We start from the raw sequence: 57,671 nt of genomic DNA, 5'->3' as shown, positions 1-57,671 counted from the left end.
GAAAACAAAGTCTGACTGTACAGAGTTTTATGCAGATTTACGATGTACTATTGCCAATTCGTTCTAAAAGGAAATAAACGTAGTGATGAAAAAATATAAGAAAATTTCAGAGGCGACTATCGAGCCTGGAACAAAGGTATTAGTACGGTGTGACTTTAATGTACCAATCGCAAATGGGGAAGTTACAGATGATTTTAGAATCCAACAGAGCCTAGAAACAATTCGTTTTTTGGTTGAACGTGGTGCAGTTGTTCTTCTAATTTCTCACATTGAAAGTGGAGAAGGAACATTACGTCCTGTGCTTCCTGTGTTACAAAAACTACTCCCACATAATACTGTTGCTTTTTGTACAGACGTTCTTGAGACGTGTGCCGAAACAATTAAGCATGTTACTCCAGGCTCAATTATTCTTTCTGAAAACATTCGTCTGTATGACGGTGAAAAGAAAAATGACATCGAGTTTGCAAAATCTCTCCGGGCCCTTGCGGATGTGTATGTAAACGAAGCGTTCTCTGTCTCACACCGCACTCACGCGACAGTCTCAGCGCTGCCTAAATTGTTTGGTGCTAAATCGTACGCCGGCTTCCAGTTTGATACAGAAATCTCAATGTTATCAATTGCCTTCAATGCACCAAAACCTTTTATCTTTATACTTGGGGGAGCGAAATTTGATACAAAACTTCCTCTCATAAAACGGTTTATGCACGAAACAGACCTAATTTTTGTTGGTGGTGCACTGGCACATAATTTTTATATAGAGAGAGGTGACTCAATCGGAACATCGCTTGTTTCAGAAGGGCAATTCCAGACTGTCGAGATAGCACGGTCAGGAAAAGTAACTGTTCCAGAAGAGGTGGTAATTGAAACAGATAAGGAAGGACACCAGGTGCGAATTGGAACCCCACACGAGCTGAAGTCCACCGAGAGAATTGTTGATGCAGCGCCGTCTGCAATCGAAGCACTTATACCGCAGTTACAGTCAGCTGTATGCGTTGTATGGAATGGTCCTCTGGGTAGTTATGAAGAAGGATACGACGCAGGAACGCTACTCATGGCACGTCTCATTGCTGAACATACTCCCCAAAGTGCAAAGAAGATCGTAGGTGGAGGAGATACACTTGCTGCGATCCAGTCTGCTGGAGTATTTAAAGAATACACATTCGTTTCAACGGGTGGCGGAGCAATGTTAGATTTCCTAAGTGCGGGAACTATTCCTGGTCTTGAGGCATTGTCCTAATGTTCTCCGCTAGTTCTTCCATTTCTTTTTCTTTGTAGGAATACCCCTTACCAACCACTCCTTTGTATCTTGGAATGATGTGGATGTGCGTATGGAAGATAATTTGCCCAGCCTCTTGTCCAACATTTGTTGCAATGTTCATGTGAGATGTGCCTAACACCGATTCGAGTTTTTGGGCCACAATATGTACTGTTTGAATAAGAGAACTAGCTGTTTCTTTGTCTGTATGTAAAAAGTCTTGGGAATGCTTTTTGGGAATAACAAGACTGTGACCTTTACTGTTCGGACGGATGTCTAGGAAAGCAATCGTGTGATCATCCTCATAGATTTTTGCTGTAGGAATGGTGCCAGTTACTATCTTACAAAAGAGACAATTTGCTTGGTTGGTAGTCATATATTGATTATAGTCGATGTGTTAGACTTTTCAGGTGAAAAACGACCTTTTAAACCTCCTTCTTACTAAACGTAATATTATTTCAGAAGACGATAAGGAGCAATTTCTTTATCCTGATTTTGATAAACATACCCATGACCCTTTTTTAATGCCAGGCATGCAAAAGGCTGTTGATCGTATTGGACAGGCCATTAAGGGTGATGAACACATTGTTGTTTATAGTGATTATGATGCTGATGGTATTCCGGGAGGAGTAGTACTCCATGACTTCTTCAAAAAAATTGGATACACAAACTTTTCAAATTACATTCCTCATAGGCATGATGAGGGGTTTGGATTAAACAGTGATGCAATTAAGCAATTTGCAGAAAAAGGAGCAAGGTTAATCATAACCATCGACTGTGGAATTACTGATGTAGATGAAGTACGTGAGGCAAATGAAAACGGTATGGATGTCATTGTTACAGACCACCACTTACCTCACGATGTATTACCTGATGCGCACGCGATCGTAAATCCAAAATTAAAAGGTAGTCAGTATCCTTTTAAAGAGTTGTGTGGTGCGGGAGTGATCTATAAGGTAGTCGACGGCATCATCAAGTCTCGGAGTATTGAGAGTGTAAATAATTCACTAAAACCGGGTCATGAGAAGTGGTTACTTGATATGGTTGGTATTGCCACACTCTCTGACATGGTCCCATTAACCGGTGAGAATCGAGTATTTGCGACATATGGTTTAAAGGTGTTACGAAAAACTGGTCGCCCGGGATTATTAAAGTTGTTTTCGAAGTTGCGAATGCAACAGTCTACGCTTACAGAAGACGATATTGCGTTTATGATTACGCCAAAAATAAATGCCGCGTCAAGAATGGCGCACCCAATGGATGCATTCAATATGCTTGCGTCTGATGATCCAACTGTTGCCGGAGTGGCAGCTGAGTACTTATTGAAAATTAATGACCAGAGGAAAATAATTGGTGCGCAACTTACACGAGAAATTACAAAAAGAGAAGAGGAATTTATTAATGACCCAATTGTGGTTATTGGAAATCCGGATTGGAAACCAGGTGTATTAGGACTCATGGCAAACGCACTTTCAGAAAAAGTTGGAAAGTCTGTATTTTTGTGGGGGAAGGAAGATTCACCACATTATAAAGGCTCTGTTAGGGCTACGCGAAATGAAAATATTGTTGAGATCATGAACATTGCACATGAAGAAGACCCGTTTCTTTTTGATGCATTTGGTGGCCATGCCGCCTCAGGTGGATTTTCAGTGACTCATGAAAAAATTCACGGTTTGAAAGACGCATTAATTAAAGCGTATACAAAATACCAAAGCCAGAAAGTTAAAGATGCCACCATGTCAGGAGTGGTTGAGGTTTGTGACTGTGAGCTTGAATTACACGATGTCTCTAATGACCTTGTCAGGATGTTGTCTCAATTGAGTCCATACGGGATGGATAATCCTAAGCCAGTATTTAGAATTTCTTCAGCAAAGGTTGTGGGTGTTAAAAAATTTGGTAAAGCAAAAGAACACATTGAACTGCGCATACAGAATAATGAAGTAGTATTAAAGTGTATTGAGTTTTACCCAAAAGATGTCGTGTTTGATTCTCTGGGGGTGGGGGATACTGTTGAAATGCTTGGTTTTATTGAAGAATCCTTCTTTGGTGGACGTGAAATTCGAATGCGTATGCAGCGAGTACGAAAAATAGTATAATTAAGAAAAAATATATGAGAACAGGAATAATTGTATTGTCAGTTGGTGTTATCTTTCTACTTAAGAACCTTGGGTTACTCGACGCTGTATCGTTTTCACTTGTCTGGCCGACACTATTAATTGTTGCTGGATTTGCACTCATTGCACTTCCGACGTACCGATGTGGAGTGTGTAATAAGAAAAACTGGAAAGGAAATGCCGTGTGCAGAAATTGTGTAAAGGATGTTCGGTCATCTGGAGAAGAAGGAACTAAAATTGCATAAATACAAGTATGGATACAACAAACAATACATTAAAAAGCTTTTCGTACTTAGGTGGTCTAGTTGCTCTGGGCATGGTTCTGAGCGCCCTTATTTTTTCTGTCTCGTTTTATGTAAGTCGAGATAATAACTCGTCTCTTTCGGTAACTGGATCAGCAAAAAAAGAAGTTGAAGCTGACAGAGTTAGGTGGTCGCTTTCGTTGACTAGAACTGTTGATGAGTCACAAATTAATGCAGGATATCAATCGTTAGCAAAAGATCTCGTGGCAGTTAAGCAGCTATTTTCACAAAGCGGGGTAGCAGAAGATGAATACACAAGTTCACCGGTGTACATGGACCAAGTGTATAAGCAGAACGATTATGCAAATAGAGAATATATACTCCGCCAGATTATTGAAGTGAATTCTCCAAAGGTCGCAGAGATTTCTGCGCTCGCAAAAAATGTCCAAGTGTTGGCTTCTCAAGGGGTACTTTTTCAATCAATGCCGCTTGAATACACATATTCTAAGCTTGCCGAGGCTCGAATAGAATTACTTGCTGACGCAATGCGGGATGCTAAAGAGAGGGCAAACCAGATCGCACAAAGTGGAGGTTCACAAGTAGGTGACCTCCAATCTGCGGCTAGCGGAGTCGTACAAGTACTTTCTCCAGGATCAATTAGTGTGGACGATTATGGGGCATATGACACTCAAAGTTTGAAGAAGGAAATTATGGTGACAGTGCGCGCTTCCTTCATGCTTGAATAATTAACGTATTGGATACTATACCTATGAACATGCGCACGGCTACAGCCAAGCGGTTATGGATCATCGTGGCCTCGGCGTCACTGTTTGTTGTTGCGTGTTTGATTTTAAATCAAATTTCAGCGTATTTTACTGCACGGGAAACAGATTCTGAAAATCGATTTCATTCGTCATCGACGGATTCGTTGGGTTTAAATAAATCAGAATATGAAATTACTGATTCTTCAGAACGAGCATTACCTCGTGAAGTTCTGGTATCTTCACCGCTTGTAGTGTGGAATGAGGAGAGTGTTAATGAGTTGCAAGCAGAAATCGTAGTCGAAGAAACTAACCGCGTGCGAACTGATGAAGGTGTTGCGGCACTTTCCCAAAATGCCACACTTGCACGTTCAGCTGCTCGAAAGGTGGAAGATATGTTTCAGAAACAGTATTTTGAACACGTCTCACCAGAGGGTAGTGGTGCAGATTCTTTTGTAAAGGAAGTTGGATATGAATACGTTTCAATTGGTGAAAATTTAGCACTCGGACAGTTTAAGAACGAAGCGGATTTAGTCCGGGCGTGGATGGAGAGTCCAGGACACCGTGAGAATATTTTACGCGCTCAGTTTCAGGAAATTGGTGTCGCTGTTGGATATGGTCTGTATGAGGGAAAACAGGTACTAATTGCCGTGCAGCACTTTGGAAGACCGCTTACAAGTTGTCCTGAAATTCATGTTGCTGCAAAGGAAAAGATAGATACTCTTCAACCGCTTCTAGAAAAGAAATCTATGCACATTGATGAACTAGAAGAAAAGATCAAGCAGATTGAAGCTGAGGGGCGAACTGATAGTAATGAATATTCAGAAACGTTTAAAGCGTATGACGAGGCAGTTGCTTCGTACAACGCAACAGTGCAGACGCTTAGGTATAACACGTCTGCATATAATGATTCCGTGCGGCAATTTAATGAGTGTATAAAGTCATCAAGGTAGCTATACAGTCATGACAATTACTCAAGCAATACTTCTTGGAATCGTTGAGGGACTCACAGAGTTTTTGCCCGTATCCTCTACGGGTCACTTGATTGTTTTTTCAAGTTTAATGGACCTAGAGCCAACTGAGTTTTTAAAAACATTCCAAATTTTTATTCAGGTGGGAGCAATATTGGCAGTGCTACCTCTGTTCATTCGAAGAGTAAAGCGTAGTCCGAAGCGGGCTTTTAATATCCTCGCAGCATTTATTCCTACTGCACTTGCGGGGGTGTTGCTGTATCCGATGGTGAAAAGTTTTTTGGAGTACCCGTCACTTGTTGCATGGGCGCTGCTTGTTGGAGGAGTTATTATGCTTGCAATTGAGTTACGACTTAAAAAGCAGGTTGAAACAGAGGAGGACTTTAGGCTTCGAAGATCGATCTCACTTAAAGATTCAATTCTTCTGGGAACATATCAGGCGTTTGCGTTAATTCCAGGCGTATCACGATCTGGCTCAACAATTATTGGTGGACTGATGCATAGAATAGACAGGGCAGCGATTGTTGAGTTCTCATTTGTACTGTCAGTGCCAACTATCATAGCTGCAAGTGCATACGACCTCCTTAAAATGCAGATTTCATTAAATGGAATGGAAATGCTTCTTTTGGCAGTGGGTTTCTTGTCGTCATGGCTCTCTGCCTTCTTCTGTGTCCGTATGTTTATACGCTTTGTGTCCTCACACACATTCATCCCATTTGCTGTGTACAGGATAATTGCCGGTATCGTACTCCTTGTCTTCTTCTTTTAGGTGGGTGGCAATACGTGGTAGTATGTTTTTATGAAAATGAACAGTACAGCGTGGACAATTATTGTCGCAATTATCGTTATTGGTGGAGCAATTGGAGGGATATTCCTATTCGATGCAAAGAATACACAAGGGGAAGAGTTAATACCCTTTGCTGCATGTTTGAAAGATAAGGGTGCAACATTTTATGGTACGTTCTGGTGCCCACATTGCCGAGAGCAAAAGGCAATCTTTGGTAAGGCAGCACCTTCTCTTCCGTATGTAGAATGTTCTACACCAGACGGCACAGCTCAAAATGAAGCATGTAACCTCAAAGAAATTAAAAAATACCCTACGTGGGAATTTGCAGATGGTGAACGGGTAGAGGGAGTATTAACTGTTGAGCAGCTCGCAGAAAAAACAGCGTGTGAGATTCCTGCTCCGGCAACACCAGTAACAGAGTAATATTTATGACACCACTTGTATCATCAATTACTACAGGTATCTCAGTTGGAGTACTTATTGCAAACATACTAACTCTCGTAGCGCTTATTGGAGGGGGGGTGGCATTATTTAATGCTCGCTTTAGGGTCGCATTTTTCGGTAACTCAGTCGTTAGTTTTATTGCAAAGTATTCGGTGTTCACGATGTTTATTGTTTCAATCGTGACATTTTTTGGAAGTAATTTCTATTCGACCATAGCTGGATACGTACCATGTATTTTATGTGTGTGGCAGCGGTTCTTTATGTTCCCACAGTTCTTTATGCTCACACTAGCCTCTATCCGTCGTGACAGTGGGGTTATAAAGTACATTGTTCTCCTTTCGGTAATTGGTGGAGTGATTGCGGTGTGGCACTACTATGGTCAAGTACTTGTTCCGTCAGCGTTGCCGTGTGACGCAATTACAACAGCTGCTGCATGTGCATATATCCCATTCCTCGTGTTTGGTTTCATCACAATTCCATATATGTCACTTTCAGCGTTTATGGCACAGATTGCAATTGGTGTTCTCTATTACGCATATAGAAAGCATATAGTTACTGCAACAGCATAAGTCATTCGAGATATAATTCATGGATATAGAATCTCTTATTCAAGCCGCCGGACATGTCGGTATTATTGCTGCAATATTCGCTGAGTCAGGAATATTAATCGGATTATTGTTACCAGGTGACTCGCTTCTTATTACTGCAGGATTTCTTGCGGCGGGAGGATTATTGGATATTAGAGTGTTGATTATTGGTTGCACACTCGCGGCAATTCTCGGTGATGCGGTTGGGTATGCGACCGGAAAGTATTTTGGTCCAATGGTGTTTGTAAAAGAAGACTCATTTTTCTTCAGAAAAGCGTATATCGAAAAGACAGCGATGTTCTTCAAACGGTACGGACGCTTTACCATAATTGCTGCACGCTTCACTCCAATAGTTCGAACACTTGCACCAATTATGGCTGGTGTTGGAGGTATGCCGTATAGAAAGTTTGCCCTCTACAATATAATTGGTGGACTACTATGGGCGGCTGGGCTACTCTCTGCCTCATTTGCTGCAGGGCTTTACATTCCTGGCCTCCGTGACTATATTGAGTATATCGTCGTGGCTATTATAGTCCTCTCGATCCTCCCGATTGTTCGGGAGGTACTACATAAAAAACAACATGCACCTACCCAAGGAGAAATTAAATAACATACGTACTTCTGTAGTTGGTGATGTCCAACAGTATGGTGGAGTGGTAAAGGGATTCGTCCATGAATTCAAGGAATTCGCTATGCGGGGGAATGTTATGGACCTCGCTATTGGTATTATCATCGGCGGCGCTTTTAACAAGATCGTCTCGTCATTGGTTGCTGATATTGTTACGCCGCTTCTCGGAATTTTAATCGGTGGAATCAAGTTTGATGGATTGAAGTTTACATTGCGAGAAGCAACTGAAGCATCTGTTGCAATTACTGTTAACTATGGCGTGTTTTTGCAGACAACAATTGATTTCATTATTGTTGCGTTTGCAGTATTTCTCTTGGTCAAGGCAATTAACCGATTCAGGAGGAAACAAGAAAAGAAGCAGGCTCAAGAAGATAAGGTAACACCACCACCTCCATCAAAGGAAGAGGTGCTCTTAGGAGAGATCAGGGATATTTTGAAGTCTAATGTTCGAAACTAAATTTACATGTCAGTACACAAAAAAAGAGTAGATCTCACCGCAGGTAGTTATCAAGGTTATGAACTTCTAGACTCCGGAGAGGGGATGAAGCTTGAGCGATACGGTGAATATATGCTTGCTCGACCTGACCCACAAGCGGTTTGGTATAAACGTCTTCCAGAAGAGGTGTGGGTTCGTGCAGATGGATTTTTTGGTACTGGATGGAAGCTTAAAGAAGGTATGCGGGATTCATGGTCAGCACAAATCGGTGGGTTAAATATTACCGTTAGGCCTTCAGCGTTTAAGCACACCGGTGTATTTCCTGAACATGCCGAAACATGGAAATTTGTTCGTTCGGCACTTGCGGGTAAGACTGACGGAGAAAAGAAACCAGAGGTCTTAAACCTATTTGGATACACAGGTGCAGCAACGGTTGCTGCGGCCTCTGTTGGTGCCTCAGTGTGCCATGTAGATGCCTCAAAGCCTGCTATTGAACACGCGAAGGAAAATGCCGCACTTGCGGGTCTTTCAAAGGCACCGATTAGGTGGCTTGTTGACGATGCGATGGCTTTTGTTGGAAAGGAGATTCGACGCGAAAACAAGTACGAAGGAATCATCATGGATCCACCATCATTCGGACGTGGTCCAAAAGGGGAGGTGTGGAAGATTGAAGACCATTTATTGCCCCTTATCGAGTCGTGTATGAAGCTCCTTTCGGACACCCCACTCTTCTTCATTGTGAACGGGTACGCAGCAGGGTATGCACCCGAGGCATATGCCCAGGCAGTTGAGTCAGTCCTAGAAAAATCGTTTCCGAACTTACTTTCTAAAGTTAGTGCATTGGAATACGGTTCTATGAATATTATGGAAAGCCCTAAGGATGGCCGTATTTTACCAGCAGGGATATACACACGGCTTAGTTTTAAATAATAATTGTGTATACTTGTCTAATCGTAAGAGAAGGCACTATCTTGCGTCATAACACATGAGCGTACCGTCACAATACAGTCAGCTAGAACGGGCATATGAGGAACACGCAGATGCGCTCCTCAGATTCTGCCTTCTTAAGGTTAGAAACCGTGAAAAGGCTGTAGATATTGTTCAGGACGCTTTCGTTAAGACTCTCCAGTATATGCAAGCCGGCAATGAGGTCTTAAGTGTGAAATCGTTCCTGTACAAGACGGCGCATAATCTGGTCATTGATGATTATAGGCGTAAGCACTCTGATTCATTGGACGACATGTCAGACCAAGGGTTTGATATCGCGTCAGATGGTCACGAGGGATTACCACTCCTATCAGTAGACTCTGAAAAAGCACTACGGGCAGTGCATGATCTAGATGAGAAATATAAGGACATTGTACTTATGAGGTTCATAGATGACTTGAGTCCAAAAGAAATCTCTGAACTCACAGGTCTTTCAGAAAACGTGGTCTCGGTTAGAATTCATAGAGCGCTTGAAAAGCTTCGAATCGCGCTCAACATTCAAAATGAAAAATGACATTATCCACATCCTTCAGTCTTTAAAGGCTGACATAGACTCCCACATTGTGTTAGGGAAGTCTGAGCGCGTCAAAATTTTTGACGCTATTCGAGTTGCTGCAACTAACCAAAACAGCAACAAATTTGCATACCCTTCTCCAATTTTAACCAAGCGACCAATCAGGTCACATATCTTTTTCATGAACTATGCAAGCATCAGCCTTGCGGCCTTTTTGGTCATGGCAGGTAGTTTGTCATTCGCTGCAGAAAAATCTCTTCCGGGAGATGCACTCTATGTTGTGAAGACTAATTTTAATGAAAACGTACAAGGTCTTTTGACATTCTCATCCCAGTCTCGAGCAAAGCTTGAGGCTAAGTTTGCAGAAAACCGACTCGTTGAAGCGCAGAAGTTGGCCGTAAACAATAACCTCACAGAAGAACAAGAGGTTTCTATTAACGAAAGCTTTAAAAAGCACAGTGAAGAATTCAGTAAGAGTCTTGAAAAAATAAACAGCAAAGAAGATCCTGCAACCGCAGCATCACTTTCAGCTGAATTTCAGTCAACACTTCTTGCGCACAAGAATGTGATCAGTACAATTGGAGACTCTGAGAGCAAGCAGCTTCTACACACTGCACTCCAAGCAGAAATTGCATCAGTTGATGCGCTTCGAAAAGACGCAGAAGGAAAGCTTGCGTCACTTTCATCTAAAGAAATTAAAGCAGCCGCCTCAGCACGAGCTATTGAAGCAGAAGAAGCTATTTTAAGCCTTGAAAAGCTTATCGAGCCACAAGAATCAACAACTACTGTTTCTGTCTCAATGACGATGGTAAGTAGCACAAGCAGCACAGCAGCTAGTGCAACTATTCCTGCGGTGGACACTGGTATCGAAGAATCTGTACTTGATGCACACTTCATGCTCGAAGAAGGGTATCGTCTACTTGATGAAGGAAAATTCATCGAAGCGTACACCTCTTTCCAGGAATCTATTCTAATTATCCAAGAAGCTGAACAGACACTTACAAACGTTGAAGAGCTGCAGCTTTCTGATGAGGATAAGGAATCGGCATTACGCCAGCAGGGAACAAGTAACGCCTCAACATCACTCGGTGCAATTCTCGACCAGGCACGACTCAACATAAAGCTGAACGCAGCATCTAGTTCTGCTACAACAACTGACGTATCTCCTCGTAGGTAGTATATTTCTATATATGGGCCCAATTGAGTTTATGGATTTTGCAGTCTCTAATGCTGTGCATCAAATGCACAGTCCAATTGCTAGTGTGGTTTTTAAGAGCGCATCATATGCATTTGAACCTGCAGCTATAGGTGTTGTATTTGTTGGTATTTTCATAGTTGCACATTGGTACCACAAAGACAGACAACTTGCCCTCTTTGCGGCAATTGTTCTTGCGGCCTGTGGTTTGGCTGGTTTTTTGAAACAAGTATTTTTGAGAACCAGGCCTGAAACAGCAAATCTGGATGCTTTTCACAGTGCCTTTATACCAGCGTTTCCCAGTGCGCACGCTCTGGTTTCATTCGTGATGATCTCTGTTGCTGCGCTTTGGTTACTTCACCTAATCGACGCTACACATCAAACTTCGATTAAATTTAAACGTATTGTAATTATTGTAGTTGCAACGCTACTCATTGTTCTTGTTGGTGTCTCTCGTGTGTATCTTGGTGAGCATTGGCCAAGTGATGTACTTGGAGGTTGGATTTTCGGAATACTGCTTGTTTTATGCACCGCACCAGCAATGCGAAAGTATTCAATCTAATCTGTAAAGTGTTGTAAGAAAGTACTTTCTGTACGTCATATCTATATACAGCACCGGAATCGCCGCGTACGTATTAAAAGGATATAATCATATACATGGATACAACAAATAATAATAGTTTTTTCGCCTCAGGTGCCTTTAAAACAGGCTTTTTGGCACTCTGTATTGCTGTTGGTCTAGCAATACTTATTTCAGCAGTTAGAGGTGATGACAGTCGTGGAATGGGAATCGACCAAGTCCCACACATTACCGTCTCGGGTTTTGGAGAGATAGAAGCAGTTCCTGATGTTGCAGTATTTACATTTGATATCCGAAAGGAAGCAAAGGTACAAGCTGATTCACAGAAAATGGTTACAGATGTTTTGAACCCCCTAATCCAGAAAATCAAAGACGCTGGAATAGAAGAGAAAGACATTAAGACACTTGGATACAATACATATCCTGTGTATGACCAACAGGTATACCGAGCATGTACATCAGCATATTGCCCACCATCAAATCCAGTTATCCGCGGATATGAAACTTCAGTTACTGTTGAAGTGAAGGTTCGTGAAAACGACAACACTAAGGCAGGAGAGATTGTTTCACTTGTTACAACAGGAGGAGCAACAACTGTAGGTGGAATTCAGTTCACCATTGATGATGAGCAAGCAGTTCTTGACCAGGCTCGTGAAGCAGCTATTGCTGACGCACGAGAGAAGGCAGAAGCTCTTGCTGATGACCTAGGTGTTCGACTTGGACGCATTGTTAACTTCACAGAAGATAGTTCACCGTCATATTTCTATGGACGAGGTGGAGCGATGATGGATGTTGCAAATCAGACAAAGGAAGCAACACCAGAACTCCCACAAGGACAGAACAAGTTTGAGTCCCGAGTTACTGTATGGTACGAGATTCGTTAATAACAGTATAAATTGACAAATCGCCCTGGAAGCATTATTATAAAAGTAATGCCCTCCGGGGCGGTTTTTAATAATATATGAGCATATTTGACTATATCCGAGATACGCGAGGCGAAATGAGGCATGTTGTTTGGCCTAACAAAAGGCAAGCACTTGCGTACACTATTGCAATCATAGCGTTCACAGTTGTTGTGGCTATTATTCTTGGTGCATTCGACTACCTATTTGCGGAGCTTGTGAAGAGAATCGTAGAATAATAATTAATTAGCATGTCTAAGCAGCAATTATCCGAAGGAAGAAAGTGGTACGTTATCCATACGTACGCAGGATATGAAAACGCCGTTGCACGAAATCTTCGTCAGCGCGTTGAGTCGTTGAACATGCAGGACAAGATCTTTAATATCTTGGTTCCAACTGAAAAGCAGATCAAGGTAAAAAGCGGAAAACGAATCGAGGAAGAAGAAAAGATTTACCCTGGGTATATCTTGGTAGAAATGATCGTAACTGATGATTCATGGTACGTTGTTCGAAATACACCACGAGTAACAGGGTTTGTAGGTTCAGGTGTGTACCCAGTTTCTATTGATAAGAGTGAAATCGATGCACTCTTCTCACGAATGAATGCCGATACTCCTAAGCACGACATTGACCTCGATACTGACGACCATGTCCTTATCGCCGACGGTCCATTTAAAGATCTAGAAGGAAAGGTTAGTGCAATTGATCAAGAAAGAGGTAAAGTTAAGGTACTTGTAAGCATGTTCGGCCGTGAGACACCTGTAGAACTTGATTTCTTGCAAGTTAAGAAAATATAAGTAATATCACATATATGTACTACGGATATCACACATCACTACCAATGGATTTACTAGGACTACTATTCCTACTTCTATGCATTGGTATTTGGGTTGGCGTTATCATCTTCTGGGTATGGATGCTTGTTGATGCAATTAAGCGACCTTCTGAAGGTTTTGCACGTCTTCCGTGGATACTACTAATCATCCTTTCTGTCCCACTTGGTGCAATCATCTACTATTTTGCAGTGAAGGCACCGGCGGACAAAAAGACTGTTGCATCTGCGAATGCTTCTACGCAGACTGTGACAAAGACAGAAACGACACAAGTAACTGAACAAAAATAATATATATGGCAAAGAAAATTACAAAGAAGCTTAAGCTGCAGATTCCAGGAGGGAAGGCAACACCTGCACCCCCAATTGGACCTGCGCTTGGACAGGCTGGTGTAAACATCGGTGAATTCGTAAAGCAATTCAATGATGGAACACGAGAAATGGCAGGAGACATCGTCCCTGTAGAAATTACAGTGTACGAAGACCGAACATTCTCAATGAAGTTCAAGACTCCACCAGCATCATCTCTTATTCTTAAGGCAATCGGCGTTGAGAAGGGTTCTGGAAAGAACAAGGTATCTCGCGCAGGAACTATCACAAAGGCACAAGTACGTGCAATTGCTGAAAAGAAAATGCCAGACCTAAACGCACAAGACGTAGAGGCTGCAATGAAAATCATTGAAGGTAGTGCCCGCTCAATGGGAGTAGAGGTTAAATAAGATATTTCAAACTCACAAAAAAGACCCTCACGTAGGGTCTTTTTTGTTACCAAAGGGTCTATTGACTTTTAAGCTATATTTGGTATAATATAGTACAGAAAAGGAGATTGATCGTATGTGTGCACAAGAACGTGTTGATCATGCGATTCGTGCAATGGATGATGGATTCGTGAAATTTTTGGACGAAAGTCCAGAATGGAAAAATGCCTGCGAACAGGCAAAGCTCGCATGTGAAAATGCTCCTGATCCTGTGTCAAAATCCAAGGCGGAGAAAAAACTTCGACGGATACTAGCAAGCGCACATCGTGCGTATCAGTCTTGGTTGACTCAGGCATAAGTAGCATAAAAAACAAATTAGAAAACTCTCTACGAGCTTTGGCAAGTGGAGAGTTTTTTCTTTTTCATTTTGGTATACTCGAACTACAATGTCAGTAAAGCAGGGAGCACTACCGATACAGATAATCAGAGAATTGGTCAAAGCAGGCGCAGTCAAAGGTGCTGTTGAACAAAACATTAAACCCTCCTCTTTAGACGTCTCACTCACTGATGAGATTTACGAAGTTAGTGGAATATTCCTCCCCAACAAACGCGAGACAGTTGAGAAAGTATTAGAAAAAGTTTCAAAGAAACGACACTCAATTAATGAGCCACTAAAAGTTGGATCGCATTATGTTGCAAAGTTACAGGAAAAATTAAACTTACCTGAATTGGTGTATGCATTCTGTAACCCAAAATCAACGAGTGGAAGAGTTGATGTGCATGTGCGCTTGATGGCAGATGGTGTGTGTCGCTATGACTCAATCCCACATGGATATAAAGGATCACTCTGGGTGGCAATCACTCCTAAAACCTTTCCGATTAAAGTTGCACCAGGACTTTCATTAAACCAACTACGTTTCTTTACTCACGACACTCGTCTTTCAAACTTAGAAGTTGAAATTGCACTCATGGGGGATAAGTTACTGTGGAGTCCAAAGGGAAAGCCGTACGACAGATCAGACCTGAAGATCTGGGATAACGATGGATCGCTAATCCTCACACTCGACCTTGATAGTGACCCAATCGGATACGAAGGCCGTCCAGGAGAAGGGGTACTCGACATTACACGTATTGGAGAATATGCATCGAGTAAGTTTTTTAAACCAATCAAGAAGCAGGGAGATTCACTTGTCCTAAAACAGGGATCGTTCTATATCCTTTCAACCCACGAGTTTGTACGCGTCCCTCCAAACCTTGCTTGTGAGATGGTGCCTATGGATGAACGCAGTGGTGAGTTTCGATCGCACTACGCTGGTTTTATCGATCCAGGATGGGGTTGGGGAGTAAAAGGAGAGGGCAAGGGACGACCGCTCACACTCGAGGTGCGGCCGTTTGAAGATTTGGTGATTCGTAAAGGACAGCCAATCGGAAAGATCCGTTTTGAACGGTTGACTGATGAGGCCGAAGAAATTTACGACACCATCCAGTCCAATTACTTGCAACAGAGTGGTCCAAAATTGGCTAAATATTTTAAATAACCAGTTACAAATTTAATATTCCATCATGGCACCCCGCATCCACATCTACGACGAATTCGGACCTGAAGATACTGCCATGATGCAAGCCCTTTATTCACGAAGTGCAAAGAGTGTAACTGAGCACGTGGAAAAAGTTCGTGAGACAGGCTCAGGATCTTTCATGGAAAAATTCTATGTCGGGTATGGTCACGCAAGTATTGCTGACTGTGGATCCACTACTATTTTTATTGAAGGTGTTTCGATGCTTGTTGCAAAAGCAGTTCAAGATTGGCCACTATACTCAGGACAAGAAACAAGCTCGAGGTATATCAATATGGCTGCTCAGCCAATCAAGGATCCAGTACAAACTCCAGAATCAAAAGCTATCCTTGAGCGTTGGATGAACTTTTATATTTCTTCGCAGGAAGCAGTAAAGGATCACGTGCGAGATACGTTTCCTAAAAAACCAGATGAAAACGAAGTGGTGTATGAAAAGGCAGTTGTCGCGCGATCGTTTGATATCTTGCGAGGATTTCTACCAGCTGGTGTGACTACGCAGCTTTCATGGCACACAAATTTGCGCCAAGCACACGATAAACTGTCCTCGCTTGTATATCACCCACTTAAAGAGGTGCGTGATGTTGCAGAAGAAATATTGAAGCAGTTGAGGGCTAAATATGGTCATAGCTTTGCGCATAAGGTATATGAAGAGCAGGAAGAATACCGAAAAACAGTTGCAGAAACTCTCACGTACTACACTGGAAAACGAGTTCCAAGTGGTTTTGCTGCAATGACGACAATTAGAAACGCTGACCTTAAGCCATTTAAAAAAATATTAAAAAATCGTCCTGCGAAAGCTGTACTCCCTCACATACTAACTGAACTTGGCGAACTTTCTTTTGAGTGTCTAATCGACTTTGGATCGTTCAGAGATCTCCAACGTCACAGAAATGGTGTCTGTCGCATGCCACGACTTGGTACAAGTTTCGGATTTGAAAAATGGTATCTAGAGGCGCTTCCTGTGGATGTACGTGAGGAAGCTGAAGCTCTAATTAAATTACAGCGACAGTCAATAAACGCACTTCCTGCAAATGCTGATGAAAAACAATATTATTGCGCGATGGGATTTCTAGTTTCAGCAAAGATGACATACGGTCTTCCTGCTGCGACATACGTCATGGAACTACGCTCTGGAAAAACGGTGCATGCAACACTTCGGGCGGTTGCACATAAAATGTATCGATTTATGAGTAGAAGATTTCCAGAGGTGACACTACATCCTGATTTAAGTTTAGATGATTGGGATGTGCGTAGGGGGCTTCACGACATTAAGGAAAGGTAGTAGCGTTAAGGGGTAAGCACCTTGTCGTCTCAAACCATGGAGGAGTCATGTCAAGGTATGTACTCTGGCCTAGGAAGATCGTTTCTGCTTGTGCGCGCTTTGTCAGAGGTTTGCCGCCGGTACTTGTGCAGCAACTGAATGTACCCGATGACATCATCAGGTACACTGACGGATTGGCGCTCGTAACTGAAGGAGGTGACTGTGCTGATGCGTACTGTGAATTGTCGCCGGAACAGTTACTGAAGTTTTCTCAGATGTTTGAAGTTCTTGTTGAGCACCACGAGAATCGAGTGGTGTGTACGGTCACTGATCGTATTACACGCGATTCTCGTTCGTTCTTGTACGATGAACAAGCAGCAGTTCCTGAGGTGTCGGTTGGGTCAAGTGCGCATCCACATGCTGCTGCATGTCTTATGGTTCCGCACGAAAAGACAAACGGGTACGATTGGTTGAACGATATGTTCACAGATGCACGTGTTTTGTTCGCACGTCTTCTGCCGACGTTTGGACACTCAATACCTCAAGAGGTGTTGCAAAACATCTGGGTGGTTAATTGGAACTTTGTTCCTAATGGCAGTCCAGAAATTGCTGCCTACGTTCTCTACGACGGTCAATTCATATCGAAGGGAAACATTGGATTGATTAACACTGTCAAGATTGGAGGCAAGGATCTTACGGTCACCGAGAAGGACCGAATACGGTTTAATTGCGTTGTCCCGGCAGGTGTGAGTATCACCGTAATCGATGGGGACGAACTGGAATTCGCTAGCGTTGAAAAACAGAAGGAGAAGGAAGTATTGGTGGGAGCTACATAAACTAGATTACTACCGCACTGTCTTACGAAGATGGTGCGGTTTTTTGTACAAGGAACACAGGTTTCAGACATGCTAGAATTGCGGCTGCAATGAAAGACACACAAGTAGCAAAACTGATTAAGGATGAAGTTAAAAGGCAGCAATCGGTCATAAATTTGATTGCTTCAGAGAATGATGTTTCAGAAGATGTGCTTGAAGCGCTTGGTTCAGAGTTTGTAAATAAGTATGCAGAAGGGTATTCAGGACGAAGGTATTACGGAGGGCAGACAAATACGGATAAACTAGAAGATCTCTGTAGCGAGCGAGCACTGTTGCTATTTGGACTTTCTCCAAAAAAATGGGGAGTAAATGTTCAGCCACTTTCAGGTTCACCCGCAAACTTAGCAGTGTATTCTGCACTCGTTCCAATTGGTGGAAAGATCATGGGAATGGAACTTGCGCACGGTGGACATCTAACCCATGGACACTCTGTATCAATGACAGGGAAGTTTTGGAAACAAGTTCCGTATGGAGTTAATAAAGATACTGAAGTATTAGATTACGAAGAATTAAAAAGAATTGCTGTAGCTGAAAAACCGGTACTTATTGTTGCTGGGTACACATGTTATCCACGAGTAATAGATTTTAAAAAATTTAGAGACATTGCTGATGCGGCAGGATCAATACTTATGGTTGATATGTCGCACGTTGCAGGATTAGTTGCTGGTGGAGCATATCCATCACCGTTTAAATATGCTGATGTAGTTACAACCACAACTCATAAAACACTTCGTGGACCTCGAAGTGGAATCATCTTCTCTCGAATTGATGAGCGTGAGTTGTCTAAAAAAATTGATCGTGCGGTATTTCCAGGTCTCCAGGGTGGTCCACACATGAACCAGATTGCGGGAGTTGCCGTAGCTCTTAGAGAAGCTGCAAATCCAAAGTTTAAGAAGTATGCAGCGCAGGTGGTTAAAAACGCGCGTGTGCTTGCAGAAGAACTCGCAAAATGCGGATGGCGTATCATTTCTCGAGGAACAGACAGTCATTTGGTTTTGGTGGACACGTGGATTTCAGGACAAGGAATAGGTGGCTCAGATGCGAGCGCTGCACTTGAGAAAGCTGGAATTATTGTAAACAAGAACACTATTCCATTTGATGAACGAAAGCCAAGCGACCCATCAGGTATTCGACTTGGAACAGCAGCTGTCACAACTGCAGGAATGAAAGAGAAAGACATGGTCAAACTTGCCCAAAAGATCGACTCAATTTTGAAGAAAAATATTGCCTCACATGCCGGTAAATAAGAAACAAACAAAAGCGATCAAAAGAAAAGGAACTTTTATTGTTCTTGATGGAACCGATGGAACAGGAAAGGCGACACAATGTACGTTACTTGATGCAGCGTTAAAAAAGTCAGGATATAAGATTAAGAAAATAGACTTTCCAAGATATTACGATAATTTTTTTGGAAAACTAATTGGTGAATGTTTGGCAGGAAAATATGGAGATTTCATCGCAGTTGATCCGCACATAGCTTCAGTTCTCTATGCTGCTGATCGATGGGAAACAAAAGCTCAGATCGAAAAATGGCTAGAAGATGGATATGTTGTCATTTCTGATAGGTATGTGAGTGCAAATCAGATTCATCAAGGTGGAAAAATCCTTGATGAAAAAAAGCGAACAGAATTTCTCTCCTGGCTCGACATGATGGAACACGGTGTTTTTAAAATTCCTCGACCTGACGCCATTGTGTATCTCAATCTTTCAGTTACACTCGGACAAAAGTTACTTGCCGAAAAACACGCTGCAGAGGCACTTAAGAGTAAAAAGAAGTATCTTGGAACAAGTAAGGATCAGGCAGAGACTAACGTTGATCACCTAGAAAAATCACGGCAAAGCGCACTCTCGATCGTAAAGAAAAATAACGCGTGGCATAAGATTGAATGTGAGAATAATGGTGAGATTCTTTCTCGAGAAGCAATACACGCGGAGGTACTCAAGGTTGTTTCAAAGATACTGAAGAAAAAGTAAATAGGTCGTACACTATATACAGTCATGACTTCAATAGATAAATGCGGTAAGCTCACACAATGGTAGGAAAGATAGAATCACTCATACAAGAATATCTCGCTGGAAAGGGCCTGGAAGGCTTAAATTTTGCCGTGGAGCACGGTTCTTCTGCTGAGCGCGGTCACATAACAGCAAACGCTGCTATGGTTGCCTCAAAGCCGCTTGGCCAAAAACCCTTCGTAATTGCCGAAGAAATTGCTGTCTATATCCGTTCAAAATCCCTCATGGAAATTGAGAAAGTAGAGGCTGCCGGCCCTGGATTTTTAAACATCTATCTTTCTCGTGGATACTTTGCTTCAACGGTAAAAGAGATACTCAATACTCCAAAAGAGTACGGAAGTAACACAGAACAGAAGGGAAAAACGATGCTCTACGAGTACACTGATCCTAATCCATTTAAGGAGTTTCATATCGGGCATTTGATGTCTAATACTGTTGGTGAAGCACTATCTCGCATTGCACAAAGACAAGGTGCGGAGGTGAAACGTGCGTGTTACCAAGGTGATGTTGGTCCGCACATTGCAAAGACAATTTGGGCGATGATGAGGAATGAAAAGCAGGAAGGCGAAACAGACATTGAATATCTTGGTCGTGCGTACTCAATTGGGTCACAACAATATGAAGCACAAGAATCTATTAAAAAAGAAATAGATGACTTGAATGTTTCTATTTACGCAAAAAATAATCCTGATGTTGTTAGTCTCTATGACTGGGGAAGAAAAGTAAGTCTCGAACATTTTGAAGAAATATATACAAAGCTTGGTACAAAGTTCGATGCATATTTCTTTGAAAGTGAAATGGCAGAGCGTGCCGTAAAGCTTGTTCAAGAATGGAAGGAAAAGGGGGTATTTGAGGACAGTGATGGTGCTGTTGTATACAAAGGTGAGAAGAAAGGACTTCACACTCGAGTATTTTTAAATTCACGAGGACTTCCAACGTACGAAGCAAAAGACCTTGTCCTAAACCTCGTCGATAAGCCAAAGAAGGTTCCATCGGATACATCTGTCATCATTACCGCAAACGAACAAGACGACTATTTCAAGGTGATGCTTGCTGCAATGGAAGACATCGATATGGAAGCTCGATCAAAGATCACCCATATCTCTCACGGCATGATGCGCTTTAAGGGAGGAAAAATGAGTTCAAGAAAGGGAAATGTTGTATCAGGCGATGGTCTCATTGAATCAGTAGCAGAGCGTGTACTTGAGAAAATGGCTGATAGAGAGATGGGTGAAGATGCAAAAAAAGATCTTGCAGAAAAAATTGCGATCGGATCAATCAAGTACTCAATTCTAAGACAAGCTGTTGGTGGAGACATTATCTTTGATCCTGAAAACGCTATTTCAATTGAGGGTGATTCTGGCCCATATCTACAATATGCATACGTGCGCGCCCAATCGATCTTGCGAAAGGCAGCAAATGAATCAATGAAGCCTAAAGCAATTCTTCCACCTGACAGTCCTGAGTCTCCTGAGATGCTTCTTCCAGAACTTCCGCACGTATTAAAGCGTGCCCACGAAACAGGCTCACCTAACTTGCTTGTTGCCTATGCACTGAAGCTTGCAGGAACATTTAATGGGTATTACGCCGAGACAAAGATCATTGATCACGATAGTCCATATACGCCATACAGACTTGCCATTACGTATGCTGTGGCGACGGTTCTTAGAGAGGTTCTCACCGTCTTGGCCATTCCTGTTGTTGAGGAGATGTAAGAATGGGAGAGAAAAAGTTATAATACCTATACATGAGCGATACAAAACCAGTTAAAAGCGCTGTTGCGCAGGCCGAGGAACGCGTACTCGATTTTTGGCGCACCGGTGAGTTTTTCAAAAAGACCTTAGAGAAAGACGCACCAAACGGTGAGTATGTCTTTTATGATGGTCCACCATTTGCAACCGGTACTCCTCACTTTGGACACATTCTTGCGAGCACAATTAAAGACATGGTACCTCGATACAAAACGATGCGAGGGTATCGTGTTGAGCGTAAATGGGGATGGGATTGTCACGGACTACCTATTGAAAATATCGTTGAAAAAGACCTGAAAATTGCTGGCCGAAAAGAAATTGAAAAATACGGCATTGCAAAATTTAATGAACATGCGCGAAGCAAGGTGCTCGGCTATGTTCATGATTGGAAAGAGACTGTCGAGCGTATTGGTCGTTGGGTAGATTTTGATGGTTCGTATAAGACAATGGACAACTCATATATTGAGTCAGTCTGGTGGGCGCTTAAGGAACTCAATGAGAAACAAAATGTATATGAGGGTACACGTGTACTTCCATACTGTCCACGATGTGAGACACCGATCGCAAACTCTGAGATTGCGATGGATAACAGCTACAGAGATATCAGGGATATTTCTGTGTATGTATTGTTTGAACTCACCGATCGACCTGGAGTACATGTACTCGCGTGGACAACAACACCATGGACTCTTCCGGGAAATTTTGCGCTTGCAATAAACCCTGAACTTTCATACGTAGAGGCAGTGGTTTCTAAAGAAGGAAAAACACATACAATCATCCTTGCAAAAGATAGAGTGGAAGAAGTATTAGTAAAACGTGGATATGAAATTTCTATACAAAAAGAATTTCCTGGAACAGAACTGCTTGGCCTTTCATACAAGCCACTCTTTAATTATTTCGTAGGACATCCTGCCCTTGAAGATACTAAATACAAAGCATGGAAGATATATCCAGCAACATTTGTTGAGGCTGGAAGCGGAACGGGTGTTGTGCACATTTCACCAGGGTACGGTGAAGACGACATGGACTTGGCAAAGAAGGAAGGTATTCCATGGAGACACCATGTGACAAGTGAAGGAAAGTTTTCTGATGAGATAGAGGATTTGATGGGTCGCCACGTAAAGCCGAAGCCTGAAAAGCCAGGAGATCATCAGGTAATGGATATTGAAATCATAAAAAAATTAGCAGGAGCTGGAACTCTGTTTGCTAAAGAAGTAATTGCACACTCATATCCACACTGTTACCGATGTGACACACCTCTGTTCTATTTCGCAATCCCAGCGTGGTTTATCAACATCCAAAAATCAAAATCACGAATCCTCGAACTCAATGAGAATATCCACTGGGTACCAGATCATTTGAAACTTGGACGATTCGGAAAGAGTGCTGAAGGAGCACCAGACTGGAACATTTCACGTAACAGATTCTGGGCATCACCGCTTCCAATATGGAAATCAGAAAAAACTGGAAAATTTGAGGTAATCGGGACACTTGCGGAGCTTAAGGCAAAGGTAGACAAGAAAAATCGTTTCTTCGTCATGCGTCATGGTCAGGCTGAGAATAATGCTAAAGGCATTCTTAGTGCTGATCTGCATGCACCATATCCGTTAACTGAACTTGGAAAAGAGCAGGTGGTTTCAGCTGTACCGGAATTAAAAAAGTTGGGAATTAAACATATTTATTCTTCTGACATTTTACGCACCAAAGAAACTGCGTTACAGGTAGCGAAAGCACTGGGGCTTTCTGAGGAATCAGTGGTATTTGATCCGAGATTGAGAGAGGTCTCTTTTGGAGAACTTGAAGGGAAGGATGTGCATTTGTATCACAAGCTCCACGAGACATATACAGCAGCGTTTGCTGAGAAAATGCCAGGAGGGGAAAGTCTCACTGATGTTCGTCAGCGTATAGGTGAATTTTTATACGAGACATACGCAAAACATGAAAACGATACCGTCTTGGTTGTTGGCCATGAATCACCACTATGGATCATGGAAAGTGTTGCGGGGGGACTCGATGTTCCAGCTGCTGCAGCCCTTCGCGCATCAAAACAAGGAGACTACATGAAAAATGCAGAGTGTCGCGAACTTAATTTCATACCAATTCCTCACAATGAATGTTACGAACTCGACCTTCACCGACCGTATATAGATGAAATTGTATTTTCGGATGGAAATGGAGGAGTCATGCGTCGTATACCAGAAGTGATCGACTGTTGGTTTGAATCGGGCTCAATGCCCTTTGCGTCACAGCATTTTCCAATGGAAAACAAAGATGTGTTTGCACAACGTTTTCCTGCACAGTTTGTTGCTGAGTATTTGGCACAAACACGAACCTGGTTTTATTACATGCATGTGCTTGGAACAATGTTGTTCGATAAGGCACCGTTTGAACACGTTGTAACGACAGGAAATGTACTTGCTGAAGACGGACAGAAAATGTCTAAGTCCAAGAATAATTTCCCTGACCCTGCACTTACATTTGATAAATATGGTGTGGACGCACTCCGCTACTATCTCCTCTCATCACCATTGATGCGTTCAGAAGACATGAACTTCGCTGAAAAGGATCTAGATACGATCTACAAGAAGATTGTCTTGCGACTCGAAAACGTTCTTTCGTTCTATTCAATGTACGCAAAAGATAAGGTGAAGGATGGAGAGCTCAATACGAGAAACTTGGGCGTCTTGGATATGTGGATAATAGAGCGACTTAATGAAACTCTTGAGACATTTACAACACATATGGAGATGTATGCACTTGATGATGCACTCCGACCACTTGAAGGATTTGTAGATGATCTATCAACGTGGTTCGTACGCCGCTCACGAGACAGACTTAAGAATGAAGACGAAGATGCAGTTGTTGCAGCTTCGGTATTACGTCATGTACTACATGTGTTTAGCCGAACAATTGCTCCATCAATGCCATTTATTGCAGAGAGAATATTTGCTGTTGTGAAAACGGAGTCCGATCCAGAAAGCGTGCATCTTGCGAGCTGGCCTGAAATACAAGAACTTACTAATACAGAAAAAGAAGCACGAACAGTACGAATGGAAATAATGACTTCTGTTCGAACTATTGTCTCAGCAGTACTTGATGAACGCATGAAGGCAAACATAAAAGTACGCCAACCACTTACAAAAATCTCTTGTTCAAACCACGTGTTTTCACACGTGAACCCAGATGTGCAAGAAGAATATAAACACCTCATTAGTGAAGAGACTAACGTAAAAGAAGTTGTCTTTACAGAAGGTGAGTCTGACACTGTCTCACTTGATACGACCCTTACACCAGAGCTTATTGTTGAAGGATCATATAGAGACTTGGTCCGTCTGATACAAGACAAGCGTAAAGAAGCAGGGCTACAACCTGGAGACAAAATTACAGTTTCATTGCCAGATACAGAAGCAATGGAGCAAATACTTGGTACGTGGAAAGATGAACTCGCAAATACTGTCTCCGCTTCCAAAATAGAACTATCCAAAGAACATACGGAAGCAACAATTCATGTCGTATGAGATTTACTCCGTTGATGGAATTATTTTAGGTGCTCACGATAGGAGTGCTGATGATAAGGTGCTCATAGTTCTAACCGAACGCTTTGGAAAAATTGCAGTTGTAGGAAAGAGCCTTCGAAAGCTTTCATCGAAACTACGCATGGGAGCCGCAGAACATACCTTAGCGAGGATGTCGTTGATTCGAGGAAGGAATGTATGGAGGTTAACAGATATTGTGACCCTCCAAACTCCTGATCCAAAACGACGTAAAGAGTATGCGCGATTGTCTTGGATTGCTTCGGCTATAACAATTTATGATGAGCCTGTGTCTGGAATATATATTCCCCTTTCGGAATTTTTTAAATTGACTGTTGGTAAGGCAGACCACGGTCCTGAGACTCGTACTGCACTTGAATCGTGGACTTCAGCGAGGATGCTTTATGCTGCGGGTTTCTTACCAAAGATGTCAGAGACGATTGAACGCTTGATGCGGTTACCACTTGAGGAAATTGATGTACAGACCATTCTTGGGGCTGAGTTTGCAGTTACTGCTGCAGTAAAGGTGGCAACTGGGCATATTGGAAGGTAACAGAGTGCTATAATTTCTCGAGTATATGCAAAGTGAGTTAGATCAGAGCAAGATTGAGGCACTTAAGAAGCGATTGTATTCTCCAAACGCGGATTTTTCTACTGATGATAACGAACGTCGTAGTTTAAAATCTCAAGAACAAATACACACAGTAGTTCCAGAGTGGGAACACGCTACACTTGAAGAGAGACACGAAGAGGGTCCAAAGTCATCAAAAAGCGGGAAGTGGTACAAAATATTTTTCTTTTCGTCACTTGCTTTTTGTTTAGGCGCTGCAGCGCTCGCTGCAGTCTACTTGTTTTCAGATAAGTTATTTATTTCTTCAAAAAATGTAGACATTGTCCTTACCTCAGCAGTCTCGGTTGCAGGAGGAGAAGCTGTGCCATTTTCAGTGTCGTTTATTAACAAAAACAGAGTAGACCTCGAAGATGTTGAAATTACACTTCAATATCCTGATGGATCAATGGATCCAGAAAATCCAACGCAGGAAAAGTTACGTGATGTCCGATCTATTGGAACAATCTCACGTGGCGCCTCAGGACAAGTTGCAGGATCGGTAATTTTGCTTGGTGAGGAAGGAGAGCGCAAGCAGATTGTTGTCACTGCAGCATATTCAGTCGGTGAATCAGGTACCAGGTATGAAAAGAAAAAGGAATATGAAATCACTGTGAGTCAATCCCCGATCAGTCTTTTAATTGAGTATCAAAAGGCAATTAGCTCAGGACAAGAAACAACGTTTGATATTGAGGTAAGGTCAAACATGCGATCGGACTTGAAAGACATTGTTCTAAAGGCAGAGTACCCATTTGGATTTGCATTTTCAAAGTCAGAGCCAGCTGCTCTTGAGAATGGATTAATTTGGAATTTCCCCTTACTTAAAGCTGGAGAAATAAAGAAAATTAAGATAACTGGTATTGTGCAAGCACAAGACAATGAAGATAAAGTCTTTAAATTCTCAGCTGGCACAAAAGATCCAGAAGATGATCGTGCACTCCTTACAACCCTCACTACAAAACTTGCAGAAGTGAACATATTACGCCCATCAGTAACTATCGTAACTGATACACAATCCACACTTTCAAATGGTCAGAAAACTGAGATTTCAACCCTCGGCTCAGCAATCAGTAATAACATCTCATTTAGCAACAACCTCTCAAGAGACATTCTTGATCCACGAATTGAGGTTAAGATAAAAGGAAATCTCCACGACCGATCAAGTATTAAGCCTGCTGCTGGCTTTTACCAATCTTCAAATGACACGGTGTACTGGGATCGTTCAACAGAGCAAGACCTCGCTGTACTTTCACCGGGCGAACAAGGATCAGTATCGTTCTCGTTTGACACACTCACGCTCCAAGAGATCGGAAGGAACATTAGAAATCCAGGACTGGAATATGAAATTACCATCAAGGGAAAAGTTGTCTCAGAACAAGGTTCATCAGACAACATTGAAATCAAGAGTGTAAAACAAATCCGTTTCGCAACTGCACTTGGCGGACTCTCGCAAGCGTTATACAAAACTGGTCCATTTACAAACACAGGTCCCATCCCTCCAAAGGCAGAACAAAAGACTCGTTACACAATCGAGTGGCAGTTAAACAATACCGTTAACCATGTTTCAAATGTTGAGGTGACGGCAACACTGCCAATTTACGTACAGTTTGTCCCAAACCAAGCATCAAGCACGAATGTTACATATAACGAATTAACACGCACAATCTCATGGAAGGCAGGAGAAGTTTCTGCGTATACTGGATTTGAAAGTGACTATAAACGAGCATATTTCCAGGTTGAAATGTTGCCAAGCGCAAGCCAAGTTGGACAGATTCCAGTTCTTGTAAACGCCGCAACGGTAGTTGGAGTGGATCGGTTTGTTGAGCAGGAAGTACGCATCGGTCTTGTGTCTGTCACGACGCAGGCAGCTGATATCCAAGCCAACCAAGCTGCTATCCTTGCGCCGTAACGTAGCTAAATGTATGCTGCTTCAATGGACGAAATAATTTCCCTTTCAAAACGACGAGGTTTCATTTACCAGGGCTCCGAAATCTATGGAGGTCTTGCTGGTACATGGGATTATGGTCATTACGGATTAGCGCTTAAGCAAAACATCAAAAATATGTGGTGGAAGCGCTTTGTCATCGACCGTGAAGATGTCTTTGGGGTAGATGCTGCAATTCTGATGAACCAAAAAGTTTGGCAAGCAAGCGGACACGTCGCTGGATTTAACGACCCACTCGTTGAAGATGTGAAGACAAAGCGAAGGTTCCGCGCTGATCACCTTCTTGAGGAAGCAGGAAAGGAAACAAAGGGACTAAATGCCTCTGACATGGACGCGCTCATTAAGGAGCTTGGAATTAAAAGCCCTGATGGTAATGCACTTGGTGACGTCAAACAGTTCAACATGATGTTTAAGACGAACTTCGGTGCATCAGAAGACGAAAATTCAATCTCATACCTCAGACCTGAAACCGCACAAGGTATTTTTGTGAACTACAAAAATGTGATGGACTCACACCATCCAGCACTTCCATTCGGTATTGCTCAGATTGGTAAGGCATTCAGAAACGAAATTGCACCACGTGATTTCATTTTCAGAGTACGTGAATTAGAGCAAATGGAAATTGAGTACTTTGTTCGTCCAGAAGAATGGGAAACACACTTCACTCATTTTGTGGAACAAATCAGAGAATGGACAAAAGACATGGGACTTGATGCTGCCAAGATTAAAGAGTATGAAGTTCCAGGAGAAGACCGCGCTCACTACTCAAAGCGAACAGTAGATTTTGAATATAAGTTTCCGTTTGGAATAAAAGAATTGTATGGTCTTGCATACCGAACAGATTTTGATCTTGCTGCACACTCAAAGCACTCTGGAGTAGATCTCACATATTTTGACCAGGATTCCAAGTCGCGTTTTATTCCACACGTAATTGAGCCATCATTTGGCGTTGATCGTACTGTACTTGCTGTCCTTACAGAAGCATATAAGGAAGATGAAGTAGGTGGTGAAAAGCGTGTGTACCTACAATTTCCCTATGCAGTTGCTCCAGTTAAATACGCAGTATTCCCACTGTTGAAAAATAAGCCTCAGTTAGTTGAAAAAGCGCGAGAGGTGTACATGAGCCTCAAGAAACTCGTTGGACATGTCGAATTTGATGACAATGGAAACATCGGTAAGCGATATCGTCGCCAAGATGAAATTGGAACACCTTATTGTGTCACTGTTGATTTCGATACGCTAGAAGACGGAACTGTGACTTTAAGAGACAGGGATAGTGGAAAACAAGAGCGAATTTCAATCGAAAAACTCCTTTCAGAAGCCAAGGCGCTGTAGTAGATACACGACTAAGGCATGATGGTATGATAGCCCTATGTCACCAGCTGCCCAAGAAAGAATTGCTGTAGCTCATGCCATTGTTGGCCGGCTAGCAGCTTTTATTGTGGCTGGAGTACTTATTTATTTCATTCACAATATCCTACTCGCCATTCTTTCTGCAGTGGTCCTGGCCTCATCAGTTGAGCCTGTTATTAGGGCACTAATGGCTAAACGTGTACCTCGTACAGTGAGTGTTGTAGGTGTATACGCCTCAATTCTAGCGGTATTTGTCGCAGGAATTGTGTACGTATTGCCGATTCTTGCGACAGAGATTAACGGCCTCCTTCAGGCACTCCCAAGTTATTTGGACGAGTTCGCACTATCAAGTCCAGGATTTTTGGGCTTTGAAAATTCAATTGAAATATTCTCGCACGCAACATCGTTCTTGGATTATTTGGCGGGCACTGCTGAATTAATTAGGTCAGTTGGGGGAAATACGTATGAACTTGGGTCTGCGTTATTTGGAGGGGCCTCAACTTTAGTTATTATTGCTGTCTTGTCGTTTTACCTCAGTACACAAGAAGATGGGGTAGGAGATTTTCTTCGTATCATCACTCCGCTTAAATATGAGCGCTATGTGATTGGGCTCTGGCGTCGCTCACAGCGAAATATTGCTCGTTGGATGCAAGGACAAATATTTCTTGCTGCAATTATTGGAGTTCTGGCATTCATTGGTCTTTCAGCGCTCGGTGTCCGGCACGCATTGCTGCTTGCAATCATTGCTGCATTCTTTGAAATTATCCCTGTGTTCGGTCCAATCCTCGGATCAATTCCAGGAATCGCAATTGGGTTCTTGGACGGAGGAGTGAGTTTGGCACTGCTTGTTGCAGCGTTATTCGTGATCATTCAACAATTGGAGAGTCATGTCATTTACCCTGCAGTGGTACGAAAAGTAATTGGAGTGCCACCGCTCGTGGTTATCATCAGCTTGATTGTTGGACTTAAGCTTGGAGGAATTCTTGGTGCAATACTTTCTATTCCTGTTGCAACGCTACTCATTGAGTATCTCGGAGACAGAGAACGTAATAGACGAATCCCTATTCCTGTGGAAGAATCGCCCGTATGAGCAAGCACACCAATCCTAAAAAGCAGGTATACGTCACAACGACGCTCCCGTACGTAAACGCAGAGCCGCACGTTGGTTTTGCTATGGAAATTATCCGTGCTGATGCGGTAGTTCGATATCTTCGGTCACAAGGACACGAAGTCTTTTTTAATACTGGTACCGATGAGCATGGAATGAAGATATATCTGAATGCACAAAAAGCTGGTCAAGATACTCAGGAATATGTAAATGGGTATGCCGAAAAGTTTAAGGATTTGTTAACGCAACTCAATATTTCTGAGATCAACTTTATCCGTACGACAGACGAACACCACAAAAAAGCTGCTCAAGAATTTTGGAAGAAATCAGAAGCTGCGGGTGATATTTATAAACAAGAATATACCGTTAAGTATTGCGTTGGCTGTGAGTTAGAAAAAACAGATTCCGAACTTGATAACGGAAAGTGTCCACTTCATCCAAACATAGAAATTGAACTCATTAAAGAAGAGAACTATTTCTTTAAGTTTTCAGCATATGCAGAGAAATTACTCGCACATTACAAAGCCAATCCTGAGTTTGTAATTCCAGAATTTAGGTTTAATGAAATTAAAGCCTTTGTAGAGCGTGGTCTTAAGGACTTTAGTATCTCTCGCCTGAAGTCGAAAATGCCGTGGGGTGTAGAGGTTCCAGGAGATCCAGAGCAAGTGATGTATGTATGGTTCGATGCTCTGATCAATTACATTTCAGCTATCGGTTGGCCAACTGATATGGAGAAATTCAATACATTCTGGCCGGTAATTCAGTTTGCTGGAAAAGATAACCTCCGTCAGCAGTCGGCTATGTGGCAAGCAATGCTTATGTCTGCGGATATTGAGCCATCAAAACAAATCGTCATTAATGGGTTTGTAACTGGTGAAGGTGGTATTAAGATGAGTAAGAGCATAGGCAATGTTATTTCTCCTGTGGAAATAATTAATGAGTATGGAACAGATGCCCTACGATATTTTGTAATTAGAGAAGTGCAACCGTTTGAAGACTCACCGTTTACTCGTGACTTGTTCTTTAAGGCGTACAACTCACAGCTATCAAATGGAATTGGTAATACAACTTCCCGTATTCTTAAGATGGCGGCAAACTATGACGCCTGGGACAGTGGAGTGGAATCAATATCAACTGGTGAACTCATAAAAGGTATTGCAGACGCAGTGGCTGCATATGAATTAAACAATGCAATGGGTTTGATCATGGCTGAAATAACAAAGTTAGACCAGAAGATCCAACAAGAAAAGCCGTTTGAGATGTTTAAGCAGGATCCAGATAAGGCACGAAAAACGGTTGCGGGACTCGTTTCAGACCTATCAATACTTGCGAAAGAACTTGCACCATTCATGCCTGAAACTTCTGAAAAGATTCTCGCGTCAATCGCTGATCGAGCAGCCTCAGTCCCATTATTCCCTCGTAAACCATAATCTATGGAAGTACGAGTGTTCGATATCCATTCCCATATCTACTATCCAGATTTTGATGTAGACCGAGCAGAGATGCTTTCCGACATGCAGGAAAAAGGTGTCGGAACTATTGTAATTGGTACTGATGTTGAGTCGAGTATGAAGGCAATAGAGCTTTGTGACGCTAATGCTGCACGTTTTGCATGTATCGGAATTCATCCGCTTGAAGCGAGCGAGATGAATGAAGAAGATGTGCGAAAAAGTATTGTTGAGTTAGAACAAATTGCACTCGATCAGCAATATAGCGAAAAAGTTGTGGCGATAGGTGAGACCGGACTCGACTATTTTAGGATTACAGGAACTAATGAAGAGATTGAGCGGGTGAAGGCAATACAAAAGCAATTATTTCTATCTCAAGCTCGAATTGCAGCATCTGCAGGATTACCACTTATGATCCATTGCCGTGATGCACATGCTGATCTTTTGAAGATATATAAAGAGGAAGGTCTTACCGCTCACCTGCACTTCCATTTCTTCGCTGTAACAAGTGAGATACTCAAAGAGTGTCTTGATATGGGTGCAACAGTCTCGTTTACAGGCGTGATTACATTTGCTCCTCAGTATAAGGAACTCGTTGAACAGGTTCCGTTAGACAGATTTATGATCGAAACGGATGCTCCCTACGCAGCACCAGCGCCTTTTAGGGGTAAACGAGCAGATCCACGCATGGTTATGCAGGTTGCTGAGGCATTCTCAGAAATACGGGGTATTCCACTTGAAGAGGTGTTACGGAAATCAACAGAAAACACCCTAAAATATTTCCCAAGAATATCTGAGGCTTTGTCAAAGATTAAATAGGTATATTGGCCCACAAAGGCTTGATTCTAGCTCTAGGCTGTGGTACGCTAGCCGCTATGACAAATAACGCCGAGACATCCGACAAAATCTTTAATTATGAGGTCGGCTTTCTTATAATCCCAACCCTATCTCAGGATCAGGTTACGACTGTTATCGACTCAATTAAGGCAGCTATCACTGCACAAGGTGGAGAAATAACATCAGAATCAGCTCCAACAATGCGCCAGCTAGCTTATGAAATGGCTAAGGCAGCAGTAGGAAAAAAGAACAAGTATAAGGCTGCATATTTCGGCTGGATCGTGTTCAAGCTCTCATCTGACAAGGCTGCTGGATTTAAGAATGACCTCGAAAAGATTGAAGACCTTCTTCGTTTCTTGTTTATCCGAAAGGACAGAGAGACTGTTTTCTTGACTCCACAAGACATTGAAACTCAGGCAGCAGATGAAGCTGCAGCTGTAGAAGATGCTGCAAAACCTAAGGATGCTGAAAAGGCACCTGAAGTTGCAGAGGACCTAGATAGAAAAATCGACAATTTAGTCGTAGAATAAAGACATGTATTTAAACAAAGCGTTTCTTATTGGAAACCTTACCCGTGATCCTGAATTACGCTCATTGCCTTCAGGAGGTAAGGTGGCATCTATTTCAATCGCCACAAACCGTGTGTGGAAAGATAAAAATGGTGTAAAGCAGGAAAGTGCTGATTATCATAACGTAGTAGTGTTTGGAGCTCAGGCTGAGATCGTTGAGAAATACCTTAAAAAGGGCTCAAGTTTAATGGTTGAAGGACGAATACAGACACGAAGCTGGGATGCTGCTGACGGCTCTAAAAAGTACAGGACTGAGATTGTGGCTGACAGGGTACAGTTTGGCCCACGACGTGAAGGATCGTCTGCTGGAGCGGGTTCTAGAGGGCCTTCAGAGCCTGAAAATGCTGGTTCACCAAGCAAACCTATTGATACCATCGAATATCCTGAAGAAGACATTAACCCAGATGACATTCCATTTTAGCTATGGTAGTATCCAATTCTGATATAAAAAATATGCAAAAGACATCAAAGCCAAATCTACAAGACCAGCACATCGACTATAAGAACGTCGACCTTCTTAAGAAGTTCACAAATCCGCACTCACGTATTATTTCTAAGAAGCGCTCAGGTATTACTGCCAAGCAACAGCGCATGATCACTAATTCGATCAAGCAAGCTCGTTTCATGGGTCTTATTCCATACGTAGCTCGTTAATCTCTGTTATATAGATAAATAAAAACCCCGCTTTATGCGGGGTTTTTATTTATCTATATAGTGATAGTGTCTAGAACTTTCCTCCTACACGCTCTGCGTATTCGCCAGTTTCAGTATTGATTCGAACGATATCACCTGGGTTAACGAATAGCGGTGCGTTGATCTGAGCACCAGTTTCAAGCGTAATGAGCTTGTTTCCGCCCTTGGCTGTGTCACCTTTAACAGCTGGAGGAGCTTCAGTTACTTTAAGGTCGACTTTAATTGGAAGTTGTACGCCAATGACTTTCTCGTCGAATATAAGTGCTTCAACTTCAGAGTTGGGCTTTAGATATGCAACACCAGAACCGATCATTGTTGCTTCAAGCTTGAATCGCTTAGCAGGATCATCGATTTCACAAAACCAATACTCTCCACGGTTTGTGTACATGTACTTGATTTGCTTCTTCTCAATTTCAGCTTCGTCAGCCTTTTCTGATTGATGGAATGATCGCTCCATAATGCGACCAGTAAGAAGACTCTTGAGCTTAGTCTGGTTTACAGGTTTTCGCTGTTGCTTACGAAATACATGAGAGTCGAGCACTTCAAAAGGCTCGCCATCTACTAGTATGTACTTACGTAATGTTATTTCATTATATTCAAGCATGGTCGGATGATTCTATGCCAAGAAACTACTTAGCACAAGTTTATTCCTCCGATGAAGATGAAGACTCGGGTGCGCCTTCAAGTGCAGGATCTCCCTTTGCAAGGCGTTCTCGAATTTCTGCAAGAATAGTTTCTTTTATAGTTGCATTTTGTTTGAGAAACTGACGAGTAGCGTCGTATCCGCGACCAAGCTTTTCTTCTCCATATGAGTACGAAACGCCTGACTTGCTGATGATGCCAAGTTTTTCACCGAGTGCGATCATTTCTCCTTCTTGTGAAATACCTTCGTTGTAGATGAGGTCAAACTCACTTTGCTTAAATGGTGCAGCAACTTTGTTTTTCACAACCTTTACACGTACGCGTCCTCCCACAACTTCTTCTCCTTTCTTAATTTGGGCAATTCTTCGAATATCAATACGTACTGAAGTGTAGAAACGAAGCGCTTTTCCACCTGGTGTTGTTTCAGGGTTACCAAACATCACACCAATCTGCATTCGAATCTGGTTAATGAAGATAACAATAGTTTTAGAGCGGGCAACAATACTTGTGAGCTTTCGTAGTGCCTGTGACATCAAGCGAGCTTGTTTACCCATGTGTTGCGCTCCCATTTCACCTTCGATTTCATCTTTTGGTGTAAGAGCAGCAACTGAGTCGATAACTACCACATCAACCTTACCGGTTCTTACGAGACTCTCACAGATTTCAAGAGCCTGTTCTCCAGTATCTGGTTGAGAAATGAGAAGCTCGGATGTCTTTACACCAAGCTTCTTTGAGTACTCAGGATCCATTGCGTGTTCGGCATCAATATATGCACAGAGCCCACCTTTCTTTTGTGCTTCTGCAACAACGTGTAATGCAAGAGTTGTCTTACCTGAAGATTCTGGACCAAAGATTTCAATAATTCTTCCGCGGGGAAGTCCTCCGACTCCAAGTGCTGCATCAAGTCCAATTGATCCTGTAGGGATGACGTCGATGTTAACCGCAGGACGTTCACCAAGTGTCATGATCGATTCCTCACCGAACTTTGCCTTAATCTCCCTCAGTGTGTCTTGAATATTTGCTCCGTCAGTCTTCGGTTGTTTTTGTTTTTTTGCCATATGGTGATTGTGTTATAAGCAGTATGTATACCTAATAAAGACCTATGAAGGCTTTATGAAAATTACACGGTACTGCTGAGTTTTACCGCTACTAAATCGATCTTTAGCTTCCAATTCTACCACATTGTAACCCTCAAAAAGGCCTATTCGTTCATCAAAATGACCGTTTTCGTCTATAAATATCTGTCTACCATTTAAGTATATAAAGGCGATATTTTTTGCTGTTCCAGAAATGACAATTGATGAGGTCGAAACAACCATCCCATCAAAAGGAGAGTCGACGGTAAGTATCGGTCCCTCGATAACTTTACGTAGCTCAAAGGCGGTCAAAAACACAAAGCCTAAGACGCCCAAAAATATAACTGTGTTTTTAATTATGTCCCTCATCGGAGTCCGTGTCGCTCTCTTCTTCACCTGGTGGGGCATCTGCTGCTGTAATTCCATCAGCTTTAACAAGTACCTCACGAGGCTTTGATCCTCTTCCTGGTCCAACAACACCTTTTCGCTCAAGCATGTCTATGAGCTTTCCAGCACGAGAGAATCCAATGCTTAATCTTCGCTGTAGAGCAGACACTGATGCTTGTTGTGAAGCGATAACAATACGTCGTGCTTCTTGGTATAACTCGTCTTCTTGCTGGTCATCTTCAAAGCTAGATTCAAATATTGCGTCCTTATCCATGATTGCTTCAGGTGACATATCTACTGGTAGGCCACCCTGACCCTCATAGTTTTCAACCAAGTACTGCACAATCTTTTTTACCTCAGTCTCAGAGATATATGCTGATTGGATACGCATTGGTTTAGACATTTCTCCAGACATGAAGAGCATGTCTCCAGCGCCAAGAAGTTTTTCAGCGCCTGCTTGGTCAAGAATAGTACGGGAGTCGATCTGTGATGCTACTTGGAGGGCAATACGAGATGGTACGTTTGCCTTAATGAGACCGGTAATGACGTTTACCGATGGTCGTTGTGTTGAAAGCATTAAGTGAATTCCAACAGCACGGCTCATTTGAGCAAGTCGTACGATTCCAGCCTCAAGCTCTCGAGGATATGTCTGCATGATGTCTGCCAACTCATCGATAACGAAGATGATGTACGGCATTGTCTCGACAGGTTCTTCATCTTCCTTTGCCCCTGAACGCTTTCGGCGATCAAGTTCAGGTACCAGGATGTTTTTGTGGTATGAATCAATATCTCTAACTTTGTTTTCTTCAAGGATGTTGTATCGCCTATCCATTTCCTTTGCTGCCCATTTAAGTGCCATGATTGCGCGCTTTGGGTCCGTGATTACAGGAGTGAGAAGGTGAGGGATGTTGTTGTAGAGAGTTAACTCAACACGCTTTGGGTCGATAAGGATCATTTTCATCTGCTCTGGTCCGTTTCTATATAGAAGAGAGGTAAGGAGGGCGTGAATAGTTACAGACTTTCCTGATCCGGTAGCACCAGCAATCAAGAGATGGGGAGCCTTAGCAAGGTTTGCAAATTGTGCTTTCCCTGAAATACCACGACCAAGTGAAACCAAGAGTGGCTTGTCAGAAGTACGGAACTCATCGTCAGCGAGGAGTGTTCCGGAACCAACTGTTGTCTTAACTCGGTTTGGTATTTCGATACCTACAAGTGACTTTCCAGGAATTGGAGCTTCGATACGAAGTGGGTGAGCAGCAAGAGCAAGCGAGAGATCGTTTTGGAGTGCAACAATGCGTGCAAGTTTAACTCCTTCAGCGGGCTTTAGTGCATATCGAGTGACTGATGGTCCAATCGATACTTCATCCATTTCAACCGTGATGCCGAAGTTCTGTAGGGTCCGTTTAATGATGTTGGCATTTGCCTTAATGTCTCCTACCTCTGGCTTTCCTTTGTCAGATTGGAGTAATGATAGTGGAGGAGGGATGTACGGCTTTCCAGTTCCAAGAAATCTTGTAAGTGGAATCTCGTCAGAACTTCTTATAGGTTTTTGTTCCGTCTTGAGTTTTGGATTTACGTCTTTTTCTACATTTTGTGCCACAACTGGCTCCACTTTAATTGGCGTAATTGGCACAGCAATTTTTACGTCATCTTCACCGGTCTCACCCTCTTCTTTCTTTCTAAAGAAAAGTCGTGGGAATGGGATACCACCTTCAAATACCAAAAGAAGTGAAATCGCTACACCAGCCAAAAGGAAAATAACTGTAGCGTAAATATCGACTAATTTAATTAGAGTGCTACCAATTCCAACTCCAATTAATCCACCGGCTTTTGGTGAGAACACATCAATCAGTCCAAGCGAGGAGCCAAGGAATATGAGGATGCCAATGATCTGTATATATGAGTATGCTTGTTTGATTCGCTTGAGAAATGCAACACCCAACATGAAGAAGGAAAGCGGCAGGATTAAGTACCCTGCTGATCCGAATAACATGAGACCAAGGTCCATAACCCATGTGCCAAGTGTTCCCCCAACTTGTGCGTATGCGAGTATTAAAAAGAGTGACAAAACAATACACACTATCCCGTAGATAACCGTTAATGTTGAGTCACCTATTGTTGATTTTATACTCTCGGTTTCTTTTCGCTGTTTGTCTGATTTTTTGGCCATATTCTATGACAATAATCATATCAGGAAATCAAGCATATTCGGTCTTTTTTGATTGACACTATAAAGGACAGCTATATACTTACGTTGTCTCCAATACTCATTTGTAAAAGACATCTAAAAAAACTGCATTAAGGACATATAAAAGTCATGAATTCTGATATAAAAGACACTGTTATTTCGGGAGAATCTGTGCAACTCTCGTACATCCAAAAAAGGCTTAATAAGATAGGTGAAGCGGCGTTTTTGATTGCTTCAGTTTTAAAGGACAAAGAAATCCTTCGTAGAGAAATTCATGAAGGAAGCCTCTCATATTTGGCCGCTGTTAGAAAAGCCTTCGATCCTGAAAGTGCAAAAAACCTTAAATTATTTTTCCACGGACACTCACTGTACCAAGATTTGGAACATCGAATCCAAGGATTGTTTCATCTCGTCTCACTTGGAAAAGAAGCGAAGATGATCTCATCAATGAATGCTGATGTGTTCATTTCCGAGAGCTCAAAAATCCTCCTGGAAATACAGTCACTTCTCTCGCCATCTGATGCAACTATTGGCCAAGCGTTTTTCGGTTCTTCAATGACTATCCCGCAACAATCAGTGCAACACGTTGGATCAGTTCAGTCGACTTCAAATTCTCCTAAACAAGTCATAAAGGACATAAGAGACATAAAGGACATCAGCAAAAATCGTAAGGAAAAGATTGTGGATTTCCTTAAAAACAAAGGGCAATCATCTATTGCCGACATCGCACGGGCCCTACCTGAGTTCAGTCAAAAGACTGTACAGAGAGAGTTAAACGCCATGATCCTCGAGGGAACTATTAAGAGAGTCGGTGACAGAAGGTGGAGTGCGTACTCTATTCCAGAGTAACCCGTATCCGTATACATACTATATATAGTATGTATACGGATCTGATGGGGTGACGAACCAACACTACAACACTAATTTGCGTTGTAAGAAAGAGTCTATAAAGGCGTCACAAGTTATAGACCGTTTGAAATGTAAGGATTGACTTTTGGGGTGGTTATGAGAGGGTGAACTTCTCCCGGGTGGGTATATATGTGGCGTAAGCCATATACATATCCACAGGGAAGGGATTACCCGTCATAGCGACAAACACAAAGTGTCGTTATAATGGGCTATTGCTCGTTGACAATTGAATATCCCGATTCCTAAGTAAGTCGTTCCTCTTCGACTCTAAAGATTAGAGGTTTCTGAAATTGATGCTATGTCCCACCATGTCTGAATTACTGAATTTACCAATTCCCACTGATGCTATTCCTCATCATGCCGTGTCGGTGCACGAAAGTGCATACGGTAGAGGATAGTCAATGTCTCGCACTTTTATTGTTGCATGCGACAAGTTCTCGAAAGCGCAGACACAAAACCGAACTGTAGTAGCTTGTCGAAGTGAAAACAGAGAGGATAGAACGGGTCGCAATTACTGTTATTCCTTCAATTAATTTAAAACTTAAAGCGAAGGATGTCAGTTCTTAAAATTAATTAATATTATGAGTACACGAAAATTTTTCGCAGGTATCGTAGCTCTAGTTGCAGTGTTCGCAGTCGCTTCGACTGTTAGCGCTCAAACAGCTGCGTATACTTTCACATCCGATCTAACAATCGGAAGCACAGGTGCTGACGTTGTTGCCCTCCAGTCTTTCCTAGAAAGCAAAGGACACCTCGTTATCCCTGCTGGCACAACAAAGGGCTATTTTGGCTCTTTGACACAATCAGCTCTTGCAAAGTTTCAATCAGCTAACGGCATCAGCCCAGCTGCAGGATACTTTGGTCCAGTTACACGAGCAGCAGTTAACTCAATGAACGTGGGCGGAACAGGCGCAACTAATCCTTGCCCAGCTGGTTTCGTTTCAGGAACATTCAACGGAGTTAAGGTTTGCTTGATGGGAACAGGAACATCAACACCAGGAAATGGTGGTCCTCTTGCAGGTGGAGATGGTGATTTCTCTGATTTCGATGTCCTTGGAAACCCAAATGATGAGGATGTAGAAGAAGGAGAAGAAGTTGAAGTTCTTGCCTTCGAGTTCGACGCTGACGATTCAGATCTTATGATCGAGCGTGTTGACGTTCTCTTCACAGAGGCCGCAAGCAACACTCGCCCATGGAGAGTTCTTGATGAAGTTAAGCTTTTGAACGATGGTGAAGAAGTTGCAACTATCGACGCATCTGACGAAGATTCATGGTCAGAAGAAGAAGATGACGAGTACAAGCTCCGATTCGAAGACCTTGATGAAGTTGTCCGAGAAGACGAAACAGGAACATTCTCTATCGCAGTTGTCGCACAAGATGATCTTGACGATGATGAAGTTGATCTAGAATGGGATGTATTCCTCGATGAGGACGGTATCCGAGCAATGAATGCTGACGGTATCGACGTTTATGAAGGAGATTCTGCAGACCTTGCAGGAGCTAGCGATGAACGAACATTCACTCTTGAAACTGCTGAAGAAGGAGACTTCTCAGTCACAGTAGATGATGAGGAAAACGAAGATGAACAGATGGAAGTTAGCGAAGATGATGACACTACAGAAGTGCAGATTTACGTTGCCCAGCTTGAATCAGAGGCAGGAGACAATATGATTGAAGAAGTAACAGTTGATCTTTCAACTACTACTGGAACAGTCAACGGTCTTTCTGACTTCCTTATCCGAGCTACTCTCTGGATCGACGGTGAAGACGTTGGAAGCGAATCAGTAAGCGACGATGACGGCCTAGAATCAATCACATTCGATGACCTCGATGTAACAATCGCGGAAGACGAAGAAGTTGATCTTATCGTTACAGTTGATGTTGATTCACAAGACGGAAACTTCACTAACGGTGCTGGAGTATATGTTGACGGTATTTCTATCGACTTCGTTGACGAAAACGACGATGACCAGACAGAAACATCTACAACAAACGGTGGAAACGTTACATTTAGCGTAGACGCTCTTACAGTCGAAGCAGCAGATAATCAGCCAAGTGCTGACGAGTCTCTTGCAGATGACGAGACAAAGGGACGTGTATATGTACGATTCACAGTTACAGCTCCTGAAGAGTCTGATATCTACATTCCAAAGGGTGCTACAACTTCAACAACTGTAGGATCTGGTCAGGGTGCAGAATTCATTGTAGTTGATGGTAGCGGAGCAACTGTTACTGCAACAACAACAACAGGAAACAACATCCTACGACGTGTAAGTGGTGGTTCTGAAACAGGAAACTACTACCGAATTACACAAGGAAATAGTGCTGTTCTTGAACTCGATGTTATCCTTGATAACACTGGATTCACAGGCGCACGAACTCTTGGTGTTCAACTTACTGGTTTGAACTACAACGCCGTATCAGCTGCAACAGCTGACACACAGTTCACAGCAGGTCTTGATGAAGATTTCCGAAGCGATACAGTATATCTACTTATTGCAAACGCATCTTAGTTGAGATTTGTTCAAACCTTAGCTATTCGTAGCTGAGTAAGAAACAAAAAACCACTCCGAAAGGGGTGGTTTTTTGTTTGGTAGTAAAAATTGCATAGCTAAAGTCTTGTGCTAGTCTTACTGCAGATATTTTTTCTGGTCTTCCTCTTTATTAATAATTCCTACTAACTTGAATCTCTTTTCTAGTTTTTCTAAGCATTTAAATTTTAAGAAATTGTTCGGAGTTATAATTTTAATAGCTATTCAATTGCCGGTTTCTTTATCTACCTTTGCGCAAGAAATAACTCCATTAAATTTAGATAATTCTGAAACTGACATAACCGAAACAACTGAAAATAATATTAAAAATCCAACATTCTTTAACCCAGACGAAATTACAAGACCTGCAATAAATGGCAATCAACCAATTGTGGAAATGAAGGAGGTGCCGATTGAGCGACGAGAAGACATGGAAGAGTTACCAGATGATGATACTGAACCAGAATCAATATTTTCAGACACTTTAGCAGGTACTTTATTTATCAATAACGAAAATGTTCGAAGTGCGGCACCGATAGTAGATACTCAAACAGGTTCTCTGCAATATAATTATTCTTTAGTAATTCCATCAGGAAGAAATGGTCTCTCTCCATCAATTGAGTTTCGGTATGATAGTAATGAAACAAAAAATGCAAATATTGCTGGCTATGGATGGAATATCTCTATTCCTACAATCTCACGTTTGAATAAGTATGGGGTTAATACGCTATATCAGAAGGATACTTTTATTTCATCTGTAGATGGCGAGCTTGTTAGAAGTGAAAATTCAAACGTATATATCCCAAGGATAGAAAACGGTGCTTTCCGTAAGTATGAATTTGAAAATAACACATGGATCATAACTGAAAAAGATGGTACCAAATTAATTTTTGGAAGCTCAACTGGAGCAAGAAAAGATGATCCTGCAGATGCAAATCGAATTTATAGTTGGTATTTAGAAAAAATCGTAAATACTCGTGGGGATTATATTGGATACAGCTATTTTAAGGATCAAGGGCAAATTTATCCTGAGCGTGTTACTTATGGTGGAAATAGTAGCAATGAGGGGATTTTTAAAATTGAATTTTTATTAGAAAATAGAACAGATGTAATTAATTCTTATGAAACTGGTTTTTCTGCTACTACTACCCAGCGTATCAGTAGGGTAGATGTAAAAGTTAATAATGACTGGGTGAAAAGATACGATATTGGATATGACACAGGACATAATAATTATAGATCTCTACTTTCAACTATTACAGAATCTGGAAAAAATGAGACGGGTGATGTTGTTTCTTTGCCATCAATTGGTTTTCAATATGAAAATTAACAGGGAATTAAAAAGTGTAGCAGGGAAAATAATCGACAGCAGTATTAAAAAATATGGAAGTTCGACTGACAAGAAAATAATTGAAAAAGTTATACATGTTACTGAATTCTTAAACAAGAATGAGCAGAAACTGGGGCTCACCTCTATTCTCTCCTTGTTTTCAGGTAATCGGACAGGCTGGTTTGAGGTAATACTGAAACAACTTGAAAATATTGCTAAATAGTTGTAGAGTACTTTCTGTAAGGCCAAAGAAAAGAGGCGTGCTGTAAAGCAAGAAGACCTCTCGAGGCAGAACTCACTTGACCCTCGCCTTATCGGTCGATTTATAAGCTGCTAACGCAGAATGTACACATGCCAGTTTCAAAGGAAAAGAAGCAGCAGATATGGCAAGACGTCAATTCAGCATTGGATTCTAAAGGATCAATAGTGTTTGCAAACTTCCACGGCTTGACTGTGGCTGACACTACGACACTTCGAAAACACATGCGACTTGAAGGTGTCTCATATCTCGTTGCAAAGAAAAGTATTGTTAAGAAAATCCTCAGAGAGCGAAACGTAAGTGGTGAACTTCCAGACCTAGTCGGGGAGCTCGCACTCGTTTCAGGAGACGATATTCTCGCTCCTGCTCGTGAGACGTATGATTTCCAAAGGAAATTCGACGGTCGCATCACACTCTTGGGAGGTATCGTTGATGGAACATATAAGAGCAAAGAAGAAGTTACGTCACTAGCGACAATTCCTCCAATGCCTGTCCTTCGTGGAATGTTCGTCAATGTCATCAACTCACCTATACAGCGCTTCGTTATAGCTTTGAGCGAAATTTCAAAGAAGAAGACTGCATAAGAAATCACTAATAGTAATTAAGTAATCATATGGAAGATACAACACAGAACATCGAGACTCCTTCCAAGTTCAAGTCAATCGTTGAATCAATCGAATCAATGTCAGTCATGGACTTAAATGAGCTCGTAAAGTTTTTTGAGACTAAGTTCGGAGTTTCAGCTTCAGCTGTCGCTGTAGCAGGACCTGCAGCAGCAGGCCCAGCTGCCGAGGAAAAGACTGCATTTGCAGTTCACCTCGCTGACTCAGGTGCTCAGAAAATTGCAGTCATCAAGGTAGTTAAGGAAGTTCTTGCCCTTGGTCTCAAGGAAGCAAAGGACCTCGTTGACGCCGCTCCATCACTCCTTAAGGATGCGATGAAGAAGGAAGACGCAGATGCCTTCAAGAAGAAGCTTGAAGAAGCAGGAGCAAAGGTGGAACTCAAATAAAGCCACACTTTTCTTAAACCACAAAGCCGCCACAGAGATAGCTCTTGGCGGCTTTGTGCGTTATGATGTGCCGATGGAAATTTTGTCTGAATTGTTCGGTGGTGCTGCTCGGGTGAAGCTCATGCGCCTTTTCCTCTTTCACCCACATATTGTCTTTGACGAAGAAGCTTTGGAGGCCCGATCAAAGGTTTCTCGCAAAGAACTCAAACGTCAATTACGAGAGTTACACGCTGCATCACTCGTCTCATCTAGAACTGTTCCAAAAGGAAAAAAGCGCAAAGTTCAAATGTGGTCTCTTAATGAGGAATTTACATATCTCCCTGAACTCAAGCAGCTACTCATCAATACTGCACTTGTTAGGCACGGTGATGTAGCAAAGCGTTTTCAAAAAGTTGGAAAAATAAAATTACTTGTTCTTACTGGTGTATTTATTCAGCAAGAAAATGACAGCAGAGTAGACCTACTAGTTGTAGGTGACGGGATCAGAAAGAACGCACTTGAAAACGCTATGAAGATTCTCGAGTCAGAAGTTGGAAAGGAAATATCATATGCAGCATTTGAAACTGCTGACTTTAAATATCGCCTCTCGATGTACGATAAGTTGATTAGGGATATTCTAGATTTTCCTCACGAAAAACTTATCAACAAGATTAATGTGTAAGTGGGTTTTACTTTCCGAAAATACCAAACGTCCACCGGTTAAGCAGGCTCCTTTTTTGAGGTTGTTGAGGAATTGGTTTTTGAAATTCTGGAGCTGATGGTGGGATTCCTTTCGGAGCAGTATTAATCGGATTCCTTGGCGTGCGAGCTTTTTCTACAAGTGGAGGGTTCATACTAAACACGTCTTGCTGAGGAATCTCTTCGGGGAGCTTGTAGCTAAAGGCATCAGGTCCTGCAATCTCTTTTAATTTTAAGGATGGACGTGGAGGGATAGTTAGTGTCTCAGGCGATGGTTGTGCGCTGGCAGACTCTTCAGTTTTTCGTGGATCAATTTCAGTCCAGTATATTCTGTCTGCCTCGTCATACAACCGTTTAGCTTCCTTGCGGAGATCTTGTTCTTGCAATAGTCGCAATGATTCTTCAGCTTTTTTTATATCCTTGCTGTTGAGTGCGTCTTCAAGAGATTTTTTAAGCCAGTCATATCGGTTGAAATATGTATTTGCAGCAGCATATCTTGCTGAACGTCGAGCAAGTGCTACTTTCTCTCGTATCTCAGTTTCTGATGGTGGTATATTCTTTTTCTTGTACTCCTCAAGTAGTTCTTCTTTGGTAACTTTAGAGACCGATTCCAATACCTCTTGAGTAGGTGTTGGCCGTAGAGAAGGAAGTTCCTTTTCAAGAGTTTTATTGCGTGCTGAAAGTCCTAACGCCTCGTTACTTGCAAGTTCTTCTGGCTTAGCCGCTTCAAGATCTGCCTTTAGGATCTCTTCATCGGGACCTGGAGTGTTTGTGATCTCTCGATCTATTTGTTTAAGTTCTTCTAGTCTTACAGCATCAGATTTTTTTTCTGGGAGTGGATAGTCCGGGATCGTGCTTGAGATAACCGGTTCCGCTGGGTGGTATTGTTTCTCGGTCATCACGAAACGTTCCTCTGATTCTGGCTGAGTGCTTTCAGCTAACTTTGGCTCAGGTGCTGAGTAGGGTGTAACAGATCCAGGTACTACATCTTTTGCTTTAATTATCACCCCTTCTTTTGCCTCAGGTTTAATTGGTGACTTTTCAATTACCTCACCCTCAAAAGTATCTTCATGGATGTGTACCAAATCAGGCATAATTTCTCCGTGAGAAATGGTGTCACCAATATTAGCATTAATAATTATTGGATCAGGTGTCCTTTCGCTACCAATCGGGTCAAAACTATTGAATACATCAGTGGTCGCTTTGAGGATTGCCCTTTTGCTATTAAATGGGCTTTTAGTACGTTTCTTTTTCTCAGGTAGGTGGGAGCCAGAATCACTATGTTCTGAGCCTGTTTTCTCGTGTTTATTCATCATATAAGTATAGCTTGACTTCTAAAAGAGTTTGTATATACTTATCCCTACCTGAAAATGCATACAAGAAACCACATCGCGAGGCGGACCTAATACTGAGCTTTGCTCGGTACGGGCCGCTTCGAAAGAAGCGGTTTTTTGTTGAGAAACTCGAAGACAGACTGATCGTTGACAATTGAATCTAGATCTTGAAATTTAACTAAAAGCTCTTGTTGCGCACAGGAAAAATCTCGAAAGAGAAATTGAACGCGCGTGACAGGATGCAGTATTTTTAACGTTTGTGGTTCTTAAATTTCCTAATAAGGAAATTAAGAGCATATGGTGGATGCCTTGGCTTCAGTTAGCGATGAAGGACGCAGCATGGCGGCGATACGCTACGGGGAGGTGCCTAGCAACCTTTGATCCGTAGATGTCCGAATGGGGAAACCCCTCTGTATATCAGAGACGTGCAGGTTTACTGTACGTGCGCACCCTGGGAAGTAAAACATTTCAGTACCAGGAGGAATAGAAAACAATAGTTATTTCCTTAGTAGCGGCGAGCGAAAAGGAATGAGCCCAAACTTGCTTTCACCTTCTCTTTTTGAGTAATCGAAACGAGGAGGTGCGGGCGAGGGTTATAAGGTAATGTAGGGACTAAGTCCATTAAAGTTACAAATCATATTGGTAGAAGAACGAGCTGGAAAGCTCGGCCAAAGAGGGTAATAGCCCCGTATTCGAAACTGATATGACTTTAATCATTATCCTTGAGTACCTCGAGACACGTGTGGCTTGGGGGAATTTGCCGGAACTAACCGGTAAGGCTAAATATAACTGAAGACCGATAGTGAACTAGTACCGTGAGGGAAAGGCGAAAGTAGTCCGGTTAGGACAGTGAAATAGTACTGAAACCATATGTTTACAAGGAGTCGAAGAGGAATGCCCTTAAAAGCATATCCTCGACGGCGTGCCTATTGAAGAATGAGCCAACGAGTTGATGCGTGGTGCCTGGCTAAGACCGAGAGGTTGGAGCCCCAGGGAAACCGAGTATGAATAGTGCGCATGTACTACGCATCAGACCCGAAACCAGACGAGCTTGCCATGGGCAGGGTGAACATCGCAGAAATGCGATGGGAGGCCCGAACCCGTTTGTCGTTCAACGCATTGGGATGACCCGTGGTAAGGAGTGAAAAGCTAACCGAGTCTGGTAATAGCTGGTTCTTTCCGAAATAGCTTTTGGGCTAGCGTCAAGTTGACCCTCAGGGGGTAGAGCACTGGAAGGTCTCGACAGGGAGAAATCTCGCGAGACCTATCAAACTCCGAATACCTGAGACTCATTACTTGGCAGTTAGACCGTGGGGGCTAAGCTCCACCGGTCAAAAGGGAAACAGCCCGGATCGCAATTTAAGGTCCCTAAATTTATGCTAAGTGCACTTAAGGAGGTGTCGTTTCATAGACACTGAGGATGTTGGCTTAGAAGCAGCCATCATTTAAAGAAAGCGTAACAGCTCACTCAGTAAGAGACGATGCACCGAAGATACACGGGGCTAAGCATAGTACCGAAACTGCGGGCTTATTATGTCTTCGGACATAGATAAGCGGTAGGAAAGTATTCGTATCAGCGATGAAGGTAAAGGGGTGACCCATACTGGAGCGTTACGAAGTAAGAATGTTGGCACAAGTAACCACAATATCGGTGAGAACCCGATACGCCGAAAGAACAAGGTTTCCTTCGCAATGACAATCAGCGAAGGGTCAGTCGGTCCTAAGGAGATGGCGAAAGCCGAATCCGATGGGCACACGGTTAATATTCCGTGACTGTTACATGGTGCGATGGGAGGACGGATTGTAGTATATATGACGCACGATTGGATGTGACGCTCGTATGGTTAGGATCATACCCAGGTAAATCCGGGTATGCCCTTCGGGGAAATCCAAGCCAGTCGAAAATTTCCATGTTCGCATGGAGAAATCATATAAAGCACGATCCCAAGAAAAATCTCTAAGCATAACCATGTCGCATCCGTACCGCAATCCGACACAGGTGTTCAGGTCGAGTAGACCAAGGCGAACGAGTGAGAGGTCTTCAAGGAACTCGGCAAAAAAGCAGCCGTAACTTCGGAATAAGGCTTGCCCCTGCATCGCAAGATGCTGGGGGCCGCAGCTAAAGTTTCTCTGGCAACTGTTTACCAAAAACACAGCTCCCTGCGAACTCGTAAGAGGAAGTATAGGGGGTGACACTTGACCAATGCCAGAAGGTCAAATATCGGCGGTGAAACGGTCGTAAGATCGAATTGCTGACTGATATAAGCCCTGGTGAATGTCGGTCGTAACTATAACGATCCTAAGGTTCTGGGTTTATGAGAAATCATGAATCCAGAAGGATTAGGATTGTTATAGTGAAAGTAAACAGATGAGAAATAATTAAAAGAAGTTTAAATAGTTTTGTGTGCATACCGCTTTTTTATAGAGTGAATATGTACCGTGGGTGACAGTCCCATTAACGCTGCCCGTTTGTAGTAATACAAATGTCCGTAACTGACTATATGCTGGGAAGTTCGAAAGAACGATCAGCAGGAAAGACTCAGCGCAAGTTGAGAATCCCCAGAAACCAAACGTCAGGTTTTGCATGTACGCAAAATAAGATAGAGTTCGGGTTTAAGGAATACCCTAGCGAAATTCCTTGTCAGGTAAGTTCTGACGCGCACGAATAGTGTAATGACTGGAGAACTGTCTCGAAGACTTGCTCGGTGAAAATACAATACCGGTGAAGATGCCGGTTACCCGCAGTTAGACGAAAAGACCCTAGAAGCTTTACTGCAATTTAATATTGAGGATACGTGAATGCTGCGTAGCATAGTGAGGAGAGGTTGAGATTTCGGTTTCGGCTGAAGTGGACTCGTCAGTGAAATACTCATCTGCATTTATGTATCTTCTAACCTCGACGGAAAAAACGACGAGAGACAGTATTTGATGGGCAGTTTTAGTGGGGCGCTATCCTTGGGTGTATCAACAATATGGTGTTGGTACATCCAAACTATGGCGCCTCATGGAGATTAATCACTCCGCAAAAAACAAATAAGGGGGCATTCCTCGAAAGAGAGAATGGGAAATTAGCTATATGCTGGAATATCTGTGAATCCAACAGTACTTGAAAGAGTAAAAATCTGTTTGGTGCAGACAATCAGCAGGAAACTTAATTACCGAAAGGTGAGTAAGGATCCTCAGAGACTAAATGCTAATCTCTGTCGTAAGACAGATGAAAATATAGTCCGAACTTTATGGCGACATAAAGCACATGTAAATCACTTTACATGGACTCAACGTAAAACATTGAGGAACAGAATGCCTAAAAGGTAACGGAGGAGTTTATTAAGGTTGGCTAGGTGCGGATGGAAACCGTACCGATAGCGCAATGGTATAAGCCAGCTTAACTGTAAGACGGGCATGTCGAACAGATGCGAAAGCAGAACATAGTGAACCGACCATTCGCATTAGATGCGGTGGGAGATTATCGGACAAAAGCTACTCTAGGGATAACAGGCTAGTTCTGCCTAAGAGTCCATATCGACGGCAGAGTTCGGCACCTCGATGTCGGCTCATCTTATCCTGGGGGCGGAGAAGCTCCCAAGGGTTTGGCTGTTCGCCAATTAAAAAGATACGCGAGCTGGGTTCAGACCGTACAGTTTTTGAGTTACATAGCAATATGTAGTTTCGAAACATGTGCCGTCTGAACCCCGAGGACGTGGTACCTCACCACACTGTAACAAAAAATATCCAATCACATCACGGCGGTCGCATGAAGTAATTCATGATGACACAGCTGACTTATTTCGGTGGACTCCTCGTGCATTCTTTGCACGGATCGGATGATACCGAGGGAACCCTTTGCAATCTGACGCAAGTCAGAATATATTGGGACCCGTAGAGACTGCTACGTTAGCCATCCAGTACGTTCCCCGCAAAAGGGAAATACCGGATGAAGATACAGTCCAATGCATTTAGTAATAAGTGGTAACATGCGTGAGACAGGTTGGTCTCCTATCTACTGTGGGCGTTGATTCTTGAGGAGATTTGACTCTAGTACGAGAGGACCGAGTTGAACTGACCTCTGGTCTACCTGCTGTCCTGCCAAGGGCACCGCAGGGTAGCTATGTCGGGCATGGATAACCTCTGAAAGCATCTAAGAGGGAAGCCAGCTCCAAGATTAGGAATCGTTTGAGACCCCTGAGAGATTATCAGGTTGATAGGCACCAAGTGTACGTACCGTAAGGTATTGAGCTGAGGTGTACTAATAGGTCGACCCTTATTAGGAAATTTGGGAATCAAGAAAACGTGGTAAATACATGCATCCTGTCACGCGCGCTCAAGAGCGCTGCGTAGGTTGTTTTAAGATCTAGAAAAAATATTCGAGCCTTATGTTCTGGTGGTTTGTCGCAGGGGCAACACCTGATCTCATCCCGAACTCAGAAGTTAAGACCTGTTGAGGCGATGATACCCTTATGGAGGGGAAAGTAGCTAGCCGCCGGTACAAAGGGCTTGAATGAAAAAACAGCAACACACCGTTGCTGTTTTTTGTTGCCAGAAGTTTGATAGAATTGCCTCTACATGGCAACTTGGGCAGAGCGTAGAAAGATTACGTACCTTACAGTTTTTATCGTTCTCTTTGCATTCGTTTCAACATATATATATATTCGATATTTTAAAACTCCCCCAACGTGTTTTGATGGATGGGCAAATGGTGATGAACTTGGAGTAGATTGCGGCGGATCATGTCAGCTCCTTTGTCCCGCAGACAATATTCCGCCGATTGTAGAATGGTCACGATCATTTGAACTTGCGCCAGGTAGATATAGTCTTTTTGCGCTTGTTGAGAATCCTAATATTAATGCAATCGCACGTGCAGCAACGTACACATTTTCTGTATTTGATGCAGAAAATAATATAATTGCACAGAAACAAGGAACAACCGTTATTCCTGCAGGAGTTAAATTTGGAATATTAGAGCCGGGAATTGAAATTGAAGGAATCCCCGCCCGAGTACAGTTTGCATTTAATTCAATTTCGTTTGAAAAAAATACAGACACCAGACAATCACAACTTCGGGTCTCAGGTATCCGAATGGCTGAAGAAACACCGAGCGCAAAAGTTGAGGGGTTCGTTGAAAATGTTTCAGTAAACGACATTCGAAACGTAGAGGTGGCAGCGATTGTATATGGTGAAGATGGAAATGCAGTCGGTGTATCGAAAACACTTGTTGATCTTATACCTGCTGGAGGCTCAAAACGGGTAGTGTTTACATGGAACAGCAGCTTTGAGTCAATTGCCCGTGCCTGTGAAATTCCAACCGACACCATGCTTCTCATTGATCGTTCTGGAAGTATGGATGATGAAAAAATTAATCCACCTGAACCTATTTCAACTGTACTCGATGCTGCTAGACAATATGTGCAGAAAATTGGTGAACAGGGAAAAATTGGAATTGCATCCTTTGCTGGAACCGCGACAATTGACCAGCCAATTACCTCAATTCGAAGTGAAGCACTACAGGCACTAGATATGGTTCGAATTGGTACAGATGGTATTCAGCACACAAACATAGCAAGTGCGCTCGATGCTGCACGTGCTGAATTTTCATCTCAAAATATCCTTGGAAATGATTCTGATAAAATCGCTATTTTACTCACTGATGGCGTAACAACTCGGCCACTTAATCCAAAGAATGCTACAGACATGGCATATGCAAAACAAGCAGCTGAAATTGCTGCTGCCGAACTAAAGGTAACTGGTGCACATGTATTCTCGATTGGCTTGGGAAGAGAGGTGGATATTTCGTTACTTAAAATCATTGCATCAGACGAAGCTTCGTATTATGCAGCACCAACTGCTCAATCAGTTGCTGGAATTTATGACAGGATTGCTTCTCGAATTTGCGTCCAGTCCCCAGTCATTCAACTTATTCCTAGGATACTTCCGTAATGAATACTTTACGCTCTCTTGCTGCGACTATTATCAGTCGTGTAGATTGGTGGCTAATCTTATCTGCAGTTACTATTGCACTCCTGGGACTGGTTACCATGTACTCTTTTAATGAAGGAGAAAATTACTTCTATAAGCAGCTTCTGTCACTTGGTATTTCAGTGGCAGTATTTTTTGTACTTGCGCTAGGGGATTTTAGATTTTTAAAGCATACCCGAGTTGTGATGATTGTATACATTGGAATCATCGCGCTTTTGGCGGGGTTATTTCTTTTCGGTACGATCGCTAAAGGATCACAGAGTTGGTTTAGAATTGGAGGTTTCTCGCTCCAGCCAGCTGACTTTGCAAAGATTGCCCTTGTAGTATTACTCGCAAAGTATTTCAGTCGACGACATATTGAAATCAAACGTATAAGACATATTCTGGTGTCCGGTTTTTATGCATTCTCGCTCTTTTTTATGATTGCGCTTCAGCCTGATTTCGGTTCAGCAATGATTATCTTTTTCATTTGGTTGGGTATGGTACTTGTCTCGGGCATCTCGTATAAACACTTACTCTCTATCGTCTTAATTGGAACGGTAACGTTTGCGGGTTTATGGCTCTTCGCATTTAAGGACTATCAAAAAAGTCGTATTGCAACCTTTATTAATCCACTCGCTGATATTCGTGGAGCGGGGTATAACGCATATCAATCAATGATTGCGGTGGGTTCCGGGCAGGTGGTTGGGAAGGGTGTGGGGTATGGAACACAGTCTCGACTCCAATATTTACCGGAGCACCAAACAGACTTTATTTTTGCCTCGTTTGCAGAGGAGTGGGGACTACTCGGTACTCTGATGCTGTACATCTTATTCGGTATTGTCTTTTGGCGACTGATGCTTGCAGCGTATAGGGGAGCAAGTAACTTCGAGACCTTGTTTGCGTTGGGAACACTTATTTTCTTCAGTGTGCATATGGGAATTAATGTCGGCATGAACATGGGAATGCTCCCAGTAACGGGAGTACCGCTACCGTTTATGAGTTATGGTGGAAGTCACTTGCTCGCAGAATTTATTATGATTGGCCTTGTGTCGAGTATGCGTGCCTACGAACGACCGGTTAGACAAGATATGTTACGAGACCAGCCAGAGTTGTTAATTAGTATTAGGTAATTTTGAGTAACCGTTTGAGGTGCTAGACTAATCGCCATGACACAGATACGGACGTACGCAAGACCAATCCTCATTATCGGGGATATATTCCTTTGGTACACCTCACTGTATGCTTCCTTGGCGATCCGATCCCAGGAGTTTCCAGGAAAGGAGGTTTTGCTTCCGCACCTTGCAGTATTTACCCCTATTCTCTTTATTTGGATGGTAGTGTTTTTGGCAATTGGGTTATATGAAAAGCACAGTGCGGTACTTAAAAACCGCTTGCCTTCAACAATATTTCAAGCGCAGATTATCAATATTGCAATTGCAGCGATGCTTTTGTATAGCTTCCCAACACTTGAGATTGCACCAAAAACCGTCCTCTTTATTTATCTTCTTGTCTCCTCGGTCTTGATCATTGCATGGCGAATTTATGCACCCCGCTTGTTTATTGGCTCAACAGAGCCAGCGGTCATTATTGGATCTGGGTCAGAAATTGAAGAGGTGTGTCGTGAACTCAAGAAAGAGCAAGGATACCCAATGTATATTGTTCGAAGGATCGATACTGAAGCCAACCTTGAGATGGTACTTAAAGAGACTGGGGCGCGTATTGTGATTGCAAACCTAGACTCAGCCGCGCCACTTTCAATGAGTCGTACGATTTATCGCTCGGTAACTTCAGAGCAGGCGGTATTCATTGAATTTACCACGGTCTATGAAGAGATCTTTAAGCGTCTCCCCGTCACCACCTTCGATGAGCGTTGGTTTGTACAGCATATTGCGTTAAGCAGCATGCCCACATTTGATTTCGTGAAGCGTGTCATTGATCTCGTAACCGCTGTACCGATATTTTTAATCTCCTTGCTCATCTACCCATTTGTTATCGCTGCGATCAAGTTTGAAAGTGCGGGGAGTGCGTTTTTTAAACACACTCGAGTTGGAAAAAATGGCAAACTCATTACAATCATTAAGTTTCGATCGATGACAGAACACGCAAGTGCTGATGGGTTGCATAAAAATCCTCAAATGACCAAGGTTGGAGCGTTCATCCGAAAGACTCGTATCGATGAGTTGCCACAGTTATTGACTGTTATTGCTGGCGATGTCTCGTTAATTGGCCCACGACCTGAATTGCCAAAACTAGTTTCTATCTATGAACAAGAAATTCCATACTATTCAAGTAGACATTCGGTAAAACCAGGGCTTTCAGGGTGGGCACAGATCAATCAAAAAGATCCACCAAAGCTTGCAGCTCAAGTTGAATCGACCGCAATTAAGCTCTCGTACGACTTGTATTACATTAAAAACCGCTCTCTATGGCTCGATATATTGATTGCACTTCGTACAATAAAGGAGCTAGCGCTACGACGGGGTATTTGATAGTGTGAGTGGATATGAAATTTAGGATATTATCGATTGTAATACTGCTTTTGGGCGCTGGATTAGGTTATTTTGTACACAGTAATTGGTACCCATTTTCACTCGGTCTTGACCTTGCTGGAGGTACCGAACTTATCTATACCGCAGACGTTTCTCAAGTTAAGGAAGGGGAAGCTGACGAGGCAATGGAGACACTTCGTGATGTTATCGAGCGTCGCGTAAACCTATTTGGTGTTTCAGAACCCGTTGTGCAGGTTGAACGTGGTGGAGCGTTTGGTGGTGGATCTTTTAGACTCCGCGTTGAACTTCCAGGTATTACTGATGTTGAAGAAGCAGTTAAAAGAATTGGAGAGACTCCATCTCTTGAATTTAAAACAGTTCGCCTAGACCTTGCAGCGTCTTCAACTGCGTCAACTACTCCTGAAGAAATACTGGCCTCAACTGGTCTTACTGGCAGATATCTAGAACGAGCTGAACTCATATTTGACCAGACACTTGGTGCTCCGCAAATCAGCATTCAATTCAATAGCGAAGGAGCAGAACTTTTTGAAAAAATTACAACTGAGCATGTCGGTGAACCGGTCGCGATTCTTCTTGATGGAGAGGTGATCTCGTCCCCTGTAGTGAACGAACCAATTAGTGGTGGAAAAGCAGTGATTAGTGGACAGTTTGCGATTGAAGAGGCACGAACACTTGTTCGTAATCTAAATTACGGAGCACTCCCACTACCAATTGCACTTGCTGGAACACAGTCCATTGGAGCGTCTTTGGGAAGTGATGCTGTTAATGCTGGTATGATTGCTGGACTCTTTGGGTTTGCCGCACTTTCTCTCTTTATTATTCTTTGGTACAGGTTACCTGGAATAATTGCTGTACTTGCATTGGTCCTATATGTTTTGATTAGCCTTGCTGCGTTTAAGTTTATTCCTGTCACGCTTACAGCTGCAGGTATTGCTGGATTTATTCTTTCAATTGGAATGGCAGTGGATGCCAACGTGCTTATTTTCGAAAGAACAAAAGAAGAACTTCGAAAAGGAAAACCACTCCACGATGCTATTACCGAAGGATTTCATCGCGCGTGGCTTTCAATTAGAGACTCAAACATTTCAAGTTTGATCACTGCTCTCGTACTCTTCTGGCTCGGAACATCAGCAGTAAAGGGATTTGCCCTTACACTCGGACTTGGAGTGTTGGTAAGTATGTTTACAGCAATTACTGTATCTCGAACATTCTTGCTCGCTGTTGCACCAAGCTCACTTGGAAACGCCACACGGTTCTTATTTGGAAGTGGAGCAACTAATTCAGGCCCTCAAAGCAATAACAATAATTCTAAATAGACATATATGTGGATCATCAAGCACAGAAGCATCTTTTACATCCTCTCGGTAATTCTGATTGTCGGTTCTATCGTTACATTCTTTGTTCCAGGTATCCGAGCCGGTATCGACTTTACCGGTGGAAGTCTCGCAGTATTTCATTTTGACACTCGTCCGGAGCTAGAGGTATTTACTGAGGGGTTTAGTGCTATCGCAGAAGAAAAAGGGGTAGCAGATTATACAATCCAACCAACTGGTGAGGAAGCATATACAGTACGAACAGAGCCAATCACTGAAGCCCAGAAAGACGGACTTGCTGATGGTGTTGCAGAAGTTTTTTCTGAGAACAATGCGTCACTTGAACAATTTACAAACATTGGCCCGACTGTTGGAAGTGAACTTAAAAGCAAGGCGTATCTTGCTATTGGAATTGTGCTTATGGCCATTGTTCTCTTTATTACCTTCGCATTTCGTGAAGTGTCAAAACCAATTGTTTCGTGGAAGTATGGATTGGCAACGATCGTAGCGCTTGCGCACGATATTATTATTCCAACAGGTGCATATATTCTCTATTCAAAATTCTTTGGTGGAGAACTAGACATGTTGTTCATTTCAGCACTCCTTGCCATCTTAGGTTTCTCAGTCCACGACACAATTGTAGTGTTTGACCGTATCCGTGAGAACCTCCGAATCAATGCAACGGGAAGTAAGAAAGAAGACTTTGAACTTACTGTTGGAAGAAGCGTAGAACAGACATTTACGCGTTCAATTAATACCTCTGTAACTGTGTTTATTGTGCTTCTTGCCCTTATGGTATTTGGTAGTGATGTGATTAAGCCATTCGCCTTTACACTCCTCGCAGGTATCGTTATTGGAACATACTCATCTATCTTTATTGCGTCACCATTAATGGTGACTTTGTACAAACAACAGAGCAAGAAATAGCCCTAAGAAAATAGGGTATTGTGATGTTTGACAAGGGTTTTTGAAGGTGTATAATACCCCTTACCGCTTTGGAACAAGGCCGTTTCTTCAAAAAAGAGACAGCTGTCCGACTAAAGCGGAGTTTCTTTGAAAATTTCATATGAATTAACTAGAAGTGCTAGTTAATGTTTATTTCTTTAAAATAATTTCAGTAGCGAAGATCAGCAATTAAATTTGCAAAAACTCGAGAGAAACAAAAACAAAAAAGTTCGTGATGTCGAAAGATACTGTGTTCTATTTTGTTCCGTTCGGTGTTGTATACCTTCTGATATTGCAAGCTACGCAAGTAGTTCGTGGTATCAAAGACATATGGCATTTTATAGTTAGAGTTTGATCCTAGCTCAGGATGAACGCTGGCGGCGTGGATAAGGCATGCAAGTCAAGGGGGCCGCAAGGCAACCGGCAGACGAGGTAGTAATACATAGGTACATACCCTGAAGTTGGGCATAGCTCGTCGAAAGACGGGGTAATTCCCAATATTCTCTATGGAGCAAAGTCGTAAGACGCTTTGGGAGTGGCCTGTGCGATATCAGCTAGTTGGTAGGGTAATGGCCTACCAAGGCTAAGACGTCTAGGGGACCTGAGAGGGTGACCCCCACCGATGGGACTGAGACACGGCCCATACACCTACGGGTGGCTGCAGTCGAGAATCTTCCACAATGGACGAAAGTCTGATGGAGCGACGCCGCGTGATCGATGAAGTGCTTCGGTATGTAAAGATCTTTTATGAGGGAAGAAGTTTATTGACGGTACCTCATGAATAAGGGGCTCCTAATCTCGTGCCAGCAGGAGCGGTAATACGAGAGCCCCGAGCGTTATCCGGAATTATTGGGCGTAAAGGGTGTGTAGGTGGCGTTATTAGTCTTTTGTGAAAGACCCAAGCCTAACTTGGGGAACGCATTGGAAACGGTAATGCTTTGAGAGTGTGAGAGGTGCACGGAACTTATGGTGTAGGGGTGAAATCCGTTGATATCATAGGGAACACCAAATGCGAAGGCAGTGCACTGGCACATATCTGACACTGAGACACGAAAGCGTGGGTAGCGAATGGGATTAGATACCCCAGTAGTCCACGCCCTAA

55 protein-coding genes and 3 rRNA genes (1 of these 58 running past the window's edge) are annotated in these 57,671 nt (G+C 42.6%); 52 read left to right on the top strand and 6 right to left on the bottom strand.

Annotation, left to right across the window (positions count from 1 at the left end; genetic code table 11):
- Positions 1-77, top strand: partial view of a triose-phosphate isomerase gene (gene tpiA, locus PLF31_02310; protein ID HRH26278.1) — the end only. The gene continues 730 nt to the left of window position 1, outside the view; 77 of the gene's 807 nt are visible here — the last part of the coding sequence; its start codon lies beyond the left edge, outside the window; it ends in the stop codon at positions 75-77.
- An 8-nt stretch (positions 78-85) separates the two neighbouring features.
- A complete protein-coding gene (pgk, locus tag PLF31_02305) occupies positions 86-1,237 on the top strand; it encodes a phosphoglycerate kinase (protein HRH26277.1) in 1,152 nt (383 codons plus the stop codon).
- On the opposite strand, the gene PLF31_02300 is transcribed toward pgk, so the two are convergent.
- Positions 1,209-1,631, bottom strand: a complete 423-nt coding sequence (locus PLF31_02300; protein ID HRH26276.1) for an HIT domain-containing protein — start codon at positions 1,629-1,631, stop codon at positions 1,209-1,211. The genes pgk and PLF31_02300 overlap by 29 nt on opposite strands.
- Before the next feature lie 34 nt (positions 1,632-1,665).
- Here PLF31_02300 and recJ point away from each other — a divergent pair, with 34 nt between their 5' ends.
- The 35 genes from recJ (at position 1,666) to rpsR (ending at position 33,464) form a co-directional block, all read left to right on the top strand.
- On the top strand, positions 1,666-3,351 hold the full coding sequence (recJ, locus tag PLF31_02295; protein HRH26275.1) for a single-stranded-DNA-specific exonuclease RecJ: 1,686 nt from the start codon (positions 1,666-1,668) through the stop codon (positions 3,349-3,351).
- Between the two features lie 14 nt (positions 3,352-3,365).
- A complete protein-coding gene (locus PLF31_02290; GenBank protein ID HRH26274.1) occupies positions 3,366-3,614 on the top strand; it encodes a DUF5668 domain-containing protein in 249 nt (82 codons plus the stop codon).
- An 8-nt stretch (positions 3,615-3,622) separates the two neighbouring features.
- Positions 3,623-4,357 carry an SIMPL domain-containing protein gene (locus PLF31_02285; protein HRH26273.1) on the top strand — a complete coding sequence of 245 codons (735 nt, stop codon included), beginning with the start codon at positions 3,623-3,625 and terminating at the stop codon, positions 4,355-4,357.
- A gap of 29 nt (positions 4,358-4,386) precedes the next feature.
- A complete protein-coding gene (locus tag PLF31_02280; protein ID HRH26272.1) occupies positions 4,387-5,325 on the top strand; it encodes a CAP domain-containing protein in 939 nt (312 codons plus the stop codon).
- Positions 5,326-5,335: 10 nt separating this feature from the next.
- The gene (locus PLF31_02275; protein HRH26271.1) at positions 5,336-6,112 is read left to right on the top strand and encodes an undecaprenyl-diphosphate phosphatase; all 777 of its coding nucleotides are present in this window, start codon (positions 5,336-5,338) and stop codon (positions 6,110-6,112) included.
- Positions 6,113-6,142: 30 nt separating this feature from the next.
- On the top strand, positions 6,143-6,553 hold the full coding sequence (locus PLF31_02270; protein ID HRH26270.1) for a hypothetical protein: 411 nt from the start codon (positions 6,143-6,145) through the stop codon (positions 6,551-6,553).
- A 5-nt stretch (positions 6,554-6,558) separates the two neighbouring features.
- Positions 6,559-7,143 (top strand): disulfide bond formation protein B, encoded by a 585-nt coding sequence (locus PLF31_02265; protein HRH26269.1) that lies wholly within the window; start codon positions 6,559-6,561, stop codon positions 7,141-7,143.
- Positions 7,144-7,162: 19 nt separating this feature from the next.
- Positions 7,163-7,771: a VTT domain-containing protein gene (locus PLF31_02260; GenBank protein ID HRH26268.1), complete on the top strand. Its 609-nt coding sequence runs from the start codon at positions 7,163-7,165 to the stop codon at positions 7,769-7,771.
- Complete coding sequence (gene mscL, locus PLF31_02255; protein HRH26267.1) at positions 7,743-8,246, top strand: large-conductance mechanosensitive channel protein MscL; 504 nt, start codon at positions 7,743-7,745, stop codon at positions 8,244-8,246. Before PLF31_02260 ends, mscL begins: the two co-directional genes overlap by 29 nt.
- Before the next feature lie 6 nt (positions 8,247-8,252).
- Complete coding sequence (locus tag PLF31_02250) at positions 8,253-9,155, top strand: class I SAM-dependent methyltransferase (protein ID HRH26266.1); 903 nt, start codon at positions 8,253-8,255, stop codon at positions 9,153-9,155.
- 55 nt (positions 9,156-9,210) lie between these two features.
- The gene (locus PLF31_02245) at positions 9,211-9,726 is read left to right on the top strand and encodes an RNA polymerase sigma factor (protein HRH26265.1); all 516 of its coding nucleotides are present in this window, start codon (positions 9,211-9,213) and stop codon (positions 9,724-9,726) included.
- Positions 9,716-10,903 (top strand): DUF5667 domain-containing protein, encoded by a 1,188-nt coding sequence (locus PLF31_02240; protein HRH26264.1) that lies wholly within the window; start codon positions 9,716-9,718, stop codon positions 10,901-10,903. The genes PLF31_02245 and PLF31_02240 overlap by 11 nt, the downstream gene beginning before the upstream one ends.
- Positions 10,904-10,916: 13 nt before the next feature.
- Entirely contained in the window at positions 10,917-11,483 is a 567-nt protein-coding gene (locus tag PLF31_02235) for a phosphatase PAP2 family protein (GenBank protein HRH26263.1), read from the top strand.
- 95 nt (positions 11,484-11,578) lie between these two features.
- A complete protein-coding gene (locus tag PLF31_02230; protein HRH26262.1) occupies positions 11,579-12,385 on the top strand; it encodes an SIMPL domain-containing protein in 807 nt (268 codons plus the stop codon).
- Positions 12,386-12,462: 77 nt separating this feature from the next.
- Entirely contained in the window at positions 12,463-12,642 is a 180-nt protein-coding gene (gene secE / locus PLF31_02225; protein ID HRH26261.1) for a preprotein translocase subunit SecE, read from the top strand.
- Between the two features lie 12 nt (positions 12,643-12,654).
- On the top strand, positions 12,655-13,200 hold the full coding sequence (nusG, locus tag PLF31_02220; GenBank protein HRH26260.1) for a transcription termination/antitermination protein NusG: 546 nt from the start codon (positions 12,655-12,657) through the stop codon (positions 13,198-13,200).
- A 14-nt stretch (positions 13,201-13,214) separates the two neighbouring features.
- Positions 13,215-13,526 carry a PLD nuclease N-terminal domain-containing protein gene (locus PLF31_02215; GenBank protein ID HRH26259.1) on the top strand — a complete coding sequence of 104 codons (312 nt, stop codon included), beginning with the start codon at positions 13,215-13,217 and terminating at the stop codon, positions 13,524-13,526.
- Between the two features lie 5 nt (positions 13,527-13,531).
- Positions 13,532-13,954 (top strand): 50S ribosomal protein L11, encoded by a 423-nt coding sequence (gene rplK, locus PLF31_02210; GenBank protein HRH26258.1) that lies wholly within the window; start codon positions 13,532-13,534, stop codon positions 13,952-13,954.
- A 115-nt stretch (positions 13,955-14,069) separates the two neighbouring features.
- Positions 14,070-14,291, top strand: coding sequence for a hypothetical protein (locus PLF31_02205; protein ID HRH26257.1), 222 nt, complete (start codon positions 14,070-14,072; stop codon positions 14,289-14,291).
- Positions 14,292-14,379: 88 nt separating this feature from the next.
- Positions 14,380-15,471: a 2'-deoxycytidine 5'-triphosphate deaminase gene (locus PLF31_02200; GenBank protein HRH26256.1), complete on the top strand. Its 1,092-nt coding sequence runs from the start codon at positions 14,380-14,382 to the stop codon at positions 15,469-15,471.
- A 25-nt stretch (positions 15,472-15,496) separates the two neighbouring features.
- Positions 15,497-16,792, top strand: a complete 1,296-nt coding sequence (locus tag PLF31_02195) for an FAD-dependent thymidylate synthase (GenBank protein ID HRH26255.1) — start codon at positions 15,497-15,499, stop codon at positions 16,790-16,792.
- A 47-nt stretch (positions 16,793-16,839) separates the two neighbouring features.
- On the top strand, positions 16,840-17,607 hold the full coding sequence (locus tag PLF31_02190; GenBank protein ID HRH26254.1) for a hypothetical protein: 768 nt from the start codon (positions 16,840-16,842) through the stop codon (positions 17,605-17,607).
- 89 nt (positions 17,608-17,696) lie between these two features.
- Positions 17,697-18,893 carry a serine hydroxymethyltransferase gene (gene glyA, locus PLF31_02185; protein ID HRH26253.1) on the top strand — a complete coding sequence of 399 codons (1,197 nt, stop codon included), beginning with the start codon at positions 17,697-17,699 and terminating at the stop codon, positions 18,891-18,893.
- Positions 18,880-19,620, top strand: a complete 741-nt coding sequence (locus tag PLF31_02180; GenBank protein HRH26252.1) for a hypothetical protein — start codon at positions 18,880-18,882, stop codon at positions 19,618-19,620. Before glyA ends, PLF31_02180 begins: the two co-directional genes overlap by 14 nt.
- Positions 19,621-19,679: 59 nt before the next feature.
- A complete protein-coding gene (gene argS, locus PLF31_02175) occupies positions 19,680-21,374 on the top strand; it encodes an arginine--tRNA ligase (protein HRH26251.1) in 1,695 nt (564 codons plus the stop codon).
- A 32-nt stretch (positions 21,375-21,406) separates the two neighbouring features.
- Positions 21,407-24,928 carry a class I tRNA ligase family protein gene (locus tag PLF31_02170; protein ID HRH26250.1) on the top strand — a complete coding sequence of 1,174 codons (3,522 nt, stop codon included), beginning with the start codon at positions 21,407-21,409 and terminating at the stop codon, positions 24,926-24,928.
- On the top strand, positions 24,918-25,496 hold the full coding sequence (locus PLF31_02165; GenBank protein ID HRH26249.1) for a recombination protein O N-terminal domain-containing protein: 579 nt from the start codon (positions 24,918-24,920) through the stop codon (positions 25,494-25,496). The genes PLF31_02170 and PLF31_02165 overlap by 11 nt, the downstream gene beginning before the upstream one ends.
- 25 nt (positions 25,497-25,521) lie before the next feature.
- Positions 25,522-27,459, top strand: a complete 1,938-nt coding sequence (locus PLF31_02160) for a hypothetical protein (GenBank protein HRH26248.1) — start codon at positions 25,522-25,524, stop codon at positions 27,457-27,459.
- 24 nt (positions 27,460-27,483) lie between these two features.
- Positions 27,484-28,830 carry a glycine--tRNA ligase gene (locus tag PLF31_02155; protein ID HRH26247.1) on the top strand — a complete coding sequence of 449 codons (1,347 nt, stop codon included), beginning with the start codon at positions 27,484-27,486 and terminating at the stop codon, positions 28,828-28,830.
- Between the two features lie 37 nt (positions 28,831-28,867).
- Positions 28,868-29,938, top strand: a complete 1,071-nt coding sequence (locus tag PLF31_02150) for an AI-2E family transporter (GenBank protein HRH26246.1) — start codon at positions 28,868-28,870, stop codon at positions 29,936-29,938.
- On the top strand, positions 29,935-31,386 hold the full coding sequence (gene metG, locus PLF31_02145; GenBank protein HRH26245.1) for a methionine--tRNA ligase: 1,452 nt from the start codon (positions 29,935-29,937) through the stop codon (positions 31,384-31,386). The genes PLF31_02150 and metG overlap by 4 nt, the downstream gene beginning before the upstream one ends.
- A gap of 3 nt (positions 31,387-31,389) precedes the next feature.
- Positions 31,390-32,223 carry a TatD family hydrolase gene (locus PLF31_02140; protein ID HRH26244.1) on the top strand — a complete coding sequence of 278 codons (834 nt, stop codon included), beginning with the start codon at positions 31,390-31,392 and terminating at the stop codon, positions 32,221-32,223.
- 56 nt (positions 32,224-32,279) lie between these two features.
- Positions 32,280-32,771, top strand: coding sequence for a 30S ribosomal protein S6 (rpsF, locus tag PLF31_02135; GenBank protein ID HRH26243.1), 492 nt, complete (start codon positions 32,280-32,282; stop codon positions 32,769-32,771).
- Positions 32,772-32,775: 4 nt separating this feature from the next.
- Positions 32,776-33,231, top strand: a complete 456-nt coding sequence (gene ssb / locus PLF31_02130) for a single-stranded DNA-binding protein (protein ID HRH26242.1) — start codon at positions 32,776-32,778, stop codon at positions 33,229-33,231.
- Positions 33,232-33,263: 32 nt separating this feature from the next.
- Positions 33,264-33,464 carry a 30S ribosomal protein S18 gene (rpsR, locus tag PLF31_02125; protein ID HRH26241.1) on the top strand — a complete coding sequence of 67 codons (201 nt, stop codon included), beginning with the start codon at positions 33,264-33,266 and terminating at the stop codon, positions 33,462-33,464.
- Between the two features lie 70 nt (positions 33,465-33,534).
- Here the strand turns inward: rpsR and PLF31_02120 are convergent, their stop codons facing one another.
- Genes PLF31_02120 through PLF31_02105 form a run of 4 tightly spaced genes read right to left on the bottom strand, consistent with a single transcriptional unit; the run spans position 33,535 to position 37,778 of the window.
- Entirely contained in the window at positions 33,535-34,107 is a 573-nt protein-coding gene (locus PLF31_02120) for an elongation factor P (GenBank protein HRH26240.1), read from the bottom strand.
- A gap of 40 nt (positions 34,108-34,147) precedes the next feature.
- A complete protein-coding gene (gene recA, locus PLF31_02115; GenBank protein ID HRH26239.1) occupies positions 34,148-35,203 on the bottom strand; it encodes a recombinase RecA in 1,056 nt (351 codons plus the stop codon).
- A gap of 42 nt (positions 35,204-35,245) precedes the next feature.
- On the bottom strand, positions 35,246-35,590 hold the full coding sequence (locus PLF31_02110) for a hypothetical protein (protein HRH26238.1): 345 nt from the start codon (positions 35,588-35,590) through the stop codon (positions 35,246-35,248).
- Positions 35,574-37,778 (bottom strand): DNA translocase FtsK 4TM domain-containing protein, encoded by a 2,205-nt coding sequence (locus PLF31_02105; GenBank protein HRH26237.1) that lies wholly within the window; start codon positions 37,776-37,778, stop codon positions 35,574-35,576. Before PLF31_02105 ends, PLF31_02110 begins: the two co-directional genes overlap by 17 nt.
- A 147-nt stretch (positions 37,779-37,925) precedes the next feature.
- Here PLF31_02105 and PLF31_02100 point away from each other — a divergent pair, with 147 nt between their 5' ends.
- The 7 genes from PLF31_02100 (at position 37,926) to PLF31_02070 (ending at position 44,495) form a co-directional block, all read left to right on the top strand.
- On the top strand, positions 37,926-38,645 hold the full coding sequence (locus PLF31_02100) for a hypothetical protein (GenBank protein ID HRH26236.1): 720 nt from the start codon (positions 37,926-37,928) through the stop codon (positions 38,643-38,645).
- Positions 38,646-39,286: 641 nt separating this feature from the next.
- Positions 39,287-41,218 (top strand): peptidoglycan-binding domain-containing protein, encoded by a 1,932-nt coding sequence (locus PLF31_02095; protein ID HRH26235.1) that lies wholly within the window; start codon positions 39,287-39,289, stop codon positions 41,216-41,218.
- Between the two features lie 169 nt (positions 41,219-41,387).
- The gene (locus PLF31_02090) at positions 41,388-42,566 is read left to right on the top strand and encodes a SpvB/TcaC N-terminal domain-containing protein (protein ID HRH26234.1); all 1,179 of its coding nucleotides are present in this window, start codon (positions 41,388-41,390) and stop codon (positions 42,564-42,566) included.
- Complete coding sequence (locus PLF31_02085; protein ID HRH26233.1) at positions 42,556-42,789, top strand: hypothetical protein; 234 nt, start codon at positions 42,556-42,558, stop codon at positions 42,787-42,789. Before PLF31_02090 ends, PLF31_02085 begins: the two co-directional genes overlap by 11 nt.
- 128 nt (positions 42,790-42,917) lie before the next feature.
- Entirely contained in the window at positions 42,918-43,409 is a 492-nt protein-coding gene (gene rplJ, locus PLF31_02080; GenBank protein ID HRH26232.1) for a 50S ribosomal protein L10, read from the top strand.
- A gap of 29 nt (positions 43,410-43,438) precedes the next feature.
- Positions 43,439-43,834, top strand: coding sequence for a 50S ribosomal protein L7/L12 (gene rplL, locus PLF31_02075; protein HRH26231.1), 396 nt, complete (start codon positions 43,439-43,441; stop codon positions 43,832-43,834).
- Between the two features lie 73 nt (positions 43,835-43,907).
- The gene (locus PLF31_02070; GenBank protein HRH26230.1) at positions 43,908-44,495 is read left to right on the top strand and encodes a hypothetical protein; all 588 of its coding nucleotides are present in this window, start codon (positions 43,908-43,910) and stop codon (positions 44,493-44,495) included.
- 7 nt (positions 44,496-44,502) lie between these two features.
- On the opposite strand, the gene PLF31_02065 is transcribed toward PLF31_02070, so the two are convergent.
- Complete coding sequence (locus PLF31_02065) at positions 44,503-45,828, bottom strand: hypothetical protein (protein ID HRH26229.1); 1,326 nt, start codon at positions 45,826-45,828, stop codon at positions 44,503-44,505.
- Positions 45,829-46,122: 294 nt separating this feature from the next.
- Between PLF31_02065 and PLF31_02060 the strand changes: the two genes are divergently transcribed.
- From PLF31_02060 to PLF31_02025, 8 genes are all read left to right on the top strand, one after another.
- Positions 46,123-50,115: ribosomal RNA gene (locus PLF31_02060) — 23S ribosomal RNA — on the top strand.
- Positions 50,116-50,223: 108 nt separating this feature from the next.
- Positions 50,224-50,332 (top strand): 5S ribosomal RNA (rrf, locus tag PLF31_02055).
- A 77-nt stretch (positions 50,333-50,409) separates the two neighbouring features.
- Positions 50,410-51,780 (top strand): VWA domain-containing protein, encoded by a 1,371-nt coding sequence (locus tag PLF31_02050; GenBank protein HRH26228.1) that lies wholly within the window; start codon positions 50,410-50,412, stop codon positions 51,778-51,780.
- The gene (gene rodA, locus PLF31_02045) at positions 51,780-52,931 is read left to right on the top strand and encodes a rod shape-determining protein RodA (GenBank protein ID HRH26227.1); all 1,152 of its coding nucleotides are present in this window, start codon (positions 51,780-51,782) and stop codon (positions 52,929-52,931) included. Before PLF31_02050 ends, rodA begins: the two co-directional genes overlap by 1 nt.
- 36 nt (positions 52,932-52,967) lie before the next feature.
- Positions 52,968-54,290: a sugar transferase gene (locus PLF31_02040; GenBank protein HRH26226.1), complete on the top strand. Its 1,323-nt coding sequence runs from the start codon at positions 52,968-52,970 to the stop codon at positions 54,288-54,290.
- A gap of 14 nt (positions 54,291-54,304) precedes the next feature.
- Positions 54,305-55,627, top strand: coding sequence for a protein translocase subunit SecD (secD, locus tag PLF31_02035; protein ID HRH26225.1), 1,323 nt, complete (start codon positions 54,305-54,307; stop codon positions 55,625-55,627).
- Positions 55,628-55,633: 6 nt separating this feature from the next.
- On the top strand, positions 55,634-56,551 hold the full coding sequence (secF, locus tag PLF31_02030; protein ID HRH26224.1) for a protein translocase subunit SecF: 918 nt from the start codon (positions 55,634-55,636) through the stop codon (positions 56,549-56,551).
- 357 nt (positions 56,552-56,908) lie between these two features.
- Positions 56,909-57,671: ribosomal RNA gene (locus tag PLF31_02025) — 16S ribosomal RNA — on the top strand; the annotation flags it as partial.

The organism is Candidatus Paceibacterota bacterium, from assembly GCA_035438625.1.
Classification (GTDB): Bacteria; Patescibacteriota; Minisyncoccia; order Phycocordibacterales; family DAORIS01; genus DAORIS01.
Note: the sequence above shows the minus strand (reverse complement) of the source record. Positions and strands in the feature narration are given on the sequence as shown.

Coding starts and splice junctions, on each gene's coding strand:
- pgk (HRH26277.1), top strand. CDS start 86: ATGAAAAAATATAAGAAAATTTCAGAGGCGACTATCGAGCCTGGAACA.
- PLF31_02300 (HRH26276.1), bottom strand. CDS start 1,631: ATGACTACCAACCAAGCAAATTGTCTCTTTTGTAAGATAGTAACTGGC.
- PLF31_02290 (HRH26274.1), top strand. CDS start 3,366: ATGAGAACAGGAATAATTGTATTGTCAGTTGGTGTTATCTTTCTACTT.
- PLF31_02285 (HRH26273.1), top strand. CDS start 3,623: ATGGATACAACAAACAATACATTAAAAAGCTTTTCGTACTTAGGTGGT.
- PLF31_02280 (HRH26272.1), top strand. CDS start 4,387: ATGCGCACGGCTACAGCCAAGCGGTTATGGATCATCGTGGCCTCGGCG.
- PLF31_02275 (HRH26271.1), top strand. CDS start 5,336: ATGACAATTACTCAAGCAATACTTCTTGGAATCGTTGAGGGACTCACA.
- PLF31_02270 (HRH26270.1), top strand. CDS start 6,143: ATGAAAATGAACAGTACAGCGTGGACAATTATTGTCGCAATTATCGTT.
- PLF31_02265 (HRH26269.1), top strand. CDS start 6,559: ATGACACCACTTGTATCATCAATTACTACAGGTATCTCAGTTGGAGTA.
- PLF31_02260 (HRH26268.1), top strand. CDS start 7,163: ATGGATATAGAATCTCTTATTCAAGCCGCCGGACATGTCGGTATTATT.
- mscL (HRH26267.1), top strand. CDS start 7,743: ATGCACCTACCCAAGGAGAAATTAAATAACATACGTACTTCTGTAGTT.
- PLF31_02250 (HRH26266.1), top strand. CDS start 8,253: ATGTCAGTACACAAAAAAAGAGTAGATCTCACCGCAGGTAGTTATCAA.
- PLF31_02245 (HRH26265.1), top strand. CDS start 9,211: ATGAGCGTACCGTCACAATACAGTCAGCTAGAACGGGCATATGAGGAA.
- PLF31_02240 (HRH26264.1), top strand. CDS start 9,716: ATGAAAAATGACATTATCCACATCCTTCAGTCTTTAAAGGCTGACATA.
- PLF31_02235 (HRH26263.1), top strand. CDS start 10,917: ATGGGCCCAATTGAGTTTATGGATTTTGCAGTCTCTAATGCTGTGCAT.
- PLF31_02230 (HRH26262.1), top strand. CDS start 11,579: ATGGATACAACAAATAATAATAGTTTTTTCGCCTCAGGTGCCTTTAAA.
- secE (HRH26261.1), top strand. CDS start 12,463: ATGAGCATATTTGACTATATCCGAGATACGCGAGGCGAAATGAGGCAT.
- nusG (HRH26260.1), top strand. CDS start 12,655: ATGTCTAAGCAGCAATTATCCGAAGGAAGAAAGTGGTACGTTATCCAT.
- PLF31_02215 (HRH26259.1), top strand. CDS start 13,215: ATGTACTACGGATATCACACATCACTACCAATGGATTTACTAGGACTA.
- rplK (HRH26258.1), top strand. CDS start 13,532: ATGGCAAAGAAAATTACAAAGAAGCTTAAGCTGCAGATTCCAGGAGGG.
- PLF31_02205 (HRH26257.1), top strand. CDS start 14,070: ATGTGTGCACAAGAACGTGTTGATCATGCGATTCGTGCAATGGATGAT.
- PLF31_02200 (HRH26256.1), top strand. CDS start 14,380: ATGTCAGTAAAGCAGGGAGCACTACCGATACAGATAATCAGAGAATTG.
- PLF31_02195 (HRH26255.1), top strand. CDS start 15,497: ATGGCACCCCGCATCCACATCTACGACGAATTCGGACCTGAAGATACT.
- PLF31_02190 (HRH26254.1), top strand. CDS start 16,840: ATGTCAAGGTATGTACTCTGGCCTAGGAAGATCGTTTCTGCTTGTGCG.
- glyA (HRH26253.1), top strand. CDS start 17,697: ATGAAAGACACACAAGTAGCAAAACTGATTAAGGATGAAGTTAAAAGG.
- PLF31_02180 (HRH26252.1), top strand. CDS start 18,880: ATGCCGGTAAATAAGAAACAAACAAAAGCGATCAAAAGAAAAGGAACT.
- argS (HRH26251.1), top strand. CDS start 19,680: ATGGTAGGAAAGATAGAATCACTCATACAAGAATATCTCGCTGGAAAG.
- PLF31_02170 (HRH26250.1), top strand. CDS start 21,407: ATGAGCGATACAAAACCAGTTAAAAGCGCTGTTGCGCAGGCCGAGGAA.
- PLF31_02165 (HRH26249.1), top strand. CDS start 24,918: ATGTCGTATGAGATTTACTCCGTTGATGGAATTATTTTAGGTGCTCAC.
- PLF31_02160 (HRH26248.1), top strand. CDS start 25,522: ATGCAAAGTGAGTTAGATCAGAGCAAGATTGAGGCACTTAAGAAGCGA.
- PLF31_02155 (HRH26247.1), top strand. CDS start 27,484: ATGGACGAAATAATTTCCCTTTCAAAACGACGAGGTTTCATTTACCAG.
- PLF31_02150 (HRH26246.1), top strand. CDS start 28,868: ATGTCACCAGCTGCCCAAGAAAGAATTGCTGTAGCTCATGCCATTGTT.
- metG (HRH26245.1), top strand. CDS start 29,935: ATGAGCAAGCACACCAATCCTAAAAAGCAGGTATACGTCACAACGACG.
- PLF31_02140 (HRH26244.1), top strand. CDS start 31,390: ATGGAAGTACGAGTGTTCGATATCCATTCCCATATCTACTATCCAGAT.
- rpsF (HRH26243.1), top strand. CDS start 32,280: ATGACAAATAACGCCGAGACATCCGACAAAATCTTTAATTATGAGGTC.
- ssb (HRH26242.1), top strand. CDS start 32,776: ATGTATTTAAACAAAGCGTTTCTTATTGGAAACCTTACCCGTGATCCT.
- rpsR (HRH26241.1), top strand. CDS start 33,264: ATGCAAAAGACATCAAAGCCAAATCTACAAGACCAGCACATCGACTAT.
- PLF31_02120 (HRH26240.1), bottom strand. CDS start 34,107: ATGCTTGAATATAATGAAATAACATTACGTAAGTACATACTAGTAGAT.
- recA (HRH26239.1), bottom strand. CDS start 35,203: ATGGCAAAAAAACAAAAACAACCGAAGACTGACGGAGCAAATATTCAA.
- PLF31_02110 (HRH26238.1), bottom strand. CDS start 35,590: ATGAGGGACATAATTAAAAACACAGTTATATTTTTGGGCGTCTTAGGC.
- PLF31_02105 (HRH26237.1), bottom strand. CDS start 37,778: ATGGCCAAAAAATCAGACAAACAGCGAAAAGAAACCGAGAGTATAAAA.
- PLF31_02100 (HRH26236.1), top strand. CDS start 37,926: ATGAATTCTGATATAAAAGACACTGTTATTTCGGGAGAATCTGTGCAA.
- PLF31_02095 (HRH26235.1), top strand. CDS start 39,287: ATGAGTACACGAAAATTTTTCGCAGGTATCGTAGCTCTAGTTGCAGTG.
- PLF31_02085 (HRH26233.1), top strand. CDS start 42,556: ATGAAAATTAACAGGGAATTAAAAAGTGTAGCAGGGAAAATAATCGAC.
- rplJ (HRH26232.1), top strand. CDS start 42,918: ATGCCAGTTTCAAAGGAAAAGAAGCAGCAGATATGGCAAGACGTCAAT.
- rplL (HRH26231.1), top strand. CDS start 43,439: ATGGAAGATACAACACAGAACATCGAGACTCCTTCCAAGTTCAAGTCA.
- PLF31_02070 (HRH26230.1), top strand. CDS start 43,908: ATGGAAATTTTGTCTGAATTGTTCGGTGGTGCTGCTCGGGTGAAGCTC.
- PLF31_02065 (HRH26229.1), bottom strand. CDS start 45,828: ATGATGAATAAACACGAGAAAACAGGCTCAGAACATAGTGATTCTGGC.
- PLF31_02050 (HRH26228.1), top strand. CDS start 50,410: ATGGCAACTTGGGCAGAGCGTAGAAAGATTACGTACCTTACAGTTTTT.
- rodA (HRH26227.1), top strand. CDS start 51,780: ATGAATACTTTACGCTCTCTTGCTGCGACTATTATCAGTCGTGTAGAT.
- PLF31_02040 (HRH26226.1), top strand. CDS start 52,968: ATGACACAGATACGGACGTACGCAAGACCAATCCTCATTATCGGGGAT.
- secD (HRH26225.1), top strand. CDS start 54,305: ATGAAATTTAGGATATTATCGATTGTAATACTGCTTTTGGGCGCTGGA.
- secF (HRH26224.1), top strand. CDS start 55,634: ATGTGGATCATCAAGCACAGAAGCATCTTTTACATCCTCTCGGTAATT.